Origin of the sequence: Sedimenticola hydrogenitrophicus (assembly GCF_029017505.1) — a bacterium.
GTDB lineage: Bacteria > Pseudomonadota > Gammaproteobacteria > Chromatiales > Chromatiaceae > Sedimenticola > Sedimenticola hydrogenitrophicus_A.
Window position 1 is genome coordinate 173,014 of the sequence record NZ_JAQGEI010000001.1, and the last position, 56,374, is coordinate 229,387.

56 protein-coding genes and 2 pseudogenes (1 of these 58 cut by a window edge) are annotated in these 56,374 nt (G+C 62.8%); 18 read left to right on the plus strand and 40 right to left on the minus strand.

Features of this window, described 5'->3' with window-relative positions:
- The 8 genes from drmA to mads1 all read right to left on the minus strand — a co-directional run.
- On the minus strand, nt 1–397 hold the beginning of the coding sequence (gene drmA / locus O9K64_RS00690) for a DISARM system helicase DrmA (RefSeq protein ID WP_275096145.1). Its footprint begins 3,614 nt before the window's first position; 397 of the gene's 4,011 nt are visible here — the first part of the coding sequence; it begins with the start codon at nt 395–397; its stop codon lies beyond the left edge, outside the window.
- The gene (locus O9K64_RS00695; RefSeq protein ID WP_275096146.1) at nt 394–1,110 is read right to left on the minus strand and encodes a hypothetical protein; all 717 of its coding nucleotides are present in this window, start codon (nt 1,108–1,110) and stop codon (nt 394–396) included. Before O9K64_RS00695 ends, drmA begins: the two co-directional genes overlap by 4 nt.
- Nucleotides 1,111–1,114: 4 nt before the next feature.
- On the minus strand, nt 1,115–3,070 hold the full coding sequence (locus tag O9K64_RS00700) for an ATP-binding protein (protein ID WP_275096147.1): 1,956 nt from the start codon (nt 3,068–3,070) through the stop codon (nt 1,115–1,117).
- Complete coding sequence (locus O9K64_RS00705) at nt 3,067–7,140, minus strand: Eco57I restriction-modification methylase domain-containing protein (protein WP_275096148.1); 4,074 nt, start codon at nt 7,138–7,140, stop codon at nt 3,067–3,069. The genes O9K64_RS00700 and O9K64_RS00705 overlap by 4 nt, the downstream gene beginning before the upstream one ends.
- Complete coding sequence (gene drmD, locus O9K64_RS00710; protein ID WP_275096149.1) at nt 7,137–10,340, minus strand: DISARM system SNF2-like helicase DrmD; 3,204 nt, start codon at nt 10,338–10,340, stop codon at nt 7,137–7,139. The genes O9K64_RS00705 and drmD overlap by 4 nt, the downstream gene beginning before the upstream one ends.
- Before the next feature lie 20 nt (nt 10,341–10,360).
- Nucleotides 10,361–10,816: a very short patch repair endonuclease gene (locus O9K64_RS00715; protein WP_275096150.1), complete on the minus strand. Its 456-nt coding sequence runs from the start codon at nt 10,814–10,816 to the stop codon at nt 10,361–10,363.
- A gap of 21 nt (nt 10,817–10,837) precedes the next feature.
- Entirely contained in the window at nt 10,838–11,881 is a 1,044-nt protein-coding gene (locus O9K64_RS00720) for a DNA cytosine methyltransferase (RefSeq protein WP_275096151.1), read from the minus strand.
- A 65-nt stretch (nt 11,882–11,946) separates the two neighbouring features.
- A complete protein-coding gene (gene mads1 / locus O9K64_RS00725) occupies nt 11,947–12,147 on the minus strand; it encodes a methylation-associated defense system helix-turn-helix domain-containing protein MAD1 (RefSeq protein WP_275096152.1) in 201 nt (66 codons plus the stop codon).
- A gap of 153 nt (nt 12,148–12,300) precedes the next feature.
- Between mads1 and O9K64_RS00730 the strand changes: the two genes are divergently transcribed.
- The gene (locus O9K64_RS00730) at nt 12,301–12,576 is read left to right on the plus strand and encodes a hypothetical protein (protein ID WP_275096153.1); all 276 of its coding nucleotides are present in this window, start codon (nt 12,301–12,303) and stop codon (nt 12,574–12,576) included.
- Nucleotides 12,577–12,603: 27 nt separating this feature from the next.
- On the opposite strand, the gene O9K64_RS00735 is transcribed toward O9K64_RS00730, so the two are convergent.
- The 6 genes from O9K64_RS00735 to traU are packed head-to-tail and all read right to left on the minus strand — an operon-like array spanning nt 12,604 to nt 21,425.
- On the minus strand, nt 12,604–15,468 hold the full coding sequence (locus tag O9K64_RS00735; protein WP_275096154.1) for a conjugal transfer protein TraG N-terminal domain-containing protein: 2,865 nt from the start codon (nt 15,466–15,468) through the stop codon (nt 12,604–12,606).
- A 10-nt stretch (nt 15,469–15,478) separates the two neighbouring features.
- Nucleotides 15,479–16,885, minus strand: a complete 1,407-nt coding sequence (locus O9K64_RS00740) for a conjugal transfer protein TraH (RefSeq protein ID WP_275096155.1) — start codon at nt 16,883–16,885, stop codon at nt 15,479–15,481.
- Entirely contained in the window at nt 16,872–17,684 is an 813-nt protein-coding gene (gene traF, locus O9K64_RS00745) for a type-F conjugative transfer system pilin assembly protein TraF (protein ID WP_275096156.1), read from the minus strand. Before traF ends, O9K64_RS00740 begins: the two co-directional genes overlap by 14 nt.
- The gene (locus tag O9K64_RS00750; RefSeq protein ID WP_275096157.1) at nt 17,681–19,651 is read right to left on the minus strand and encodes a conjugal transfer protein TraN; all 1,971 of its coding nucleotides are present in this window, start codon (nt 19,649–19,651) and stop codon (nt 17,681–17,683) included. The genes traF and O9K64_RS00750 overlap by 4 nt, the downstream gene beginning before the upstream one ends.
- A complete protein-coding gene (gene trbC, locus O9K64_RS00755) occupies nt 19,648–20,436 on the minus strand; it encodes a type-F conjugative transfer system pilin assembly protein TrbC (protein ID WP_275096158.1) in 789 nt (262 codons plus the stop codon). The genes O9K64_RS00750 and trbC overlap by 4 nt, the downstream gene beginning before the upstream one ends.
- A complete protein-coding gene (traU, locus tag O9K64_RS00760) occupies nt 20,421–21,425 on the minus strand; it encodes a conjugal transfer pilus assembly protein TraU (RefSeq protein WP_305792973.1) in 1,005 nt (334 codons plus the stop codon). The genes trbC and traU overlap by 16 nt, the downstream gene beginning before the upstream one ends.
- Before the next feature lie 321 nt (nt 21,426–21,746).
- Here traU and phnF point away from each other — a divergent pair, with 321 nt between their 5' ends.
- From phnF to phnP, 14 genes are read left to right on the plus strand one after another with little or no spacing between them, the layout of a single operon-like run.
- Entirely contained in the window at nt 21,747–22,475 is a 729-nt protein-coding gene (phnF, locus tag O9K64_RS00765; protein WP_275096159.1) for a phosphonate metabolism transcriptional regulator PhnF, read from the plus strand.
- A gap of 54 nt (nt 22,476–22,529) precedes the next feature.
- Nucleotides 22,530–23,399: a phosphonate ABC transporter substrate-binding protein gene (gene phnD / locus O9K64_RS00770; protein WP_275096160.1), complete on the plus strand. Its 870-nt coding sequence runs from the start codon at nt 22,530–22,532 to the stop codon at nt 23,397–23,399.
- Nucleotides 23,400–23,459: 60 nt separating this feature from the next.
- Nucleotides 23,460–24,239: a phosphonate ABC transporter ATP-binding protein gene (gene phnC, locus O9K64_RS00775; protein WP_275096162.1), complete on the plus strand. Its 780-nt coding sequence runs from the start codon at nt 23,460–23,462 to the stop codon at nt 24,237–24,239.
- A complete protein-coding gene (phnE, locus tag O9K64_RS00780; RefSeq protein ID WP_275096163.1) occupies nt 24,202–25,002 on the plus strand; it encodes a phosphonate ABC transporter, permease protein PhnE in 801 nt (266 codons plus the stop codon). The genes phnC and phnE (O9K64_RS00780) overlap by 38 nt, the downstream gene beginning before the upstream one ends.
- A 1-nt stretch (nt 25,003) precedes the next feature.
- Entirely contained in the window at nt 25,004–25,786 is a 783-nt protein-coding gene (gene phnE, locus O9K64_RS00785) for a phosphonate ABC transporter, permease protein PhnE (protein ID WP_275096165.1), read from the plus strand.
- Nucleotides 25,783–26,253 carry a phosphonate C-P lyase system protein PhnG gene (gene phnG, locus O9K64_RS00790; protein ID WP_275096166.1) on the plus strand — a complete coding sequence of 157 codons (471 nt, stop codon included), beginning with the start codon at nt 25,783–25,785 and terminating at the stop codon, nt 26,251–26,253. Before phnE (O9K64_RS00785) ends, phnG begins: the two co-directional genes overlap by 4 nt.
- Nucleotides 26,246–26,815, plus strand: coding sequence for a phosphonate C-P lyase system protein PhnH (gene phnH, locus O9K64_RS00795; protein WP_275096167.1), 570 nt, complete (start codon nt 26,246–26,248; stop codon nt 26,813–26,815). The genes phnG and phnH overlap by 8 nt, the downstream gene beginning before the upstream one ends.
- Nucleotides 26,815–27,999: a carbon-phosphorus lyase complex subunit PhnI gene (locus O9K64_RS00800; protein ID WP_275096168.1), complete on the plus strand. Its 1,185-nt coding sequence runs from the start codon at nt 26,815–26,817 to the stop codon at nt 27,997–27,999. Before phnH ends, O9K64_RS00800 begins: the two co-directional genes overlap by 1 nt.
- Nucleotides 27,996–28,898: an alpha-D-ribose 1-methylphosphonate 5-phosphate C-P-lyase PhnJ gene (locus O9K64_RS00805; RefSeq protein WP_275096169.1), complete on the plus strand. Its 903-nt coding sequence runs from the start codon at nt 27,996–27,998 to the stop codon at nt 28,896–28,898. Before O9K64_RS00800 ends, O9K64_RS00805 begins: the two co-directional genes overlap by 4 nt.
- On the plus strand, nt 28,895–29,725 hold the full coding sequence (locus O9K64_RS00810) for an ATP-binding cassette domain-containing protein (RefSeq protein ID WP_275096170.1): 831 nt from the start codon (nt 28,895–28,897) through the stop codon (nt 29,723–29,725). The genes O9K64_RS00805 and O9K64_RS00810 overlap by 4 nt, the downstream gene beginning before the upstream one ends.
- A gap of 11 nt (nt 29,726–29,736) precedes the next feature.
- A complete protein-coding gene (gene phnL / locus O9K64_RS00815) occupies nt 29,737–30,459 on the plus strand; it encodes a phosphonate C-P lyase system protein PhnL (RefSeq protein WP_275096171.1) in 723 nt (240 codons plus the stop codon).
- On the plus strand, nt 30,456–31,610 hold the full coding sequence (locus O9K64_RS00820) for an alpha-D-ribose 1-methylphosphonate 5-triphosphate diphosphatase (protein ID WP_275096172.1): 1,155 nt from the start codon (nt 30,456–30,458) through the stop codon (nt 31,608–31,610). The genes phnL and O9K64_RS00820 overlap by 4 nt, the downstream gene beginning before the upstream one ends.
- Before the next feature lie 10 nt (nt 31,611–31,620).
- Nucleotides 31,621–32,187 (plus strand): phosphonate metabolism protein/1,5-bisphosphokinase (PRPP-forming) PhnN, encoded by a 567-nt coding sequence (phnN, locus tag O9K64_RS00825; RefSeq protein ID WP_275096173.1) that lies wholly within the window; start codon nt 31,621–31,623, stop codon nt 32,185–32,187.
- Complete coding sequence (gene phnP, locus O9K64_RS00830) at nt 32,178–32,939, plus strand: phosphonate metabolism protein PhnP (protein WP_275096174.1); 762 nt, start codon at nt 32,178–32,180, stop codon at nt 32,937–32,939. Before phnN ends, phnP begins: the two co-directional genes overlap by 10 nt.
- Before the next feature lie 122 nt (nt 32,940–33,061).
- Here phnP and traW read toward each other — a convergent pair whose 3' ends face one another.
- From traW to O9K64_RS00895, 13 genes are read right to left on the minus strand one after another with little or no spacing between them, the layout of a single operon-like run.
- A complete protein-coding gene (gene traW, locus O9K64_RS00835; RefSeq protein ID WP_275096175.1) occupies nt 33,062–33,706 on the minus strand; it encodes a type-F conjugative transfer system protein TraW in 645 nt (214 codons plus the stop codon).
- Nucleotides 33,645–34,133: a signal peptidase I gene (gene lepB / locus O9K64_RS00840; RefSeq protein ID WP_275096176.1), complete on the minus strand. Its 489-nt coding sequence runs from the start codon at nt 34,131–34,133 to the stop codon at nt 33,645–33,647. The genes traW and lepB overlap by 62 nt, the downstream gene beginning before the upstream one ends.
- A gap of 38 nt (nt 34,134–34,171) precedes the next feature.
- On the minus strand, nt 34,172–34,501 hold the full coding sequence (locus O9K64_RS00845) for a TrbI F-type domain-containing protein (RefSeq protein ID WP_275096177.1): 330 nt from the start codon (nt 34,499–34,501) through the stop codon (nt 34,172–34,174).
- The gene (traC, locus tag O9K64_RS00850) at nt 34,501–37,032 is read right to left on the minus strand and encodes a type IV secretion system protein TraC (protein ID WP_275096178.1); all 2,532 of its coding nucleotides are present in this window, start codon (nt 37,030–37,032) and stop codon (nt 34,501–34,503) included. Before traC ends, O9K64_RS00845 begins: the two co-directional genes overlap by 1 nt.
- Nucleotides 37,029–37,418, minus strand: coding sequence for a TraV family lipoprotein (locus tag O9K64_RS00855; protein ID WP_275096179.1), 390 nt, complete (start codon nt 37,416–37,418; stop codon nt 37,029–37,031). Before O9K64_RS00855 ends, traC begins: the two co-directional genes overlap by 4 nt.
- Nucleotides 37,415–38,224 carry a DsbC family protein gene (locus tag O9K64_RS00860; RefSeq protein ID WP_275096180.1) on the minus strand — a complete coding sequence of 270 codons (810 nt, stop codon included), beginning with the start codon at nt 38,222–38,224 and terminating at the stop codon, nt 37,415–37,417. Before O9K64_RS00860 ends, O9K64_RS00855 begins: the two co-directional genes overlap by 4 nt.
- On the minus strand, nt 38,221–39,525 hold the full coding sequence (locus O9K64_RS00865; RefSeq protein ID WP_275096181.1) for a TrbI/VirB10 family protein: 1,305 nt from the start codon (nt 39,523–39,525) through the stop codon (nt 38,221–38,223). The genes O9K64_RS00860 and O9K64_RS00865 overlap by 4 nt, the downstream gene beginning before the upstream one ends.
- Nucleotides 39,526–40,230, minus strand: coding sequence for a type-F conjugative transfer system secretin TraK (locus tag O9K64_RS00870; protein WP_275096182.1), 705 nt, complete (start codon nt 40,228–40,230; stop codon nt 39,526–39,528). It abuts the gene before it with no gap.
- Nucleotides 40,181–40,780, minus strand: a complete 600-nt coding sequence (traE, locus tag O9K64_RS00875) for a type IV conjugative transfer system protein TraE (RefSeq protein ID WP_275096183.1) — start codon at nt 40,778–40,780, stop codon at nt 40,181–40,183. Before traE ends, O9K64_RS00870 begins: the two co-directional genes overlap by 50 nt.
- Nucleotides 40,777–41,064 carry a type IV conjugative transfer system protein TraL gene (traL, locus tag O9K64_RS00880; RefSeq protein WP_275096184.1) on the minus strand — a complete coding sequence of 96 codons (288 nt, stop codon included), beginning with the start codon at nt 41,062–41,064 and terminating at the stop codon, nt 40,777–40,779. Before traL ends, traE begins: the two co-directional genes overlap by 4 nt.
- A gap of 3 nt (nt 41,065–41,067) precedes the next feature.
- Entirely contained in the window at nt 41,068–41,364 is a 297-nt protein-coding gene (gene traA, locus O9K64_RS00885) for a TraA family conjugative transfer protein (RefSeq protein WP_275096185.1), read from the minus strand.
- Nucleotides 41,361–41,933, minus strand: a complete 573-nt coding sequence (locus O9K64_RS00890; protein WP_275096186.1) for an OmpA family protein — start codon at nt 41,931–41,933, stop codon at nt 41,361–41,363. Before O9K64_RS00890 ends, traA begins: the two co-directional genes overlap by 4 nt.
- Nucleotides 41,934–41,958: 25 nt before the next feature.
- Nucleotides 41,959–42,435: a lytic transglycosylase domain-containing protein gene (locus tag O9K64_RS00895; protein ID WP_275096187.1), complete on the minus strand. Its 477-nt coding sequence runs from the start codon at nt 42,433–42,435 to the stop codon at nt 41,959–41,961.
- Between the two features lie 611 nt (nt 42,436–43,046).
- Between O9K64_RS00895 and O9K64_RS00900 the strand changes: the two genes are divergently transcribed.
- Genes O9K64_RS00900 through O9K64_RS00910 form a run of 3 tightly spaced genes read left to right on the plus strand, consistent with a single transcriptional unit; the run spans nt 43,047 to nt 45,862 of the window.
- On the plus strand, nt 43,047–44,411 hold the full coding sequence (locus O9K64_RS00900; protein WP_275096188.1) for a hypothetical protein: 1,365 nt from the start codon (nt 43,047–43,049) through the stop codon (nt 44,409–44,411).
- 34 nt (nt 44,412–44,445) lie between these two features.
- Nucleotides 44,446–44,751: a hypothetical protein gene (locus O9K64_RS00905; RefSeq protein WP_275096189.1), complete on the plus strand. Its 306-nt coding sequence runs from the start codon at nt 44,446–44,448 to the stop codon at nt 44,749–44,751.
- The gene (locus O9K64_RS00910; RefSeq protein WP_275096190.1) at nt 44,741–45,862 is read left to right on the plus strand and encodes a hypothetical protein; all 1,122 of its coding nucleotides are present in this window, start codon (nt 44,741–44,743) and stop codon (nt 45,860–45,862) included. The genes O9K64_RS00905 and O9K64_RS00910 overlap by 11 nt, the downstream gene beginning before the upstream one ends.
- A 753-nt stretch (nt 45,863–46,615) precedes the next feature.
- Here O9K64_RS00910 and O9K64_RS00915 read toward each other — a convergent pair.
- From O9K64_RS00915 to O9K64_RS00975, 13 genes and pseudogenes are all read right to left on the minus strand, one after another.
- A complete protein-coding gene (locus tag O9K64_RS00915; RefSeq protein ID WP_275096191.1) occupies nt 46,616–48,907 on the minus strand; it encodes a DEAD/DEAH box helicase in 2,292 nt (763 codons plus the stop codon).
- Between the two features lie 269 nt (nt 48,908–49,176).
- Nucleotides 49,177–49,368: a hypothetical protein gene (locus tag O9K64_RS00920; RefSeq protein ID WP_275096192.1), complete on the minus strand. Its 192-nt coding sequence runs from the start codon at nt 49,366–49,368 to the stop codon at nt 49,177–49,179.
- The gene (locus O9K64_RS00925) at nt 49,368–49,775 is read right to left on the minus strand and encodes a hypothetical protein (protein WP_275096193.1); all 408 of its coding nucleotides are present in this window, start codon (nt 49,773–49,775) and stop codon (nt 49,368–49,370) included. Before O9K64_RS00925 ends, O9K64_RS00920 begins: the two co-directional genes overlap by 1 nt.
- Nucleotides 49,776–49,860: 85 nt before the next feature.
- Nucleotides 49,861–50,085: a hypothetical protein gene (locus O9K64_RS00930; protein ID WP_275096194.1), complete on the minus strand. Its 225-nt coding sequence runs from the start codon at nt 50,083–50,085 to the stop codon at nt 49,861–49,863.
- 2 nt (nt 50,086–50,087) lie between these two features.
- Entirely contained in the window at nt 50,088–50,504 is a 417-nt protein-coding gene (locus O9K64_RS00935) for a DUF6573 family protein (RefSeq protein WP_275096195.1), read from the minus strand.
- Nucleotides 50,505–50,646: 142 nt separating this feature from the next.
- Nucleotides 50,647–51,279: a hypothetical protein gene (locus tag O9K64_RS00940; protein WP_275096196.1), complete on the minus strand. Its 633-nt coding sequence runs from the start codon at nt 51,277–51,279 to the stop codon at nt 50,647–50,649.
- Between the two features lie 88 nt (nt 51,280–51,367).
- Nucleotides 51,368–51,787 (minus strand): annotated as a pseudogene (locus tag O9K64_RS00945) (JAB domain-containing protein); the annotation flags it as partial.
- A 194-nt stretch (nt 51,788–51,981) separates the two neighbouring features.
- The gene (locus tag O9K64_RS00950; protein ID WP_275096198.1) at nt 51,982–52,305 is read right to left on the minus strand and encodes a hypothetical protein; all 324 of its coding nucleotides are present in this window, start codon (nt 52,303–52,305) and stop codon (nt 51,982–51,984) included.
- A 299-nt stretch (nt 52,306–52,604) separates the two neighbouring features.
- Nucleotides 52,605–53,705 (minus strand): DUF6094 domain-containing protein, encoded by a 1,101-nt coding sequence (locus O9K64_RS00955; protein WP_420493141.1) that lies wholly within the window; start codon nt 53,703–53,705, stop codon nt 52,605–52,607.
- 107 nt (nt 53,706–53,812) lie between these two features.
- A complete protein-coding gene (locus O9K64_RS00960; protein ID WP_275096199.1) occupies nt 53,813–54,157 on the minus strand; it encodes a hypothetical protein in 345 nt (114 codons plus the stop codon).
- Nucleotides 54,158–54,381: 224 nt separating this feature from the next.
- Nucleotides 54,382–54,714 (minus strand): annotated as a pseudogene (locus tag O9K64_RS00965) (hypothetical protein); the annotation flags it as partial.
- Between the two features lie 114 nt (nt 54,715–54,828).
- Nucleotides 54,829–55,044 carry a hypothetical protein gene (locus O9K64_RS00970; RefSeq protein WP_275096200.1) on the minus strand — a complete coding sequence of 72 codons (216 nt, stop codon included), beginning with the start codon at nt 55,042–55,044 and terminating at the stop codon, nt 54,829–54,831.
- Between the two features lie 759 nt (nt 55,045–55,803).
- Nucleotides 55,804–56,343 carry a DUF3275 family protein gene (locus O9K64_RS00975; protein ID WP_275096201.1) on the minus strand — a complete coding sequence of 180 codons (540 nt, stop codon included), beginning with the start codon at nt 56,341–56,343 and terminating at the stop codon, nt 55,804–55,806.
- Between the last annotated feature and the right edge of the window lie 31 nt (nt 56,344–56,374).

Genomic DNA, 56,374 nt, shown 5'->3' on the forward strand with positions numbered 1-56,374 from the left:
CTTGCTGGTATTGGGGGGAGCGGGCGTCAGAGCCTACCGTCGGCACCTCGGCGATGGTCTTGTGCAGCGCCTTGGGCAGTGCGTCGACGAAATCCGTCCATTGGACGCGACCGACGCTTCCCGAGGCAGGCGGGATGAGCGAAGTGACGGCGATGGAGACTGACTCACTGACCGCAAGCACCCGGTCGAAATAGAGTGTGGTGGTATCGAGATCAGAACGAACCCGCAGCACACGCCCTACACGTGTAATGTCCCCCGCAGCGTTGAGCACCAGAACCCAGTCGTCGTCTGCGATGGCTTGATACAAGGAGCGTTCGCCCTTCAGAGCCAGCGTGTATGGTGCCAGCCTATGATCGGTAGTGAGGCCATGATCAATGGCGATCCAGGCATTCGTCATAATTGCTCCGTGGGCTCGCATCTTGAGCCAATGCTGTACTTCTTGAAAAATGCATCCATGAGCTCGTCGCCACCGTATCTACTCAAAACGTGCAATCGTGCGCTAACTTTTTGTTCTTCCGGCCAAGGAATGTCGGTCCAACCTCTGGGAAATCCGACTGCTTCCTCAACATCCTCAACGGTCCATCCCAGTATTCTCAGTCCCTCGACTGTAAATATCGCCCGCGGGTCGATGTAGGCCCAATAGTCCGCGTAGCATTCCTGCAATATCTCAAGCAAGAGTCGGAAATAGGCTTCCGAAAGAGTTATGACATCCCCCGAAGGAACTTCTTCGAAGTCTGGCGTCGGGGTGAATTCAGTGAACCATTCGAATTTCCCATTTCGACTCCAGCCAGAATGAAAAAATGGGGCGCCGCCGACCTTCTGGAGGTGATTGCGAAGGTCGACAAAGAACCGTGCCAACCTGCTTTCCTTCAGGCGCTTTTGACGTGGTTGATACCACGAGTCGAAATCAGGGTATCCCGACATTACTGCCTGGAGAGAGAACGTGACACTGCGTGCCGCTGATACAAATGCGCTGAATAGAAAGCGCATCTCCTCTATCTCAGCAGAGGTTCCTTTCATTCGGCCAAGAAAGTAGTCGGCTTCTGCGACCTTGTCGGCAACGCAGTGAAAGCCCCTACCTGGGAATTTGAACTTGGTCGATTCGGTCACACTGCTAAATCCTGTCCACGATTTTTTCGAGCTTGTCGAGTGACTTGCTCTTTTCGATGTACGCTGAATACGCCTCTTGAGCGCCCCGAATCAAAGTGTCGTAATGGACGATGCGGCTGCCTGGCGAGATCGACGTCATCGATGACTTGAGGCGGTCCGGGTTCGATGCCTCTTCGTCGACGGTCTTGCCCAGAACGAAGATCACCTCGATGTCGGGGCTGGTCTGGTTCTGCTCCCGCAGAATCTTCGTGAGCTTGTCGACATAGGTCTGGCCTTGCTCGACCAGCTCTAGTAATCCCATCTTGCGACCGACCTTCTTCAGCTCGACGATGACGTGCTTGCCCGCATTGGTGCGGTAGGCGATATCCACGCGACCCAAACGCTCTTTCTCGGTCATGTCTTCGATGAGCACGCCTTCCGTCGTGAGGCGCGATTCCATGATCGGACTGCCCGTGGCGCGCTCCCAAGCCGGGTCCAGCAACCAGAGATGATCGAACAGGTACTTCTGGAGCACGCGTTCTTTTGCGTCCTCATCAATGATGGTCTGAAAATCTCGGATCGCATCCAGACGGGATTTGACGATGTCCCGGTAGAGGGATGCCTCCAGTGAGTCTCTGTCGGCGAGCACGGCCAGCAGCCTGTCGGCACTCTCGATGCTCGTCACGAACTCCTCGGTCGAGCCGCGCAGCTTCATGCGCTCGAATGCCAGGATGCCGTGCCGATACATGAGCTTACGATCCTCTTCCTCATCGACCGGCAGCGCACTGAGCTTGGCGATCAGCGTCTCCGCACTTTTCTTGTACCCCTCGGGTAGCGTGTCGAGCCACTCGGCAAGAGCGGGCGAGGTTTCCTTCGCCTTTTCGACCTCGTGCTTCTTGCGCCATTCCGTCCAGCGTTTCTCGACCTGCGTCAGGCGCGATTTCAGAAAGGCAATGAGCTGCCCGTATCGGGGATCATCCTCCTGCACGCGCTGCCGATCGCTGGTCGCGATGTCTGGCGCATCGTCGGCATCGAGGAAATCCGCCTCGATCTGCCCGGTGAGGTACTTCGTGTAGAGCCTCCCGTCATTCAGTTTGTCGAGGATGTTCTCGTGAAACAGTCGGCCACGGGCGAACACGACGATGCCATTCAGGTTGCCGGCATCCTCACTGTCCAGTTGTTTGGGGAACCTCGCTGTGCCGATCCAGCCGCTGACCTTCCACCCTGTGTCCCAGCCATCGAACCGGTTGGGCAGCGATTCGTGCTCCAGGAGCTGACTGGCGGGAGTCAGGTCGAGCGCGTCATCGCCGAACTGCCAGAGGAACTGCACCATCGGCAGGTCACCACGGTCTGAGGGAGTGATGGGCTGACCATCGAGATCGATCTTGAATCCATGGGCCTCACCGATCACGGAAAACCGGCGAGCCAGGCGCTTGCGCAAGGCCAGCGCTCCACGGCCGAGACGCTGCCGCTTGATGTCGCGCAGGACGATGCGGGTGCCCTTGGTTGCAGTGATTCGATCGGAGGGCAGTGATTCGGGGCTGTAGAAGGGTTCCCTCTTCTGAACGGATTCGTGGATTCCATCCACGGTCATGCGAAGGCCATGTGCTGCGCCATCCCTGGCCGACTCGACCTCTATGACGTTGGCGATCGAGAATAGCGAGAGTTTGCCGAGCCCTTTGCGGCCCATCACCGGTCGGCCCTTGGCAGTCGTCTTGCCATGCTCGACATCTTCATCTCGCCGCCGATAACCGACCCGCAGGTACTTGCCGTTCATGTCGTCGACCGACATACCGATGCCGTCATCGGTGATCTTGATCCAGTTGCCGTCCGGATCGATCTTGATGTCGACAGTCTCGGCGTCGGCATCCCAGGCGTTCGCGACGGCCTCAGTCAGCACGGCGGCGATGTTGCTGTAGAGGTTGATTCCGAGGTGGTCTAGCACGTTCAGGTCGACCGTCATTCTGTATTTGTCGCTCATAGCGCTCCCTCATCGAACAGCCCGTCGTGGATGACGGAAGAGGCAGCCTTTGGTCGGCGTCCGCGCTTGGACTTCGTGACTGTGGACGGTCTGCTGCTGCTCGCCGCCGCTTCGAAGCGCTCACGATTGAGTACTGTCAGTCTCCTGAGAATTTCCAACCGAGACGGCCCATCCACCCCATACCGCATTCCACGCTTCGTCTCGAAGAACGCATGGTTCAGTTCAATGTCCTGCCACCCATAGCTATCAATAACAGCGCGATCAAGTTCTCCGATTAACTGCCGGAACCGAACAACGTCTTCTGATGTCTCGTCCGACGAGTGGACCAAGTTGTAGATGGCAGTAAACCCCTCTTGACGCGATTCGCAGGTGGTGGCGCGGTGATCAAAATACGCTTTCCCAACAGCCTCAAGGATCGGATCAATCGCGTCGTGAGAGAGATTTCCGTCCATCAAAAGATTTGGTGGGAAGGAGAACGTGTCAAAGCAGCTCGCTCCAACATATGCAGGCGTCTCGCCCGTCGTCGAACCCCACAACAGTGCCCACTCGGTGTGTGCGACGGATTGAAGAACGGCGAAAGCGCTGTAGGTTGCGAAGTCAAATAACTTGACCTTTTCGGAGTAGATGCTTCGCGGGTCTCCGAACGTCAGGCAGAAGTGCTTGGACAGCTTCGAAGCCATAAGCGCCTTCCCATGCTGACGAATTCGTTCATGGAATGCTTCTCTACGATCCCAGAACTTCCAGAAGCAGCTTTCGTGGACTTGACGCGTGAGTGATTCCCGGTACGGCCGCACTCGCTCATCTACGATATCCCACGCCCTCGTGAACTTTTCAGCTTCATTTCTTTCTCTCGTCCAAAAATTGATGACCCAACGAGATCCAGTTTGACGAGGGCAGTTGTTTATGTCGTCACCAACTATGTACTTGGTGATCACTTCACGTGACGCCGGTTCACTCTTGAGAATCGAAGCTGCTTCAGCCTCGTTCAAGACGAAGCCAATACCCTGGACCTTCACGCCGTCCGAGCAGAAGCCCACGTTTGACGGGAGCGAATGTGGAGAGGGGAGTTCCGAGCCGGGTTCGAGCATCGTCGAAATTGAGTCGACTTGCTCCCCATCTAGCATCACAGTCCCATTCCATGTTCGGAGGCTAAACACGAGTACGGAGACGTGGACGCCAGCCGTTCCTGGCCAAGGGAAAGACGAGAGCGCAAAGTACGTCGTTGTCTGCTCAAAAACACGCGTCAGAGCCTGAGTTCGAGTATCGCTCTCTGTAATCGAGTCCGTTGCAATGAAGCCGGCAACGCCACTACTCCGAAGCAGTCGGAGTGAGCGGACGAGAAAGTAGGCAACCAAGTTCACAGAACCCTTGGCGCCGTCGAGTAAAAGCCTCTTGAGTGCCTTCTCGTAGGTGTCGCCCAAGTTCGATGATATTTTGCGCCCCCCCATGAAAGGCGGATTGCTGACCCACGCATCGAACCCCCCGCTTTCACGCTGGAATACTTCAGGGAAATCAAGTGGCCAATGGATGAGGCGGCGCGGCGGTTTGCCGGGGGGCAGGTCTGCAGCCAGGTCCTGAGCGGCTTGGCGTTTCGCGTCTTCCAGCATTTCCGCGTCGCCGCGCGTGATGCGATCGGCCTGGACGCTAAGCGCCGAAAGGCGTGTCTCTAACTTGCGAGTGGAGTCTGATGCGAAGCTGATACCGATAAAGGCGTCAGCCAGTCGTTCTGCGACATCAAGCCTTCGCCGCGCTTCGGCATCCAAGCATGCCATGGCCTCGACGTCACGGATGTCTCGGATCGGCATCTCGCGCAGTCGCTGTCGCAACTCAATAGCCTCGTGAACCGCCCGCTCAATGTTCTGCCCGAACAAGCGTTGCTGCCCCTTACCAGTCGGCGTCATTGAGAGTTCGGTGAGTTGATCCAGACGATGGATGCCGAGCAGACTGTCGCCGCAGCGCAGGTTGTGATCGAGGAAGCCGAACGGACGCCCCTTGGCCAGCGTCACCAACCAGATGGAGAGCTTGGCGAGTTCGACCGCCAGTGGATTCAGGTCCACGCCGTAGAGGCAGCGCTCGGCGATCAGGCGGCGGGCGATCACGGTGCGAGCCTCGGTGTCGCGGGGCAGTGGCTCCTTGGTGTCCGGCGCATCCAACACTTCGCCATCCACACTCACCGTCTTTCCGCTGCCTTCGGCCTGTGACCAGGCCTCAACCAGTCGATCGGCCAGCCAACGGCAGGCCTGCACCAGGAAGGCGCCGGAGCCCATGGCCGGGTCGCAGATCTTCAGCTCCAGCAGTTCGGCGGGCGACTTCAGCACCCACTGCTCACGCGGGGTGCCGTCTGCTGGTCCCACGTAGGCGATCGGCGTCAGCGCCTTGGTGACGATGGCCTCGGTGAGCGATTTCGGGGTGTAGTGGGTGCCGGTCTCGCGCCGGTCGGAGCCGGTGGTGACGATGAAGGCCCCGGCGGGATAGACCAGCGGATAGCCCCATGGATCGGTGCGTACAAGATGGGCAAAAGGCTTGATGCGATTACGGAGGTTGGTGTCCCCATGGCAGGCGGCGAGCAAGCGATCGGCAAGCGTGTCGTCGACTGGCTTAGCCAGATCGTTGCGCACACGGCTGGCGGAACTGCCGGAACGCTCCTGGAGCAATTCGGCAAGGCGTTCGGCGCCGTCGAGGCGGGCGGATTCCAGCTCGGCCAACTTGACCCAGGGGGCCTTCGCATTCTTGGTTCCGTCGAGTTCTAACGTGACCTCGTCGGTGCGTTTGACGGTGCGCTCCAGCAGGCCCTCATAGACGTAACCGATCTGTTCGACGTCCAGTGCGCGGTAGGACAGGGTTCGACCCTGGAACTGCTGGATGGCCTCAAGCAACAGCAGCACGGTGCGGTTGTCTATCGGCAGCGGTTTGGCCGTGTCGGTACGCCAGTCGGACCCCTTGGCGCGGCCCTCAAGGAAAGGGAAGCGATCCGGGTCGAACAGCGAGCCGCCTAGCGCGGGCAGGCGCAGGTTCTCGTGTTCGATGCCGCCGAACACGGCGCGGAAGATGGCCAGCAGGCGCGACCAGGCGTCCCAACGGCGTTCGAGGATCTCCTCGGATTCCTTGCGCAACTGCATGCGCAGCGTCGAGAGCGCGTAGTTGGCCTCGTAGCGCTCGTCGCCCAGCAGGAGCAAGCCACGCTCCTCGGCGGAGAGCAGGAAGACGAGACGCATCATCAGCGTCAGTGCAGCTTCGTAGAGTTCCGGCTCCTTCACGTCGCGCAGCAGTTCGCGGTCGCGGTCCTGGTCGGCCTTGTCGAGCGCCTGGATCAGCACTTCGACGGCGCGCCGCACCTGCTCACCGAGGGCGTCGGTGACCTCGTCCTGATACTTCAGGGAGCGGTCGAACAGCGCGGGCAGCTGTTCGGCTTCATCGACGAAGAAGCGACGAATGCCCAGCAGATGCACGAACGCCTGCAGGGTGATGGGCTCTTGGCTCCAGATGCGGGCGTACCAGCTGGCGAAGGTAGTGACGGCACCCACCGGGGCGTCGACCAGCATCCAGCGCTCGCCATTGGTTATCAGCCCGAGTCGGCAACCGGTGGCGCGGCACAACTGAACCATGCGGTCGGCCGGGGTGGCGGCCCATCCATCCAGTTTCAGGGTGGCATCGAGGTCGACGTCCTGACCGTAGGTGTGGATGAGCATCAGGGGCTTGTTGGCCCGTTGCTCATCAATCACGGCGAGGTCCGGGGCCAACGCAACGCCGTGCTCTGGCAGGGCAGCATTCAGGTTGGCCGCACACCAGTCGGCGCGTTTCAGGACGTCGCTTTTGCCGTCCTCATCGAGGTCCAATCCGCGCGCCAGCACCTCATCGATCCACGCAGCGTGCAATTCGGAAAACTGCGGATCGTCCGTCTCTAGCGCCTCGCGCCATTCTTCGTAGGCCTGACGCAGCCATTTGCGCTTGGTTCCGTCGAGTTCTTCCAGACCTTGGGGAAAGGCCTCCTTGAGAACGGGAACGGCGAGGAACGGGCCGGAGATCTCGATGAGTGCCAGCCAGTCGTGGTGCAGGCCGTGATTGCTCATGCTGCACCCCCTTGCATGGCTGACTCGGGAAGCAAGAAGACGACGGCAACAGGGAAGGTGCGATCATCGAGCTTGGCATAGCGGGTTTCGATGGCCTGGACCTCCTGGATGCGCTCGGCCGGGATGCGCGCGAGGCGTGCCTCCAGCGCGGCGGTATCGCGTCTGAGCTGAGTGCGCTCGTCCTCGGTGAAGAGCGAAAGCTGCTCGGGCTGTTGGTCTTTCTTCAACTCGCTCTGGATCGCCTTCTCCAACTCGTCGAGCACGGCACCGATGTCATCCATCTCTTGTTGCTTGCGGGTCTGCAGAGTGTTGGCCAGAAACTTGAGTCGATCCTTCGAGCGGGCGTCGACCGCTTGCAGGATGGCGGGCTGGGCGCGATCGAAGCGCACCCGAAGGGCATCGAACAGCGAATCGTTCGCCGTGATGGGCTGCGCCTCGTCCAGCCACTGCTGGACACGCGTGACGCCCTCTTCGCGCCGGAACGACTGATCGCGCATATAGCCGCCCGAGACGGTCAGTTCCTCGTGAAGGCGATGGTGGTTGCCGCCGGTGATGACCAGCCGCGAGATGACGACCACAGCCGGGCCCTCGATGCTGCCATCCGGCAATGTGCGCACGGTGACACGATGGAGCTTCTTCACGTCGTCCTGCGCCCAGACCTCGGCGCGCAACAGCCGCAGGCACATCTGCACCAGTCGATGATTCAGGTGGACCAACACGACATCGTCTCGCCCCTTGGCCACGGCGTGGTCGAAGGTGATTGGGCGTATCTGCTGGGTATGCGGGTGACGCAGGCCCTCCAGACAGCGCGCCCATGATCCCGAGAGGGGTGGCATCCTGAATGCGCTGCCTTGGGGTGCATCTGCGAGGGCGACGGGTTCCAACGGGGGGCGGCCCGCGAGCGCGAGACCATTCTTCACCGCCATCTGGATGTGATCGGGCGTGAGGTGAAAATCCTGCTGGGTGGCGAGGAGCCGCTCGTGGAGCTTAGCGACGCGTTCTTTCAACTCACGTTCGGCGCGCACGAAGCGCCTGGCCTTGGCGATCTTGGCCTCTGCCAGGCGGGTGTCCAGATCCTTCAGCGAGCCTTCGATGAGGCCGGACATCTGGGGCGCGATGACCGGATTGACGCTGCCCATGTCGGCGCGCATCGACTCCAGTTTGCGCAGCGCACGCAGGATGTCTTCGCCGTGGCCGCCGACCGATGCATGGCCTTTGTCACCCCCGTCGACAGGGTGCCAGATCAGCACCTCTTTCGATCGTTGCCCGTGACGGTCGATACGCCCGTTTCGCTGCTCCATTACGTTGGGGTTGTAGGGGATCTCAAGGTGGATGAGACAGTTGCAGTGATTCTGAAGGTCGATACCTTCGGAGGCCGCGTCGGTGGCGAGCAGGATGCGGACGGGTGAATCCTTGGGAGATGCCTGGAAGGCCGCCTTGATGGGTTCCCGCTCATCCTGAGTAAGGCCGCCGTGGAGCAGGCCGAGACGTTCACCGCCGAAGCCGTGGCTGGCGAGGATCTCGTGCATCCACTGGTGCGTCGTACGGTATTCGGTGAACAGGATCACCCGGCGATCGTTCCACTGGCCGCCCGGTTTCAGGTTGGCCGAGAGCCATTCGACGATGGCCCTGGCCTTGGAGTCGGTCTGGTTCTTGGCCCGCTGTGCCCATTGCCTCAGATCGGCCAGCATCCGTTGCTGCTCCTGAGTCAGCGGTTGGGCTCGGCGCGAAGCCTCCTCGACCGCCTCCGATTGGGCGTTTTCGACCTCCTGGTCGTTGGCGTAGTCCTCATTCACTTTCAGGATGGCCTTGCGCAGGATGCGCTCGGCCATGGCGTCCTGCGCTTTGGGCTTGGCGCCATTCGACAGCGAGGCGATATGTTTTTCGAGGGTGGACGCGAACGCGGCGGGCGACGAGAACAGGCGCTTCTTGAGCAGTTGATTAACGAACGACGTGCCGAATGTGTTGCCGGTCTTCTCCGCGTCTTTCTCGCGACTGGCACAGTAATCGTTCAGCCTCTGGTGGATCTCCCGTTCTTCATCCGTGTACGGGACCGCCAGCGCCTGCAGTTTGCGCTGGGCATATAGCGGCTTGCCGTTGGCGTCGACCAGATCGCTTTTGAGGCGACGGATCATCACCTGACTCAACTGCTTCTCGTCAGGGAGGATGTTCCGGGCGAAGCGCTGGTCGTCCAGCAACTCCAGCAGCGAGGTGAACGACTCGGTGTAGCCGTTGTGCGGTGTCGCGGTCAGGAACAGGCGGTGCTGGAAGTGCGGGCTGATCGCGCGGATGAACCGCGTGCGCTGACTCTCGAGTGCGTAATGTGCGCCGGCGGCAGGGGCGATGTTATGCGCTTCGTCCACGACCAATAGATCGAACTTGCGCGGATGGCCGGCATGCGCAGGTAGGACATCACGCATGGCACGCAGGCCTTCGCCACTCTTGACCCAATCCATCGAGGCGATGAGACGTGGGTGGGAGGTCCATGGGTTGGCGTGGATGCCGCGTTCACGCCGCAATTGCTTGATGTAGGCGGTGTCGACCACGCGGAATTCGAGGCCGAATTTCTCCAGCATCTCGACACGCCACTTCTCCTGGAGCGAAGCGGGGCAGATGATCAAGACGGTACGGGCGCGGTGCCGGAGCAGCATCTCCTGGATGACCAGCCCGGCCTCGATGGTCTTGCCCAGACCGACGTCGTCGGCGATGAGCAGGTTGACGCGGGCCATGTCGATGGCCCGCACCAAGGGATCGAGCTGAAAGTCCTCGATGCTGACGCCGCTACGGAAAGGCGCCTGCAGAAAACCTCGGTCGGCATTGGTGGCGGCACCCCAACGGACGGCATCAAGGAAGGCTTCGAGCGTGTCCGAGTCGTCTTGCCCGGTGATGGATGGCAAACCTGCGCGTTCGATGACCTGTGCGCCAGGCTCGATTTCCCAGATGACTTCCAATTCCTCGCCGAGTCCATCCTCGTCGATGGAACTCATACTGACGAGATGGTGAATATCCGGGGACAGTGTCGATGCTTTCTCTATCTGATACTGGGCTGATGCTTCCCTGGCACCTAGAAAACGCGATGAATCCAAGGTAGAGGACTGAATGTCCGAGACGATCCACTGACGCCGCCGAACCTCGACCAACTGGCCCGGTTCCGGACGAGCACGGTAGGCCTGGTGCTTGTGATCGTTCGAGATTTCCATGCGGTCTGCCATCTTCCTGTTCAGTCCTTCTCAAGTGCTCCAGGTGAAGCGCTGCGCTTCGTCCTGGCCATGGCGACCGTCCGTGCGACGACTCCTGCTGCCTCGATCGGAGATTCGTGCTCCCAGAATCGCAATACCGTCCAACCGATATCGAGTAGTCTCGAATTCGTGTCCGCATCCCTGAGGCGATTCGCCTCGATCTTCTTCCGCCAGAACTCGGCGTTCTGCTTTGGCCAGGTGGCATGCTCGGGGCAACCGTGCCAGAAGCACCCGTCGACGAAGATGGCGATCTTCAACCTCGGAAATGCCACATCTGCCACGCGGCGAGGTTTCTTCATGACCGCGTAGTCGACCCGGTAACGTAGGCCTCTTCGGTAGAGCTCTCTTCGCAATGCGATCTCGGCATCAGTTCCCTTCTGCCGAACCTTCGCCATGCGACGACTGGTCTCGGGAGACGAGGGCTTGATGCGTGCCATCGGGTGGTCCTCGTCAGTTCATCATAGGGCCGCAACCGACTTGAGATGCGTATTGATGCTGCGCGCGATGGCGCGACCCAGGTCGACAGGAACCGCGTTGCCGATGAGCCGCCCCAGCGCCTTCAAGCTCACCTCTCCGTCCTCCGGCACGAAGGCGTAGTTCCGCGGGAAGCTCTGGAGGATCGCCGCCTCCCTCAGGGAGATGGCTCGATGCTGTTCCGGATGGCCGAAGCGGCCATTCCCGAAGCCATAGCACTGCGTCGTCATCGTGGGAGCTGGCTTATCCCACTCCATCCGGCCGTAGACCCCTGGGTAGGTGCGCCCGCTCTCTGCACGGTGGCAGTCAGCGACCAAATGGTCCGGCCAGTCACGCCAGGTGCCCCCCGGCTTCGACGCCTTGATCCGCTGGAGATTCTTTTTCGACAGCGTCGAGGCGATGTGTAACTTGTCTCTCGGCGCGGACTCACCGGCACGCAGTGGCCGCAAGCGACCTATGGCCTGACGAACCGTCCTCGGTTTTTCGTGGGTCGGTTCGATCATCTCGATGTCGCCATGTTTGGATGCCAGGAGCACCATGCGTCGCCGCATCTGAGGCACGCCGTAACGGGAACTGTCGACGACGTCGAACCAGACCTTGTAGCCGAGTCGCTTCAACGTATCGACGAAATCATGAAATACCTCGTGTTTCACGACAGTGGGCACGTTTTCCATCGTGATGACATCTGGCCTGGCGCCTTTGGCGAGACGCGCGAACTCATACAGCAGGCCCCACTTGCCATCCCTGCCGTCCAGCTCATAGCGCTGCGCATAGGTCGAGAAGGGTTGGCACGGAGCGCAACCCGCGAGAATCGTCAGATCGGCATCTCCGAAGAGCGCCTTCAACTCTTTGGTGGTGACCTTACTGATATCCCGTTCGACGAATCGAGCCTGATTGTTAGCCTCGTAGGGGAATCGGCAGGCGGGGTCCAGATCGATACCGGCGGTCACAGGGAGCCCCTCGAGGACGAAGCCGTGCGTCAGCCCACCCGCGCCACAGAACAAATCAACACATGAAGGTTTCGACACCGTCAAACTCCAATTTTTTATTGGCCTTGTCCATAGGGCGATTGAGACTGCCTAGGTCCCAGCGTTCACGAGTCTTTGCCGTGGCCGTCGGTCTCCGCTGCTCCTCCCGAGCGAACCCATCCATCGACCTCATCGGCCTTGAACTTCCAGAATCGGCCAATGCGATGGGCTGGCAGCTTCCGCTTGTTAATCCAGGCATAGACGGTGTCCTTGCTCACGCCCAAGTACTCCGCGATCTCCTCGACCGACAACCAGCGTTCCGACATGACGTGGCCTTCCATTGAACATGGGCTGAGTGATTGCATTGTTTCAATGATCGCATGGGATTTGCTTATTGTAAATCCGAAGTAGCATGAATAGATACGATTAGATATGAATAGGATGGTGACAGACTCGGACGTATGTGATACTTAGCAGGTATGAAATCCGTGGTTGCCTGGAAAATCGCCGATGCTCTGGTGGTCGCGCTCATCGCGCTGGTCATTGGACTGCTATTTCCGTGGTGGGCAGGAGCCATTGTTTTGGCGCTCGGGTTTGGATTGGTATTCAGGCCGGGGCGCCAACGGGCGATATACCGGGGTGTGGACTCCGAAGACGGGAAATCGGCCAAGGATCTGGTGGAATGGAACGAATGGGAAGTGACTCACGGCCCATCGGCACCAGGTATCGCCAATCCCAGCCGTCGGGACGATTGATTCCCCGTTCGGCACCTCTACTGGACTTCAGTCGTCCTTCTCTTCATCGCCGAAGAACCGGTCTTTCAACTGACCCAGCTGCTTCTTGCTGGGTAGTGCCTGCTCGGCACCGTTCTTGATCGCATCTCCCAGGAGTGTCTGGTTATCCGGGTCCGTACGTCCTTCAGCCTCGGCCTTCACGGCGCTGCTGGATGCCCGAACATCGCGTTCCCCTCGATCGATCATGTTGCCACTGCTGGCCCGCTCTTCTTCCGCTTCCTTCTGGATGGCGGCGAATCCCTGGCGGACCTGACTGTCGGTCGGGATGCCGGCGTGATCGGCCGCGTGCCGGGCGGCGCCCTGGAAATTGGCCGCCCGGTCCCGAATTCCACCCGGTTCGGTTTCTTTGTTGGATACCGAGGCCATGTATGTGTCGCCTTTCCTGAATACGTCGTCCTTGGTCGGCGCGTCACGCAACCCGGCCAGTTCCAGCCCCTCGTTCCGGCCGTACTCCTCCGCGTAATGGGAGATGGCCCGCATGGCCGTGGTGTCTCCCGCCGCCGCGCGGGCGAATAGGGTGTCCACCTCCTGCTCTGCCCAGCTCGGGTCGAGGCTGCCGGGACGGGAAAAGACGCCTTTGTCGGCGCCGATCATGTGGTCGCGCACCTGCATGGCGACATCGGCACTGAAGGCGAAGCCTTGTTCTTCCACCCTGGACTGTGCCTCCTGCCAGGCGGCGGCGTCCTGCAGGGTGGCGGTGGTGGCGTGGCGGTGACCGATCTGCTGCTGTAGGCCACCGGACAGCTCTTGCGCCAGGCTGTCGCCGGTCCGTTGGTGGACGCCGGCGGCTGCGGTGTGGCCAGCGTCGATGGCGGCCTGCCATTGTTTGCCGTACTGGGTGCCCTCGGCGTAACGCAGTGCATCCTGCCAGTCCTCCTTGATCTGGGCGTCACTCTTGCCGGCCAGTCGCAGCTCACCCCTCAGCGCTACAGGGCTCACCAGATCGAGCAGCTTCGGATTCTGGGCGGCCAGCGAGGCCAGTCCGAGCATCTCGGCAGCCTGACTCGCGCTGTAGCCACGGTTCTTGCCAAACTCGTCGGCGAGGCGCTGGGTTTCGCCGAACTCGCGGCGGAACGCGGCCATGTCGGACCGATTCCAGTCCAGGTTCACACCAGTCTCCGCGGCGGTCTGGCCCGTGAAGCGTTCCATGTTGCTGTAGTTGGCGGACACCTGGTTCGCGTAGTCGGCCACCTGGGTCTGCGCGGCCTGCAGCGAGGCGGTGGCCTGGGTCTGGACCGAGGATTTCACGGCGTCGCCGATGTTGGCGGAGAACGGCAGGTTGGACTGGGGCACGTCGACATACCGGCCTTCCGGCGTGGTCGTGTACATCGCGCCAGTGGCCGGGTTACCCATGGTGGAGACACCCGCCTGCCAGCTCGGGCTCTGGTTCTGCTGCCACCAGCCGGCGTTGCCGATGCTGGTGTTGCCGAGGCTGATGTTGCCGGTGGAGGCCTCGTCGGCGGCCCGGCTCACGGGTGCCTCGTAACTCTGGGCGACGCGGCTGGCGAGGCTCGCCATCATGGCGCCGCCCTGGTTGACCACCAGATAGGAGATCATCGGGATGGAGAGGCTCAGGTAACCGGCGATGAGGGCGGTGTCGCTCATGACCTGGCCGAGGCCGGTGTAGTTGGCCAATGACAGCGCGGTGCTGCCGTCGGGCAGCAACAGGCTGCTGGCGGCCGGGTACTGGCTGTAGAGGCTCATGGCGAAGTGCAGCACGGCGTAGAGCGGCGCCCATAGCTGGATCCAGACCAGGCTCTTCAGGTAGGTGAGCGCCACCTTCGCCACGCTGGGCAGCATGGCGAGCAGGAAGGCGATGGGGAACACGGCATAGATGAAGGCCTCGAACAGGTTGCGCAGGATTGGCAGGGTGCGCGCCGCCATCTCGCCCAGCGCCGCGTAGGTGGTGCGTCGTTCCTGCTCGGCGCGGGCCAGGGCGAAGTCCTGAGCGGCGGCCGGTGCGCCGGCGCTGGAGGCGAACTGGCTCAGGCCCCGATGCAGGGCGTTGGACAGGGCGTTCTGGCGGATGATCTCTTCGGCGCTGACGCTCAAACCCGTGAGGTACTGGTACGAGACCGGCATGGCGGCGGCGAACTTGGCCACCGCGGCCGCGGCCGTGGGGGCCTTCACCAGCTTCTCGCCGTAGTACCGTCGGGCCTGGTCGACGTCGGCGGTGAGATCGGTGTTGAGCTGGTTGCCGGCGCCGTCACGGCAGCCCAGGATGAGCCGGTTGTTGGCCGCATCGCGGTAGGCGAAGCTGCGCGACACCGAGGTGTTGGCGCGGATGAAGGCCCACAGGTCCGGCGCGGCGAACAGGTCGTCCCAGGTGTAGAGCCCGAGCAGGATGTCGTAGAACACGCACGATTGCCAGAACTCGCTGAAGTTGGCGGCCAGCCGGCTGTCGGTGATCTCGAAGCGGGTGGAGGCCTCCACCAGGTACTGGCCGAACAGCATGCCGTTCTGCTGGTACTGCATATCGCCCGGCAGGCTGAACACCGTCTCGTAGGCGCGGGTCAGCCAGTCGCCCACCAGGCTCGCGGTGCCCGCCACTGCGCCCAGTCCCAGCGGCACGTTGGAGACCACCGACGATTGGGTGGCGTCGATGCGGTCGGTGATGATCACGTCCACCTTCGGCACCATGAAGGCGTTGTAGACGAGGATGACGCCGAACAGCCATTGCAGGTTCATCGAGCGGTGTTTGAAGGCGCCCTCGATCAGCACCCACAGCAGGCCGATGATGGCGGTCATCTTGAGCGCGGTGATGTAACCGCCGTTGCCGGTGATGGCGGCCACGCCGTTGAACACCAGGCGCAGGAACTCGCCGCCGCCGTAGGTGAAGATCTCCCAGTTCATGCGTACCGGGTTACTGCGCCGAGGCCCACACCAGGCTGCGGAACATGCCCGGCGAGAGCTTGCCGACCAGGGCCTTCTCATACTCGCGCACCCGCTGGGTGAACACCAGCGACTCGTCGAAGCCGCGGCGCACGTCGTCCTTGTAGCTGCGGATCTCGCGCCGGGCCTTGATCACGCCGTCGAGGAAGTCCTTGATCTTGTCGTCCTCCTTGTTCTCCAGGGCGCGCACCGAGGCGACCAGCTTGCCGAGCAGATCGTTCAGGTAGGTGTAGAGGATGTCCTTGGCGATGAGCATGGCGTAGCCCTCGATCTCCGGTTGCAGCGCGCCGGGGATGTAGGCCACGCCCACGGTCAGGTACTTGTGCACCGGCAGTGAGGTGGAGGCGAGCAGACCCTGTTGGACGGCGTCCAGGTGGGTGTCGTTCTGGATGTTCAGCACGATGCCGTCGAGGATGGCGCGTACCTTCTCGATCAGCCCCTGATTGATGGCGATGGTCTGTGTGCCGTTCATCTCGGTGCAGGCGAATTCGTCGGCGGTGCCGTTGGAGCAGGCCTTGACGGTGGCGCTGCCGCCCTCGAGCAGCACCCTCAGCAGGCCCTGTCCGGTGTTGTCCGCCAGGATCGACGGGATCACCTGGTAGGTCGTGGTGCTGTCCTCACTGCCGGGGTTGTCCACCCGCATGATCACCGTGCCCGAGAGGTTCATCATCACCTGGGCGAGGTCCTTGTCGTGGGTGTAAAAGGGGTTGCGCATCATGGCCCGCCAGGCGAGGTTGCCCTCGGTCACCATCAGCTTCTTCATCTGGCTGTTTTGGAGGGTGCTCATGCGCTCGCCGCCGGTGGTGCAGGCGACCTCCGCCTCGGACCAGGCCTCCCCCCGGCTGTTGACCCGCTCCATGATGCAAGCCTGCTTGGACATGCCGAAGGTCTTGAGCGCACCGCCCACCAGGGCGGAGCCCGCCTCGCAGCTGTTGATGCTGTTGAGCCCGTACTTCTGCGCCCAGGTCTGGATCTGCTCCATGGTGGAGGCGATCTGCGGGCTGATGGTGCGCAGCGCCAGCATGAAGGCCTGGCTCACGGCCACCGAGCCGATGTTCTGCAGCATGGCCACGAACTCCTGGGCGTTGATGAAGGAGAAACCGCCGCTGAAAAAGTCGATGCCGCCGCAGCCGGCGCGAAAGCGCGGCCACTGCACCGAGTAGAGGGTGTAGTTGCGCTGCGGCACGCGCATGAACACGCCGCCGCCGGTGAAGTAGCCCGCGCTCTGCCCTTCGTAGACGCCGGGCCGGGTGACGTTGCTGAAGTTGAGATCGTTGAAGAAGCTGTCCATGTCCGTGGCGATGTCGGCGCAGGCGCTAAAGGCCGTCACGCCGAGACACAAACCAAAGACAAGTGCACGTGGTCTACTCGTTCGCATCAATCGGGTCTCCTGAAATCTGTGCCTGCATCAGCGGATTCGGTGGCCGGTCGTTCAACAGGGTGTAGATGCGCTCGCGCAGCTCGCTCCAGCTCACGTAGCCGAAGGCGACGGGATGGATGGCCCGGTCACGCGGGTTCACCAGGAACAGGGCGGGCACCGTGTCCACCTCGAGCTTGACCGCCACCTCCGTGCTGCCGCGGGGGTTCGGGAAGTCGGGCAGCGTGCCGCCGTCCAGGCTGACGGGGATGACGTGAAAACCGTAGGCCTCGGCGAAGGCCTTCAGAATGGGCGAAAGCTTGTGGCAGAACGGGCAGGAGCCCTTGAAGAAGAAAAACAGCCCATGGCTCCGCGCGGTCTTGACGAGAAAGTCGTCGACCAGGCGGAGCTTCGCGTCGTTGAATACCTGCACCGCCTGATCGTTGACCGGATTGGTGAGGCGGGTGTCGAGGGCAGGGGTGGTCCACACGGCGCGCTGCCAAGCTTGAGCAAAGTCGCCCGCGCGGTTCATGGCGAGCTGGTTCAGGCGCAGGTAGGCCTTCAGGTTCTCGTCGGTGGGCTCCAGGATCGCGCGGGCCTTGGCGACTTCGATCTCCTTCTGGAAGACGGCCAGCGCTGCGACGGGGTCGAAGGGCGCCGGTGGCGGCGCCTCTGGCTTTGCGGGCTCCGGTTCCGGTTCGGGATCCTGGTACCAGAACCAGCCCTCCCCGTGGCGCTCGTAGTAGACCTGCGGATTTTCTGGGCCGGCCTGCGCATTGCTCACGGCGAGGAATCCCAACAGAACGACCCAACGCCTCATGGCAGCAACCTCTTGATACCTTGCTCGATGATCTGCTGCATCTGGTTGTCCGAAGGCCGGTCGGCGCTATCGGCGGCGGCGAAGGCATCGGCGTAGAACTCGGTGAAATCGATGTTCGCAAAATCGATGCTGGTCAGCTCCTGCGGCGTGAAGCCACGGCACTCGGGGTTCTTCGCTGATCCCCAGCCGATGCCGAGCTGGGCGTGGCCCTGCTCCTGGATGATGCGGCCGAGCTTGGAGTTGAAACAGCAGTAGGTGTTCTTGCGCGCCAGGCAGCCGAAGAAGGATTTGATACTGCAATAGGAACCGATGTAGTGGCACTGCCCGGCCTCGCGCTTCTGGCCGAGGATGATTTCCTGCTCGGAACACTGAGCGAGCGACAGGTCGAGACCCCAGCCGCTGTCCTTGCAGCAGTTGGAAAAGCCGAGCACGGTCTTCTTGCAGCGCAGGTCCTGGCCCTTGAAGACCTCCATGTTGTCGGTATCGAAATCGTTGGCCGCGGCCTCCAGCTCGCCCAGGTGACTTGCGGCGAGGGCGAAGTCCTGGTTGGGCTCGTAGCCGGCGTCGAAGCAGTTGCCGTCGAGACAGAAGGTCTGGCCGCCGCAGTCCATCACCGTCTGGGAGGCCGCCTCGCCCTGGGGGCAACGGTAGGTCTGCTGGTACTCGTAGCAGCTGCCGTCCGGCAGGGTATCCACGCAGGTGGAGTTGACCTGGCTGCACCCGCGCTCGCGCAGCTCCTGGCAGTAGGGTTCCTCGCGGGTTTCGCCGGTGGCGCAGCGGTAGGAGAGGTCGTAGCGCCAGCAGTCGCGGTAGACCTCGATGCCGTCGATGAGGCGCGTCTCGGCCGGTTCCACACAGGTCTGTGACTGCTGCACGCACATACCGGCCTGCGCCTGCTGCTCCAGTGCCCCGCAGGTGCTCTCCCAGGTTTCGGTCCAGTCGCAGTCGCAGTACTGGGTGGCCTTGAACTTCATCCAGCCCTCGCCGCCGCCGGCGACGATCACCCGCATGTCGATGGTGTTGAGGCCGGTGCGCAGGTAGGGCTTGATGTCGACGTTGAGCGACTTGTTCCAGCTCGTGCTCAGTTCGCAGCCGCCGTAGCTGGTGGGTCCGTACTGCACCCGCTTGAAGAACGTGGAGCCGTCGCCCCACGGGTCGTAGAGGTCCACCTCCAACCGGTCGCCGCCGTAGGGTCCGACATAGACCAGCGTGCCATTGACCGCCACGCGAATCCAGTCGTCGAAGCCCGCCTGGATGAGGGTGAAGTCCTGGATCTTGCCGATGTCTTCGATGGTGAAGGTGGTGCTGCGGTCGAAGACGGCGCAATAGCCGCTCCAGTAGTTGTCGCTGATGGTGCCGATGGTCAGGTAGGGGTAGCTGTAGGTCCAGCGCATGTCGCTCTGCACCGTATCCAGGCTGATGCCGCCGGCGTCGCACTCGATGGGCCGGTTGCAGGCGAGGTTGAGGGTCTTCTGGCAGGCCAGTTCCTCCTCCATGCCCCACTCGGTGCAAATCTCCTCCGAAAAGGTCGCTGGCGCGGTGGTGGTCGTCACCTCCTGGCAGCCGCTGTACTGACCGCTGAGCTGTTGTCCGAGCACGGCCTCCGGATCGGCACTTATGGTGTCGCCGCGCTGGACGATGGGATCGTTGCGTTCGATGGTGAAACGCGGGCGGCTCAAGGCGCTGTCCTGGACGAAGGTGCCGACCTCACTGTTCGGCAGGTTCTGGCGTGCGGCGTCCTCGATGCCGAGGCCGGAGCCGTAGTACTGGGTTTCCGGGACGTTGGTGCCCTGGTAGTCGGGTACGACGGTCAGGTCGGGGTTGGCGGCCGCATCGGACACGCCAGTATTGGCCGTGTTGCCGAAATCCTTGCCGAGCTGCAGGGCCTGATCTCGGGTGAGATCCGCTGAGACCGGCGTCGCCGCGAGCGTGAGAGCGAACAGGAGCGGGATACGCATTCCACTCATGGCCGCACCTCCAGCCGTTGCCGCCACTGCTCGGCCCGGTCGCCCAGGATCGTGCCGCCAGCCTCCCGCGCCATGACGCCCAGGGCGTAGGCGAGGCTGACGTCACCGGCCACTTTCAGATGCTCGGGTACGGGGCAGCCCTCCGGCGTACAGGGGGCGATGGTGTCCTGCGGCAGGACGAAGGCCGGGACCTTGTCCACGTCGAAACGCTCGAACAGGGTGGGATCGATGGCCAGGGAGGGGGTGGATTCGGCGGATGCTTCACGGCCGTTCTGCGGTCCCAGCAGCTCGCCGAGTCGCGCCGTGGTGCGCTGCATGGAGTTGTCCACCAGTCCACGTAGCACCAGCGGCGAGCCTGTTCGTCCCGCCTCCGCCAGCAGCGCGCGGAGGGAATCCTCCGGCAGCGAGAAGGAGATGAAGATCAGCGGATGCGGGTCGCTGTCCTCGGATGCCGATGCATTGGGTACGGCCAGCCGGGGATCGGCCAGCAGTGCCTCGATGTCCTTTCGCGCCCTGGCCAGTGCCTGGTCGTCGATCTCGGGCACGCTGAGATCGGGAGTGCGATCGGGGCTGGCCCGTCCGGCGGCCGACAGGGCGCGTTCGGCTTCACGCTCGAGCTTATCGGTGAAATTAGCATCCCGGCTTAGTCGGCTGGCCCGTTCCACGGCGTCCGCCGAATGGGTGCTCGCCGTGTCCAGATCGCCGGCGTTGGGCTCCACCGCCATGAGCGGCGCGGCCGCCAGGCACAGGGCGGTAAGTGTTCCGGTCCTCAGAATGCGCAGCATGCCTTCTTCCTCCAGATCAGATAGGCCCAGTCCTCGCCGCGCACCGGAAACTCCCGCCCCGCGCCCCAGGGGATGGTGACCCGGCCGAAGGGCTGCGCGTTGAGGGTGAAGGGCACGGGGTAGAGCATCTGGGTCTTGTATTGGGTCTTGCGCAGGATCGGCAGCGGCAGGGGCATGCACATGGCGCCGCGGCTGGATGTATCCCGGGCGATGAACTGGCGGTGCAACTTGGCGGCCATGCGCTGTACCAGCAGCAGCGAGCTGTCCACGCCGCCCTCGTGATGCTTCACGTTGCCGTCGATGGGGTACATGGAGCCCTGGCAGCCGGCGCACCAGAACAGCGGATCGAGCGGAAACCCGACCGTGGCCGCTACGCAGTCGGCGGCACAGGCAGCCTGGGTGATGGGGTTGGCGAACAGCGCCGCCTCGGGGTTTATCAGGAAGGCGAGCTCGTCATCTTCCCAGAGCGGATCGACCTCGGTGATGTAGAGGATGTCGAAGGACTCCGGCGTCACGCAGGCCAGATCCGTCAACAGGTTCATCCAGGCCAGCAGCGGGTAGACGTACCAGTGGACGTGATAGAAGGCATCCCGCCGATCGCTGGTCTTGGCGTTGGTGCCCGACGGCGCGGCCAGCGAGCCCAGTGTGACACCCCCCAGTAGCGGCGAGCAGAACGGCGTGCGCACCACCTCCGCCACCCGGGCCGGCTCCCAGAACCCGGCCCCGAAGCCGATCCGGACAAACACCGGCGGCGGCGCCGGGCAGGTGCAGATCAGCGGCACACTGTCCCCGGCATCCTCCATCCCCATGTCCACCTTCAGCGGCCCGATGCTGATCGGGAACACGCACTTCCAGCACACATCGGTGAAGGGGTTGGGGAAACGGCCGTAGCACGGCTCGGCGGCCGAGGCCTGGGGAGCGGGCAGCCAGGACAGGGCCACGGCCAAGCATGCCGCGAATAGGCTCTGATGGAACGATGGGCGCTTCATGGCGCCTATCGTTCACCTGACAGGACATCCGAGAAAGGGAAAACGTTATTTTACGCGCAAGATATTTTTTGAGGTGGTCGCGGTGGTGTGAAGCGATGGCTCGGAGCTGTTGATCGGTAGTGGAGGTGCCGGTGTATTGGGGCGAGCAGCGGGAACGATTTATGGACGTTGGGCCAGGTGAAATCCATAGTGTGTTGGAAAATGTGAAATGCGCTGACGCGCATCATCGAGTGGTTCACACGGTTATCACAATAGGTACACGCGGCTGTAACAATAGGTAAGTAAGCTCTCGGCCATGTTTACTTATCTAGACAACCAGCCATGAGTCTCTATACCGTCGCACGCGATACGGGCGAAGCACTCTACGCACAGATTGCCCGCCACCTCGAACAGGAGTTGGCGAAGATGTATTCGCCCGGAGATTGCCTCCCGTCAGAGAACGATCTGGCCGCGCGCTTCGGGGTGAACCGCCATACTCTGAGACGCGCCATCGATGAACTGGTCGATCTCGGGTTGCTGGAGCGCCGCCACGGCCGTGGCGTCTACGTGCTGGAAACCAAGCTCGAATACCGGATCGAGGGGGGCACCCGCTTTACCGAAACCCTGGCGGCCCTGGGTTTCCAGACGAACGTCCGCATCCTGCGCAAGCAAAACCTTCCCGCCATCGAGCGCGTGGCCGAGCGTCTCGGGATTCAAGTGGGTGACCCCGTTTTCTGGATCGAGACCCTGCGTACCGCGGAGGACCGCCCGTTATGCGTGATCTCGCACTTCATCCCGGCGGGGCGCTTTCCCGAGGTAATGGCGAATTATGAGGGCGGCTCGCTGCACGCCTTGTTGGCCACGGATTATGGCTGCAAGCTCAAACGAACCGAAAGCCTGGTAACGGCGGTGCTCCCGCAAGGCGATGACGCCAGGTTGCTGGGCATGCCGCAGAATCGACCGGTGTTGCGGGTAAAAAGTGTAAACGTGGACGATCGGGATGGTACCCCGGTCGAGTACGCCATCACCCGGTTCCGCGCCGACCGGATACAACTGCGCATCAACCCGTGACGGTCTGCCAACTGTCTGAATCCTTACGTCATCAACCTTACAGGAGCCACAACAATGTACGTTAAGAAAATCATAATCTCAACCCTGCTGACCGCATCGCTCGCCGGTGCCAGCTCCGCCGCGCTCGCGCGTGACCTGATCATGGGCCTCATCCCCGCCGAAAACAACGAGGAGATGGTCAAGACTTTCGAGCCGATGCGCGTCTACCTCGAAAACAAGCTCGGCCAGAAGGTGAAAGTCTTCACCGCCACCGACTACGCCGGCGTCATCGAGGGCATGAAGAAGAAGCGCGTCGACATCGCCTGGTTCGGCCCGTTGTCCTATTACCTGGCCGAGATGGAGGCCGGTGCCGAGCCGTTCGCGGTCGGCATCCGTGAGGGCAGCAGCAGCGCCACCTACAAGAGCATCCTCCTCGCCCCTTGCGGCAATGGCATTAAGTCGATTGAGGGCATGAAAGGCAAGAGTGTCGCCTTCGTCGATCCCGCTTCGACCTCTGGCGGACTGGTGCCGACCTACATGGTGAAGAAGGCGACCGGAAAAATGCCGCAGGACTTCTTCGGCAAGTTCACCTATGCCGGTTCCCACGACGCCGCCGAGCTGGCGGTGAAGAACAAGACGGTCGATGCCGCCGCCGACAACGATATCACCTATGGAAAGATGCTCGACAAGGGGCTGATCAGCAAACAGACCAACTGCGTGATCGCCGAATCGGACCCGCTGCCGGGCTCGCCGCTGGTGTATCGCGGCGACCTCCCGTCCGATCTCAAACTGAAGATTCAGGGGGCCATTCTGAGCGCCCACAAGGAGATCAAGGTGGCGGGCTACGGCAAGATCAGCCACTACGTGGCTGCAAGTCCCGAGGACTATCAGGTCGTGCGCGACATGGTGAAGGAACTGGGACTGAAGAAAGATCAACTCAAATAACCGGATCGCAGCGCGGGGTGGAGGCCGCAACCTTTGCCCCGCGCTGATAAGGAGACTGTCATGGCCAATATCACCATCAACCAGGCGGAGAAACGCTTCGGCAACGGCTTTCACGCCCTCAAGGGCGTGAACGCGGAGATCGCCTCCGGGAGCTTTACCGTCGTGCTGGGTCCGTCGGGTGCGGGCAAGTCGACCCTGCTGCGCCTCGTCAACGGGCTGGAAACACCGACGCAAGGGCACGTTGCCCTCGCCGGCGAGGCCGTGACCCCGGCCAACCTGCGCACGGTGCGCGGCGATGTCGGCATGGTGTTTCAGCATTTCAATCTGGTCGATCGCCTGTCGGTGATGACCAATGTGCTGGTGGGGCGTCTGAAGACCCGCTCCTGGCTGGGCAGCGTGCTCTACCTGTTCAAGCGCGAGGATATGGATATCGCCCACGAGGCGCTCGATCGCGTGGGCCTGGTCGAGAAAAGCTGGGAGCGGGCGGACCGGCTCTCCGGCGGCCAGCAGCAGCGCGTCGGCATCGCCCGTGCGCTGGCCCAGCGGCCTAGGGTCATCCTGGCCGATGAGCCGGTCGCAAGCCTGGACCCCGTGACCAGCGAGGAGATCATGCAGTTGCTGCGGGAAATCTGTCGGCGTGACGGCATCACCCTGCTGGTGAACCTGCACCAGGTGGATCTGGCCAAACGATTCGCGGACCGCATTATCGGACTGAACGCCGGCAACGTCGTCTTCGACGGCGCGCCGGAGCAACTCGACCGGGCAACCCTGGCGAGCATTTATCACCGTGAGGGAGTCGTTCATGACGAGCAGCTTGAATCTGTGCTGGCCTACGCGTAACGGCGTGCCACCCGCGGCGGCGCTCGTTACCGTCGCGCTGGTGTTCGGCCTTCTGCTGTGGGCCGCGCCGCGCGCCGAGATCGATTTCGTGCGCCTGGCGGGCTCGATACCGGCAATGATCGAGTTTGTCGGCAGGTTACTGGTAATGCCCGATTGGGATTATCTCCCGGAGCTCGGTGTGAAGATGCTGGAGACCATCGAGATGACCTTCCTCGCCACCAGCATCGCCCTGGTCCTGAGTCTGCCGTTCGGATTCCTGGCGGCCAAGAACACCAGCCCCCATCCGGCAGTCTTTCATGCCAGCCGATCGGCGTTGTCGTTCATGCGTGCGCTGCCGGAGCTGGTGTGGGCGCTGGTGTTCGTGTCGGCGGTCGGTCTGGGGCCGCTGCCCGGCGTGATGGCGCTCGCCTTCGTCACCGTGGGCTTCATGGGCAAGTTCTTCGCCGAGAGTATCGAGGTGGTGGACCGCCGACCGGTGGAGGGCGTGGCCGCCCATGGCGCGGGCTGGCTGCAGTTGCGCACCTTTGCCCACCTGCCGCAGGTGATGCCCGATTTCATCGGCACCACTTTATATATCCTCGATCACAACCTGCGGGCCGCGGCCATCCTCGGCTTGGTGGGGGCCGGCGGCATCGGTTACGACATGGTGATGGCGATGCGCCTGTTCGACTATGACCGGCTGCTGCCGATCGCGCTGTCCATCTACCTCGTCGTGACCCTGCTGGACCGGGCCTCGGACCGCTTGCGCCGGAAGGTGATCTGACATGACAAACCGGACTCCCTTGCCCAGAAAACCATTCAACCCGACGCCGGTGTGGCTGTCGGCCTGGATCGCCGTCCTTTGGCTGATCGTGGTCGACTTGGACATCTCCTTCCAGGCGCTGGCCTGGGGCCTTGCCGACATCGGTGAATACTTCGGCCGTTATGGCGATCCCGATTTTTCTGACTTGTCTAGATATCTGAAACTGTTGGCGCAGACCATCGCCACGGCGATTTGGGGCACGTTCTTCGCCCTGGTGGTCGCCTTCGCGTTGGCGCCGTTCGCCGCGCGCAATCTCACCACCGGCCCCAGGGCGTACCGCATCGCGCGCGAGATCCTCAGCTTCATGCGCGCCATGCCGGACCTGCTGCTGGCGCTGATCTTCGTGGCTGCGATGGGGCTGGGACCACTGCCCGGTTCGCTCGCTCTCGGGGTGCATACCGCGGGCTTTCTCGGCAAATTTTTCGCCGAGAGCCTGGAGCGTGTCGATCCCGGCGTGATCGAGGCGGTACGCGCCGTCGGCGGCGACCACACACAGGTGGTGATGTACGCCGGCTGGCCGTCGATCCTGCGCGAGGCGCTGGGGTACACGCTCTACATCATGGATCGCAACGTGCGCATGGCCGCCGTGCTCGGCCTGGTCGGCGCCGGTGGCATCGGTCTGGCGCTGCACGACACCCTGCGGTTGTTCAAGTACGACGAGTCGGCCGCGCTGATCGCCGTGATCCTGGCGACCTTGCTCGCCTTCGATTATCTCTCTACCTGGTTACGAGGAAAACTCCAATGACACTCTATGAACGCGCGGATTGGGCGCGTCTGCTCTGCGCGCACCCGGCGGCCGAAGTGAAGCAGGCCGCCTCGGACCTGGCGTACCGGCACACGGTGGAAGATCTCACCCTCCCGCAGGCCGGCCTGGGTTTGATGCAGTTGCGCGACAGCGCACTGCGTGATGCTTACTTCCTGGGCGAAATCCCTCTGGCCCGCGCTCATGTGCGCGTGACCACCGCCGAGGGACGGCAGTCGGAAGGCGGGGCCCAACTGCTCGATGACCGGTCGGGTCTCGCCCGCGCCGTGGCGATCCTCGATGCAGTGCTCGCCGGCGGACTGCCCGGTGCCGAAGCAGTCGTGCCCCTGCTGGAGCGAGGCCGGGAGCGTTGCGAGGCGCTCGCGGCCGAGCGCCGGGCTCAGCTCGCGGCGACCCGGGTCGATTTCTCCCTGCTCGGCACCACCGATGAGGAGGACGAGGATGTCTGAGATCGCTTCCATACAACCCTCCGCCTGGGAGCCGCTGACCCAGCAGTTCGTGTTTCGCCGCCTGCTGGAGGCGTTTTCGTATCCGGGTCGCGTGGCGTCCGTGGCGCGTACCGATGCGGCGCCGGTCCTGTCCCTGCTACTGGCCACGCTGGTTGATGCCGAGATCGCGCTCGCCGATCCGCAGGGGCTGATCGGTGCGGACGACTGGCGTCGTCTGGGCGCGCGGCGCGCGGCGCCGGAAAAGGCCCATTTCATCGTCGCCCGCGGCGATCTCGCCCCCGCCTTCGAGCCGTCCCTCGGCACCCTGGAGTCCCCGGAACGGGGCGCAACCGTCGTGTTGCAAGTGGAAAGTCTGGGCGTAGGCGCGCCACTTTCGCTGTCCGGCCCCGGTATCGACGGTGCCGCGACGCTTGCCGTCGGCGGCCTCGATCCGACTTGGCTCGCCCGGCGCGCCGCCTGGAATAGCGCTTTCCCTCTGGGCGTCGATGTGATCCTGGTCGACGGGACCCGGCTCGCGGCGCTGCCGCGCACGACGCGCATCAAATTCGAAGGAGGTCACTGATGGGATACGTTGCGATCAAGGGCGGCGGGCGTGCCATCGAAGGCGCGGCCGGCGCCGCAGAAGCCTTGCGCGCTGCCGAAGGGGAAGACGGCCGGCCACTAACGCTGGCGGCGATCGAGCACCAGTTGCGTCTGCTCACGTCGCGCGTCGTCTCCGAGGGGGGGCTCTACCACCCCCGTCTCGCGGCGTTGGCCCTCAAGCAGATGCAGGGCGACACGCTGGAGGCCGCCTTCGCGCTGCGCGCCTACCGCTCCACCAAGCCACGGCTGCTGGAGACGCCGGTCCAGGACACCGGCCGGATGCGGCTGATCCGGCGCATCTCCAGCGCCTTCAAGGACATCCCGGACGGGCAGATGCTCGGCCCCACCTTCGACTACGCCCTGCGGTTGATGCGTTTCGATTTGGCCGGCGAGTCGCCGGAGACCTTCCGCGGTATCGCCCGTCGCTTCCTGTCCCAGGTGCCGGAGACGGACCTGCCCGATACCTTTCCCAAGGTGGTCGACGCGCTGCGCGCCGAGGGGCTGCTGCCGCCCGCCGGCCAGCCACGCGAACCCGCCTTCGATATCACCCGCGAACCGCTGGTGTTCCCTGTGCCCCGTTCGGCGGCGCTCGCCACCATGGCCCGCGCCGAAACCGGCTCCCTGCTGGCGATCGCCTATTCGAACATGCGCGGCTACGGCGACGTGCATCCGACCATCGCCGAGCTGCGCGTGGGCTCCCTGCCGGTCATGCTGCCGCATCCGGTGACCGGCGAACCCACCGAGGCGGGCGAGGTGCTGATGACCGAGTGTGAAGTCGTGGCCATGTACGAAGAACAGGGAAGTTCAAGTGTCGCGGGAGGCAGGAAGCCGGGAGCGACCGAAGACGAAGGCGAATCCGGCGGCCCGCCGGTGTTCACCCTCGGCTACGGCGCCTGCTTCGGCCACAACGAGACCAAGGCGATCTCCATGGCCATCCTCGACCGCGCCCTGCAGAAAGGCATGCGCGATGGCCCGTCCAACCCCTCCGAAGACCCCGAGTTCGTGCTCCTGCACGTCGATGGCGTCGATTCGATGGGCTTCGCCAATCACTACAAGATGCCGCACTACGTCACCTTCCAGTCCGACATGGACCGCCTGCGCACCACGCGGACGAAGGCCGGTGGGAAGGCGGCAGGGCGCAATGATGAAGGAGTTCAGTCATGAATCCCGGCTATGAGCTGCCACAAAACGAAGCTGGCTACAGCTTCGGCTTTCTCGATGAATACGCCAAACGCGAGGTGCGGCGCACGGTTCTCAAGGCGATCTGCATTCCTGGCTATCAGACGCCCTATGCCTCGCGCGAAATGCCCATGGGCAGAGGTTTCGGCACCGGCGGGCTGCAGGTGACGCTGTCGCTGGTCGGGCCCGGCGATACGGTCAAGGTGATCGACCAGGGCGCGGACGACTCGGTCAACGCGGTCAATCTCAGGAAGTTCATCGAGCTGACCTGCCCGCATGTGGATACGACCGAACACACCCGGGACGCCACCCTGATCCAGTCGCGCCACCGCGTGCCGGAAATGCCGCTCACCGAAGCGCAGGTGCTCGTCCTGCAGGTGCCGTACCCCGACCCGCTGGTCGTGGTCGAGCCGTCCGAGGCGCGGCGCAAGACCATGCACGGCGAGGGCGATTATTCCCGCCTGCTGACCAAACTGTATGAAGACATTGTCCAGTTCGATGAGATCACCATCTCGCACCGGTACCCCACGCGCATCAATGGCCACTACGTGATCGACCCGAGCCCCATCCCGCGCTACGACGTGCCACAACTGCACCAGAACCGGGCGCTGATCCTGCTGGGTGCCGGCCGCGAGAAGAAGATCTACGCGGTGCCGCCCTATAGCCAGGCCGACCCGCTGGCTTTCGATGACGTGCCCTTCCGTACCGAAGACTTCACCGACGAATACGGCCGGCGCCGGGCCTGCGCGCGCTGCGGAGCCATCGACAGCTTCCTCGACGAGCTGATCGACGACGACGGAGCCAGGATCTGGCAGTGCTCGGATTCGGACTACTGCAACGAGCGGCTTGCCGCCGCAGGCAAGCAAGAGGTGGCCCGCGCATGAACCAGATGCTTGAAGTACGGAACCTGTCCAAGATCCATGGCCGCGGTTGCCCGCGGTGCTTCGACAGCACCGGCCCTGACATGGATACCAACATCTGCGCCCATTGCGGCTCGGTGGTGGCGGCCCACGGTGTGAGCTTCGACCTGCGCGCCGGCGAGATCCTCGGCATCATGGGCGAATCGGGCAGCGGCAAATCGACCCTGGTCAAGACCCTTTTCTTCGATGAGACGCCCACGGTGGGCGAGGTGCTGTTCTTTGACGGCGAGCGCCAGTGGGACCTGTTCGCGCTGAACGCCGCCGAGCAGCGTTGGCTGCGCAACCACCGCTTCGGCATGGTGTACCAGAACCCACACCTGGGCCTGAATTTCAAGGTCTCCGCAGGCGGCAACATCGCCGAGAGGCTGCTGATGAGTGACCTGTCGCATTATGGCGAAATACGCGAACGGGCGCGGCGGCTGCTCGCGCGCACCGAGGTGCTGCCGGAGCGGATGGACGAGTCGCCGAAGAAGTTCTCCGGCGGCATGCAACAGCGCGTGCAGATCGCCAAGGCTCTGGCCACGCAGCCGCCCCTGCTGTTCCTCGACGAGGTGACGACTGGCCTGGACCTCTCCGTGCAGGCACGGATCCTCGATCTGATCCTGGAGATCCAGCAGGAGTTGGGCACCGCCATGATCGTGGTCACCCACGATCTGGGCGTCATCCGCCTGCTGGCGGGCCGCACCATCGTCATGAAATATGGCCGGGTCATCGAATCCGGCCTGACCGACCAAATTCTCGAAGACCCCCAGCACGCTTATACCCAGCGGCTGGTGGCCTCCAGCCTGTAAGGAGTCGCGCCATGCAACCCGTACTCAAAGTCGAGGCGCTGTCCAAGCAATTCCAACTGTATGAACAGGGCAAGCTGATCCCCTCCTGCGCCGACGTCCACCTGGAGGTCCAGGCCGGTGCACTCACGGCGCTCATCGGCCCCACCGGCGCCGGCAAGTCGTCGGTGCTCAAGTGCATCCATCGCACCTACCTGCCGACCAGCGGTCGCATGCTCTATCGCGACCGCGACAACCACGTCACCGACCTGGCGCTGGCCTCGGAACACCGCATCCTGGAGTTGCGCCACAGCGATATCGGTTTCGTCACCCAGTTTCTTCACTGCCTGCCGCGCAAGGCCGCGCTGGATGTGGTCGCGGAGCCGCTGCTGGCGCGCGGGGAAGGCGCGGGGGGCGCTCGCGAGCGGGCGGCGGAACTGCTCGCCCTGCTCAATGTTCCCGAACGCCTCTGGGGCGTGCCGCCCGCGACCTTCTCCGGCGGTGAGAAGCAGCGCGTGAATCTCGCACGGGGGCTGATCGCCCGGCCGCGCTTGCTGCTGCTCGACGAGCCCACGGCCAGTCTCGATCCGGCGACCACCGGGCGGGTGGTGGATCTGATCGAACGGATCAAGGCCGAGGGCGTGGCCATGCTGGCCATCTTCCATCAACCGGAGCTCGTCAACCGCCTGGCCGATCGCGTCGTCGAGCTCACGCCGCCGGTCGCCGCCACCGAACTTCTGGAGACCTGCACATCATGACCCGTTTTCTTTTGACCCACGCCGACGTCGTGCTGGCCGACGAGGTGCGCAAGGACGTCGCCGTCCTGATCGAGGACGACCGCATCGCCGCCCTCGACCCGGAGACCAGCGGCGAGGCGCGCATCATCGACCTCTCCGGTCGGCTGCTGATCCCCGGCATGATCGACCTGCACTGCGATGCGCTCGAAAAGGAGGTGGAGCCCCGTCCCGGCGTGCATTTCCCGCTCGACTTCGCCTGCGCCCAGGCCGACAAGCGCAATGCCGCCGCCGGCATCACCACGGTGTTTCACGCGCTCTCCTTCGCCAACCACGAACTGGGCGTGCGCAACAACGCCTTCGCCGCCGAGATTGCCCGCGCCGTCCACGACTGGCAGCCGCATGCCCTTGTGGACAACCGGGTGCACGCACGCTACGAGGTCACCGACGAGACGGCGCCGCCGGTACTGCAAGCGCTCATCGAGAACGGGGAGGCCCACCTGATTTCCTTCATGGACCACAGCCCCGGGCAGGGCCAGTTCCGCGACGTGGAAGCCTGGCGCGGCTATCTCGCCCGTACCTACAAGACGGAAGAAGGCGCGCTGGACGAGATTCTCGCGCGCAAGGTCGAGGCCGCCCGGGGCGCGATGGCGCGCATGGAATCTCTGGCCCGCCAGGCCCGCGCCCACGGTGTCGCCATCGCCAGCCACGACGACGACTCGCCGGACAAGGTGGCTGCGGTGCAGGCCCTTGGCGCGGTGATCTCCGAGTTCCCCATCAATCTGGAGACCGCCCGCGCCGCCCGCGAAAGCGGGCTGGCCACGCTGTTCGGCGCCCCCAACATCCTGCGCGGCAAGTCCCAGTCGGGCAACATGCGGGCGCTCGACGCGGTGCTGGCCGGCGTGGCCGATTGCCTGTGCGGCGACTATTCGCCCACCGCGCTGTTGCCCTCGGTGATGAGACTGCAGGAACTGGCCGGCATCACCTTACCCCAGGCGGTCGCCCTGGTGACGCGCAACCCGGCCCGGGCGGCGGGGCTCGATGATCGTGGCGAGATTGCCGTGGGCATGCGCGCCGACCTGGTGGCGGTCAAGCATCTTGGCGGCCTGCCCCAGGCCGAGCGGGTATGGTCGGGCGGCAAGTCGGCGCTATCCGCGCACTTCGATCATCGGTGAGGATCGGCAGATGCGCACCCCGTTGATCTATGTCGTCGGTGCCTCCGGCAGCGGTAAGGATAGCCTGATGCAGTACGCCCGGCGGAAACTGGCCCGCGAGCCGGGGGTGGTATTCGCACACCGCTACATCACTCGCCCCGCCGATGCCGGCGGCGAAAACCATGTGGCCTTGAGCGATGAAGAATTCCAGGCTCGCCTCTGTGCGCGTCTCTTCGCCCTGCATTGGTACAGCCACGGGCATGCCTATGGCATCGGCATCGAAATCAACCAGTGGCTGGCGAAAGGCGTGACGGTCGTCGTCAACGGCTCGAGGGCTTACTTAAGCGAAGCGCGCCGGGCTTGTCCCGAGTTGCTCCCGGTCTGGATCGAGGTGTCACCGGGGGTCCTGTGCCAACGTCTGCACGAGCGCGGGCGTGAAACCGCCGAGGAGATAGAGCGGCGCCTGGCAAGGCATCAGAATATGCAGGGCGGGAGATCCGGCGGGGAGGTGATCCGCAACGACACTCGACTGGAGGAGGCAGGTGATGCGCTGGTGGCATTGATCCGCCGACGCGGCGGGATCAACGCATGCGCCTGACCTTTCTGGGCACCGGCGCGGCGGGCGGCGTACCGTTCTACGGCTGCACTTGCCCGGCCTGCGAGCGCGCCAGAGGCGACAGCCGGTATGCGCGGCGTCCCTGTTCCGCCTTGCTGGAGTCGGGCGAAACACGAATCCTGATCGATGCCGGCCTGATGAATCTGCACGAGCGCTTTCCCCCCGGCACCCTGACCGCCATCGTGCTGACCCATTACCATCCCGACCACGTGCAGGGTCTGTTTCATCTACGCTGGGGCGTGGGCGATACCATTCCCGTCATGGGACCACCGGACTCGGCAGGCTGCGCGGACCTGTACAGGAATCCCGGACTGCTCCGGTTTCAGGTGCTGCGCAAATTTGAGCCACTGAACATCGGTCCGTTCAAACTCACGCCGCTGCCTTTGATCCACTCCAAGCCTACCTTCGGTTATGCCATCGAGGATACGGGAGGCGAGCGAATCGCCTATCTCACAGACACGGTGGGATTACCCTCTCGCACCAAGTGCTTTCTTCGTGAATGGCGACCCGTGGACCTCGTCATCGATTGCACCCATCCCCCTCAGGCCCCGTCGCCAGGCAATCACAATGACTGGGACCGTGCCCTCGCGACTATCGACGAGATCGGTTCGGCGCGAGCATGGATGACGCACCTCGACCACAGCCTGGACGCCTGGCTGCTTGAACACCGACCGACTCTGCCCCAAGGCGTCCGAATTGCCACTGATAACACCGACGTCACGTTGGCTGGCTGAAACTCTCCGGGTACTGATCGAGCTGTATATCGACTCGTTTGACTTGCCCCGAAAGTGCTGATACTCAACGTTGAGATAGGGCAGGTCAAAGCATCATGTCTAAGTTGTCTGATCAGAGTTATTTACTTTTGGGCACTGAGACCGTATTCAACCACCGTAAGTCGCGTTCCATCCTGGGTCACTATCACCGGTACTCTCTGAATATGAAATCGTTCAATCAGCATACCCTGCTGGTCGAAGTACAAGCGAACCTGCCATTCCTTCATGAGCGCCAGCACGGGTCCATTGGTCAGGATGGGTTTCATATGCACTGAATTGCTTTCAACCATCGCCCGTGCCCACTCGACTTGCACAGGGTCGTCTCCGTCAAAGAACAGAAGTTGCTTCGATAGTGTCATGTAGTCGAGCGGGTTTACCGTCGTGCCCGCCGGGTGAATGATACGGCCTTCATGGTCCTTGATGTCGTAGGGCACGGTGAGGCTGGGATCGACATAGTAGGTGTGGTTCTTCGTCGCACGTGGTAGTTGCACGCCTTCTGGGCGTTCGACATAGGCTTGGTACCTGGCCTTGGCGTCATCTTCGAGACGCGTCAGCTCGCCGCTTGCCTCAAGCGCGGTGAGGCGCTGCTCGATGGTCTGCAGCATGTCCTGCTCGGCGATGGGGTAGACGGGTCCCACCACGCCGAGGTCACGGGCGAGCAGGACGCTAGAACAGGCGAACAGCGCGACCGATAATGTGATCTTTGGAAATCCAACCGATGTCTTCATAGCGTGAGTCGTAGCTGTCGGGGTGGGGTGTCCACACGAAGTAGCGTCCGGCCGGGATCACCCCAGTGGGTCCGGCCTGCAGGGGCTGGCCGGAGCGCGAACGGGTCTTGGCGGTGGCGATGTGTTCGCCGTTAATATGGAAATCCCGGCCCTCGCGGGTGACTTCATCGCCCGGCACGCCCATGGCCTTCTTGATGAAGAACATGCCCTGCGGATAGAAGCGATTCTGCGGCGGGTAGAAGGCGACCAGATCGCCACGGGCGGCCGGGGCCTCGGTCTTGAGCACCAGGTAGAGCACGCCCGGCAGGCTTTCGGTGCCGTTGATACCGATGCGGTACCAGGGCGAGAGCGTCAGCGAGAGGAGCCAGATGAGCAGGACGATGCCGACCGTCAGGCCCAGCCATCGCAGGAATCGGCGGATCTGCACGCGAAGTTTCGTGGGTTGGAGGACCGCAGTCTGGAGTGTCATGGGCTTGGCGCCTCGATGCGCTTGCGCAGCACCGGCGTGAGATCGGGGGCGCCGGAGATGAGGGCCGGGGCGGCGAGGATGACGACGCGGTAGTCGCGCGCCAGGTTCGCGGTCTCCTGTTCCAGGCGGGCCGCGAATCGTGCCGCATCCATCGAGCGTTCCGCGTCCGGCAGCTTCATCAAGTCGGGATGACGGACGTGTTCGTTGACCAGGCCGGCGAGGTCCACCTGGGCGACCGTCAGCGGTGGGAAGACGATGCGTTCCACGAGGAGAGCGATCAGTCCACCCGCCAGTCCGAACAGCAGGCCGTATGACCAGCGGGGCATCAGCGGCTTCCTCCGGTTTCCACCAAGCGCTCGATCGCCTCGACCAGGCTCATCCCCTGGCGCTGCATCGTCTCGATGGCGGCGTATTCCTCGGCGCGGGTGGAGTAGAGTTTCTCGGCGAAGGGGTCCACCACCAGACGGCCGATGGTGGTGCCGCCGGGTCCCATGATGGCGATCTCCGAGTACTTGCCCTGCTGGGTGTCGACGCTGGTCAGCAGCCGGCGCAGGGGCTCGTCCATCATGATGCGGTCGCTGTTCTCGGCGGCCTTGATCGATTCCGGCTTCTGGCGCAGCAGGAACACCCAGTCGGCGTTGTCCAGGGCGGCCTTGGAGGTGCCCGACTTGAAGTAGTCGTCGATGCCCTGGGTGATGGTCATGAAGGCCCCGCCGAATTTGCGGGCCGTGCGGTAGCCTTGCTCGATGAACTGCCCGGCGTTGCCTTCGCCCATTAGACGCCAGGCTTCGTCGATGATGCAGAGCTTGCGCTGGTTGCGATCCCCCAGGTACATCGCCTCGGTGATGCGCATCATCAGCAGCAGGAGCACGACGGTCTGCAGATCCGGACGGGCATCGAGCTCACCCAGCTCCAGCACCACGAAGGGGTTGTCCAGGTCGATGTTGGCCGCGCCCTCGAAGTAACGGCCGTAGCTGCCCTCGCTGGTGTAGGGATAGAGCATGCGGCCGACACGGCGCGCGCTTTCGTCGTCGTTTCCGAGCAGCCAGCCGGCGACCTCGGAGATGGTAGCGTGGTTGCCGTGGGCGCCCCAGGTCGCCTTGATGGCCTCTTCGAGAAAGGCGGTCTGCAAGCTGTTGAGCCCCTGTTTGGAAGCGGCCATCTGCGCCAGGACCGCCTTGAGCATGGGCATTTCTTCGGCGATGTCGCGGATGCCGGTGAAGGGGTTGAGTCGGATGCGCGTCCCCTCGGAGAACTCCAGGTAGGTGCCGCCCACCAGGTGGCAGAGCCGCTCGTAGCTGCGCCCCGAGTCGATGACCCAGACGCGGCCCCCGGTGCCGAGCAGGCTGGTGACCATCTCCTGGGTGAAGAAGCTCTTGCCGGCGCCGCTGGCCGCGGCCACGGCGACGTTGAAGTTGCCCTTCTTGTTGTCGAAGGGATCGACGTGCATGACCTGGCCGCGCCGGCCGAGCAGCATCAGCAGGGGCGTGCCGGTGCCTTTCCATTCGGCGATCACCGGTGCGGTGTTGATGCAGGACCAGGTGAGGAAGGTGCGCAGCCGGCCCAGGGTGCGCATCTCCTCCACGAAACCGGGACCGGGCATCAGCGGCAGGCTGGAAAGAAAGGCGTGCAAGGCGGTGAACCGGTCCTTCTGCAGGGTCCAGCCACGTGATTCGAACAGGGCGCGGAGCCGCTGATCGGCGTAGTCGCCCTCATCGCGGGAGGCGAACAGCACCAGTTGGGTGTGGGCCTGCAACAGCTTGTGTCCGCCCTCCACCAGGCGGGTGACGAAGTCCCAGTCCTGCTTGCGCTCCCGCCAGGCAGGCAGGAAGCGCCCCATGGCCGAGTCCGCCATCTGGGTCGCACGCGCCGCCTTCATCTTCGCGCCATGAGCGGCCGTAATCTGATCCGGCATGTGCACCGTGAGGGTATAGAGAAACGGGCACGGCAGGCGCAGGGTGTTGCCGAACAGGTCCCCGATGAGGTCGCTCATCCCCCAGCCCGCCCAGGACTGGGGATACTGGCGGACGGAGTAGGGCCGCACCTCGACCACGTGGTCGCCGCGGGCGAGCCCCAGGCCGTCGCGGCCGACCAGCAGCAAGGTGTCGCCGTCCACCGCCTGTTCCTTGAGCAGGCGGTCGTCTTCCCAATGCAGTGGGATGCGTCGGTCCTGCGCCGGGCTCAGGAGGGTATCCAGCAGGTTGACGAGGACATCGGCGTCCACGGTCCGGCTCGGCAGGCCCGCCGAAGAGAGGATGCCTCGGATCGCCTCCCGGGTGCGCGACAGCCATTGGGTCTCGGCGGCGTCGCCGGTGCTCTTCGTCGCGGGTCGCAGCACGGTGATGAACAGCCGGAAGTCCCGCACCAGCATCGGCTGGTCCGAAAGGAGCGAGCGCCAGTTACCTCGGCGCAGATAGTCGACGCGCTTGTCCGCGAGAAATCGGAACACGGCATCCTGGCCGTTGCTCTTACTGCCGCGGCGGGCCTTCGCCCAATGCTCCAACAGCGGCAGGACATCGGGCGAGGCATACAACAGGAGCTGCACCGAGGTGCCGGGTTTCAGGCCCTGGGTGAACAGCCCGCTCAGTACCTTGAGCTGATTCTCGCCGAGCCCCACCGCCGGCGTGGCCTCCAGCATGAAACCCACGCTGTCCTCGTTGAAGAACAGCTGGGTCTGCGGGTCGAAACGCTCGTAGGGCAAGAGACCGGCCAGAGGATGGTGCTCGGCCAGCAGGCGCGCGGTGCGCAGCGAAGGCGGCAGATCACCGGCGGCGTAGGCGCTACCCGGTGATTCTTCCCGGAACCATTGCCGGACCTCGTGGGTGACGAGCTGTTTGATGTCGGTGAGGCCGATCATTGCCCGAGCCGCCAGGTGCCGTTGTCCAGCCGCAGGTAGAGGTAGGTCTCGTCGTGGAGATCGCCTGTTTTGTCCTCCCAGCGATCGATCCAGACGCGGATGTGCCTCGGTCGCGTCAGCAGCGGATCGCCCGGCTGCACAGTGGCGATGATGGGCGCGTCCGTTGCGTTTGCACGCGGCTGGTCGGATGACTCGTTCTTGTCGTACTCGTCTCCGCCATCACCATTGAGGCGGCCGCGTTGCAGGGTACCCGTGACCGAGGCTTGATAGATCTCACCGACGGGCTTGCAGCCCACGCCATCGGGTACGCCGCAGGCGTATTTGGGGTTGCCGGCGCAGCCGGCCAGCAGGACCAGCGCCAGGGATGAAAAGAGCGCCTTGGTCATTGCGCCACCTCCCGCTCGGCGTTGGCGTCCGGTGTCGCGCTACCGGGTCCATCCGTGGACCCGGCGGCGCCCTGTTCCAGCCAGGTTCTGAGTTGCTCGATGGGCAGGTAACCGTTGTGGACGCGCCCATCCGGAGCGACCAGTGTCGGGGTGCCCTGAATGCCATGGGCGCGGCCGAAGGCCATGGCCTGATCGACGAGTTCGCGCGCCCGTTCGGTACAGTCGGCGGCAGGTGGCTCGCTGTCCTTGGCCGTTCCATCCATGATACGCATGAGCGTATCGGCTGGCCGCGCATCGCAGAGGATGGCCACCGCCTTGTCGCGGGCCTCCGGGTGCAGTGCGGGAACGGGGAACATGATCTCCCATACCTCGATGCCCTCGGCCTGCCTCAGCGCCTGATGGAGCTTGCGGCACCAGGGACAGTCGGGATCGGAGAAGACGGCGAGTCGCAAGGGTCCCTCGCCGTAGTGCACAGCCGCATCAAACGGCAACGCCTTCCAGTCGAGACGCGCAAGCTGCGCCTTGCGCTCGGCGGTCACGTCCCGCGCGGTTGTCAGGTCGTAGAGGTGGCCCACCACCAGCCAGCGGCCCGAGATGTCCGCATAGAGGATATTCCGGCCGGCCACGACCTCCACCAGCCCCGGAATCGGAGAGGGTGCGATGGTATCGATGCTGGTCGATGGCATGGCCTGGCGTACTGCCTGTTCGATGGCGGCGAAGCTCTGCGCCGGCTCGGCTGCTACGGGGGTGAGGCCGCTCGCCAGGATCACGAGCAGGCCAGCGAGCAGATGGTGGGTCAGTTTCATGAGGATCCTCCGGTGTCGTTGGCGTTCTTGAGCATATCCACCCCGAGTTCGAGGCCTTCGTTCAGCACCACCTCCACCACCCGGCCGGCGTCCACCTCGAGGACCGGATAGACCTCGTTGGCCCGTTCCAGATACCACTGGGCGATGCGGTCCAGCGCCGAGGAGAAGCCGTTGGCGACGCCAAATTGGGCGATGTTGCCGGGATCGATGTTCTGCACGTTGCCCAGGGCACTGGAGGACAAGGAGGTGAACGACTGAGCGACACCGTTACCGATCCCGCTGGCCACGCCGGCGACCAGGGCGCGGGCGATGAGCTGTCCCTGCTTGCTCACCACCCGGCCGCGCAGCCCTGCCTTGCCGTCCTCGCCGGCGACGAAGCCCTTCAGGGCGACCTCCAGCGCGGTGCCGTCACGCAGCACACAGCTCAGTTTCTCGAGCCGCAGGTAGGCGCGTTCGGAAGCCAGGTCCCCAAAGCCGGCGGCGGTGACGAAACACTCCCGCACCCGGGAGCGGAAACGGTTGGGCAGGGTGCCGTGATCCAGCAGACGCAGCAGCACCGGTTGCGGGTTGGTCTTGGCGAGGCCGCCGGTGGGTGCGTCGAGGCCGGACAACATGACGGCTTTGGCGAAGGCCCCGGCCGGCAGGAAGTCGCGGACATGATGCGTGACCGGTTTACCGGTGCCCGCATACTTGTTGTCTTTCCCATCGGCACGCTTGCCGTCCCCTATGTTGGGATTGGCCGTGAGATCGACCACCAGGATGCCGGGTCCCGCGCCGGTGGATGCGGTCGTCGCGCGGCGAGTCGTGCTGTCGAATCGTCTGGGTGCCGGAGGGGGAGGCAGCAGTTGATTGTTGGCAGCAACAGCGGATGTGTTTTGGGCGGTCTCGTTCGCTTGTTGAGGTGGGGGTGTGTTATCGGTCAACGGTTGGGCCACTGACTGACTCCGAGGCGGAGGAGGCGGTGGAAGTGCCCGGGTCGTCGCCGTGGCGTCCGCACGCTGCTGGCGCTGTACGTCTTCGAGCCGGCCGCGCAGTTCGTCCATCTGGCGACGCAGCTCCGCATTCGTTTGCTTCAACCCCTGCAGCTCAGTCTCGGAGCGGGCGATCCATACCTCGCTGGGATCCAGATTGCTCGCCGGCGTGCGGTAGTTATTGACCACCTCCTTGGTATTGGCGGCTTGCTCGATCCGGCGGGCCGGATCGGAGAGGTAGAGTCCCAGTATCACCAGCGAGACCAGTGCGCCCACCGCGGTGAGCGTCACCCAGACCTGGCGGTGTTTTATGCCGCGGCTGTCGTCCATCTACCGCCCCTCCCTGACCAGATAGAGTCGGGTCGATTGCTGGGGTGCCAGGCGGTGTTCCACAATGGCGACCGCCTTGATGTCGGTAGCGAGGTGCGCGAACTCGCGCTCATCCAGGCGCATTTCGACATCCGAGATGTTGGTGAGTTGGTACACCTCGCCCATAAGCTCGCCGCTGTAACGCGCGGTCAGCACGATGCGGGCCTCCGCCCACAGTGGGATCTCGCGTTCCTCGGCTGAAGGCATATAGCCTTCGGGCACCGCGCCGCGGGCCAGGGCGCGCACCAGGTGCTTGATCCGCTCGGTGTAGGGAATGGCAAGTGTGGCTGCATTGGATACTTCAGCTGCCCGGTTCTTCGGTCGGAGCAGTACCGTATCCGAGGGCATGTCCACGGGGACCGCCAGCAGGGTATGGGTGGCGCCCTGGTCGTCCCGTAAGAAGAAGCTGAATGCACGCGATGTCAAACCGGGCGCTGGACGCAGGAACACCTGGCCGCCTTCACGGTCGGGTTCCACCTGCATATAGTCCTCCAGGCCCCAGACACGACTGATCTGGCCCCCGTCGGCCATGGCGATGCGGGTGAGGTCCTTGCTCGATACCTTCACGGTCACGGTCTGGCCGTCCACCACGTCCACCAACTGCAGGGCGTGGCCATCAAGACTCAGGCCGAGCAGAACCAGCGCCAAGAGCGAATGGATTCTCACTGTCTTGTACCTCCGTAAATTGTGAGACGAACAGCCGCCCATCCCGGTAGGTGAAGCGGATCAGGAACCGCGCCTGACGCTGTTCGGTCTGTTTGTTGCCGACCAGCGTGGTCAGTTGCCCGGCAAGGATGGCCTGCTCGCCTTTGAGCCTGACTTCCTGGGGATAGAACACCGAAGAGAGGCGGTTGCGCTGGATCTTCTGCGTATCGCCTTCGAGTCGCGCGGCGAGCGCACCGTAGCTTTCGGGATCAGCGTAGCGCAGGAACCGGTTGACCTGATGGCCGATGTTGTCGGGGTTGTAGGTCAGCGCGAGCCCGGCGAAATAGACCGCCATCTGCTCCAGGTACTCGGGCGAGACCTCGTCGCCGTGTACCCAGAAGGTCTTCTCAAAGCTCGGCGGCACGACGATGGTCTTCTCCCGCATATCGGTGTTGAGTACCCAGTAGGCGAGCCCCAAGTTGGAGGTGGCCAGCAACAGGGCGACCGCCATCCAGAGGTTGCGCCGCCAGAGCGTATCCGTGAGCAGGGAGCGGTAGCGGCTCTCCCTCATCCCACGTACTCCCGCACATGACTCGGTGCACGTCCCCGAAACCACCAGGCCGAGGGCGTGTACCAGTACAGGAAACGCGCGATGATCCCCCGGCCGCCCTCGGCCTTCACCCGCGCAAAGCCGCGCGACAGCAGCAGGCCGATGACCACACCGACGAGGATCTGGCCGAGCAAGGCCCCCATCAGGGTGAAGAAGATCACCAGGATGGCCTCGTCGGCGTCCCAGAAAAAGAACTGGGGCGGATCATCGAGGCGGCGGGGGATCAGGTAGCGTTCCTGGTCCATCGGTTACACCACGGCGGAACCGAAGATGGCATCGATGATGGTCGGGCCCAGCGCGCCGAACACCGCTAGGATCACGCCCAGCACCGCCGGTAACGGACTGCCCTTGGCGGCACCGTAGCCCAGACCGATCAGGCCGCCGACGATGGCGATGCCGCGGCCGAGATAACCGGTCGCCGCGTCGTAGAAGAACTGATAGGCGGACTGAAACTCCGCCCCCGTCGTCGAGGCCAATGCCGCCAGCGGCAGCATCAGCAGCACCAACAGGGCAAGGGGTTGATGAAGTGCGGTGGATCGAATCATGGTTGCTTGTCTCCAGGTTGGGTTGTGGGGTCCTTCGAGAAGGCGGTGAGCCGGATTTCCGCGCGCCGGTTGGCGGCCCGGTCGGTAGGGGTTTCATTGCTCTGCAGGTAGCAGCACTTGCCGCGACCGCTGACTTCAATGTCGTTGGCATTCAGGCCGTGTTCGACCAGATAGGCCTTGACGGACTGGGCGCGACGCAACGCCAGCCAGTCGTTGAAATCCTGGGGACCGACACTGTCGGTGAACCCCGCGACGAACAGCCGCTGTTGCTTGAGCTCGGGCAGGAGATTCAGCAGGGCTTGTTTGTCCGCCTCGGACAGCCTGGCGGTGTCGAAGGCGAAGTGGGTGGTGAACAGAATCCCGTCCACCGCCCCGGCTGCATCGGATGGGGCCTCGTCCGTCGCGCTATCGATCTCGTCCTTGTCCTGCTCCATCCCCGTGGGCGTGACCTTGGAGATCGGTTCATCCTTCCGCAGCAACGGCGTCTTCGGCGTCGGCCCGGCGCAGTCGGCACACACCACGTAGAACGCGTGCGTGTCCCCCCACGCAATAGCCGGTTGCTGTATCACGCCCAGTCTTGCCGGTGTGCTTGGCTCACTCGGACTGGGCGGTGTCGAGGCACAGCCCGCCAGCACCGCAAGGCAGACGCCCATAAACCCTGATCGCATAGTCTTCACGTCGTCGTTCTGTTCTCTGATCTGTTCTTGTGCCGGCGTTGTAAGCGCCAACGGCTTGCCAGCTATAGCCGAACTGCCGGACGTTCCCGGCCAGGATCCACGCACCTACACCGATGTTGAGGCAGGGGTCCAAGAGGTCTTCCGGCTCGATGCCGTACTGCTCCAAAACGGGAATCCACCAGGAGTTGATCTGCATCAGCCCGATGTCAGCGGTATCGTTCCCATTGACATGCACCACGCCTGGGTCGAGTCCACTCTCCACCTCGGCGATGGCCCGCAGGAGCGCCGGCGAGATACCGTACCGTTCGCCGGCCTCGCTGAAGCATTCCCTCAGCTCGTCGGCCTGGCCCGTGCCGGCAACCAGCAAAGCTATCGCTGCAACCAGGCCAAGCACTTGCCGAGGCGCTTCCATTCCTGTACGACATCACGGGATAGAGAGACGGCCGGTGCGTGTTCCTCGACGGCCCTGTATAGGGCCTCCGCGGCTGCCAGTGCTTCACGCACCTCCGGGGGGAGAGAGCTGGCTGAACCCGGCTTCTGGCCGGGATCAGACAAAGGCGCAGCATTCTTCGACTGGCACATCCTGCTTTCCTCGTAATGCGTGGAACCCATCCGGAAATCACGTTCCGGGTACGAGGTGGCATGGTCTGGAATGCAGAGGGCGGAAGGAAGGGGAAACGTTATGGGATTTCTGAAGGGATTAGTTGCGGTTGGAGCCTTCAAACCCCTCTGCAGTAGCACAATAAGCGCGACACCGCTTCCGAATTTATTGCTGAGGTATCTCTAAGAATGCTATGAGCTGGTGTTTGGGCGCACATCTGTTCCTAGTTGTCTGTAAAAAATTCCTATAATATCTTCAATAGTTCACAAAACGTCTTATTTTTGAAAGCTAAAACAGTGACTTATCGAAGAATCGTTGTCTGATAATGTGACCCATGGCTTGAGATTAGGAGGTAATCAGCAATGGGTGGCAATGTCATCAAGTTCCCACAAGGAGCAGGGCTTATGCGACATACGAAAAAGAATCATGAGGAGTTGCATGAAGAACGCGGCCGTCAAGCGGGGCGCGTACTTGCCAGCTCGCGGACACGGTTGTCCTGGGAAGACCGCACTTCGATAGCGCGGCGGCTGCATGACGAGATCGTCCGTTCAGGCATCAAGCCAGGGGACATCGCGGCCGCTGCCCGGCTTGGTAATGGCACGAAGGAACTGAATAAGCTTGCCATGAAGGCGGATAAGGACCCGAAAAAGGCGCAGCTCTTGGCCTACCCGGACCGCTACTACGACGTGATGAAGGCGTTAGCACGGCTCACCCGCCAGAACGTTCATCTTGTCGTGGACCGCCTGACGGTTGGCACTTCCGTTCACCCAACGCGCGCTGAGCAATTGAGTGATGTCGAGAAGACCATGCGGGCGCTTGAGCTTCTTGGTGCACGGGTCGACAAGGAACTTGGTCTGTTCGAACAGTACCGCCAGACATTTTTTTCGAAGCGCGAGTTCATCAGGCGAGGGGACTTGCGGAATTGGCCGTTCTATCCGTTCGATGAACACGACATGCCAAAGGCACCGACTTTGGCCGAACTCAAATTGACTAAAAAGGCCCTCAAGGCTTTGGGCTTCGGTAGTGCGGAACCATCCACCATCCTGCTGAAGGACATAGACAAAGACTTGTTCGATGAAAGCATGTGCGAATATATCAATGAGCGCCTTGAGCAATACCAAGATCAGCTTGAGTGGTGGTCCAAGTTGCGCGACGGATACTTCTCATTCTGGAACGGTGACCAAGACGACTATGCCCAGTGTATAGAAATCGAAGCGCTGGCATTTTTGCCACACGTCTACGTGGGAATGGTCTTCGATTGGTCGGCATGGGGCGTTTCTAATGACGAATCAGCCATACGCCGATATCGCCAAGAGGCGCTTGAAGTAGCAGACCAAGTACCCGAGATTGCACTGGCGGATGATACTGGAGAACCACGAATGCGGCTGCCCAGCAATCCGGATTTCTATGCGTGCGACCATACGTGGCTGATCCTCTATCCTGATCGGCGGTTGACAACGCTGGTGCCGGTCCTCGTCCAGACCGATGATTGCATTGGCTCTCACATGGTACGGTGTACCGTGAGCAAGTTGATTGAACTCCAAAGTGCCGGATACATCACGGATACGCCGATGTCTGGCTACGAGCGATTGGTCCAGATCATCGGCGAGAGGATGCCTGACGGTGAGTACGCCTTGGTTGATTCCTGGCTCAAGACGGGCCGCAATCTTCGGTTCAATCCGTACCTTCGTGTTGCAGAGCAGTCCTATGAGGCACGCAAGAGCAGGGACGAGATGTTCACGGGAGGGCGGAACGATGAGAACGGTTGATCATGGACCTGAGGACGTACGCAGTGAGATCAGTATGTCGATGCATATTCAGCAGCGTCTTCGTCAACGTGGTGTGAAGGAAGATGACCTCGCTCTGGTTTGTGATGTCGGCGAGACATTTTCGGATGGGTATATGATGACCAAGCGTGCTGTCAGCGAGGAGATCAGCCGCCTTAAGGCGGAGATTCAGAGGCTAGAGAAGTTAAAAGGGGTGATGGTGATTGAGCAGCGAAACACATTGGTGACGGTCTATCGGCCGAACCATACAAAGTGTCGTCTGGTGCTCGAACACGGCAAGAGTATCAGTCGAAAACACAAGGAGTGTAGCTATGCACCATGACCAGGAAAACAAGGCAATTGAACAATCCTTTCGTCAGCTTTTTGCTCGGTGTGACGGCGTCGTCGGCTCTGAAGCAAACTACCAGGCGGCGTTGGCCGTTGAACTAGAACGCCACTTCCCTGGCAGAGTGCGACGCGAACGGAGATTACAGGCCACTGGTCGTGGCGGGGTAGATGTTGTCGTCATTGATCAAGATGGTAATCCGGAATTTGCGTTCGAGCTGAAGGGAGGCGCATATAACAGCCGTAATGCACTGCAAGATGTTTTCTCGTCTACGGGTAACTGCTCCGATATGCAGAGGCTCGCAAAAATCGATCTTTATCCAGATAAACGCTGGCTTGTCGCGGTGGATGCTGTCGAGTTGTGTCGCTCGCTGCCTTACCAGCAGCAGCTCAAGGCTGCCGAAGCTGCAGCGTCAGCAGGGGTCAGCTTTGCGTACTACGGGCATCGAGACGAGTCGTATCTACTTGCTCGTCCCGGGAGCAAAATCCGTTACCTGGATGTGGTGTCAGAGATGCGGCCGGCCGGTAAGCCTGTGAACATTAATCGATTGCTAAAGCCGGGCCTTATTACGGAAGCGCTGGGCGCTGTGGTTGACTCTGTTGAGCTGGAAGCCGATTTGGTGAGTGTGATCTATAGTGCGTTGTCACGCGATGGTTACTCGCCATCCCAAATGGCGCTGGAAACCTACTTTGGCTTTGCGCCGGGTCATATGGCCCAGCGACCTGACTTGTGCCTCTTTGAACCCGAGATCGAAGGCCACTTCAACCTTTACCCTCGTGGTAACGTGGCGCTGAGCAATGATTCGTTAAAGATCCAAACGCTGAGGCTACTGGTTGAAGTGAAGGGCGGGATATCGTTGCTACGGACTCGGGACCAGACTCTCAGTAAGGTCTACCTCGGCGACATCGAGAAGCTGGCTATGTGGCGCACTCTGATCGACAGAGCGACCACAGACTCCCATATCAGATCACCAGACAGGTCCTTCTTGTTCATCGGAGCAGACATGCGCAGGACGCCTCTCAGTAATGAGATCATTGAGATGCTTTCGATGGTAGCGAACAGAGCCGGCGTACACTTCATGTATATCCATATGCCGCTCGAAAGCTGATTGGAGGGTATTATGCCAAGACGAAACAGAGTTGATCCATTTGGTAACTTGTATGCAGTGCCGCAACGAGGAACTCTTATGGGGAACCGAGGATGCCTGCATTCGCCGAAGGGTGAGATCGTGCGTAGCTACAATCGGAAAGAGTGGGTGACCTGTTTATTAGACTACCGAGGACGTCATCGAACCATAATGGAACCAAGTCGATATACAGAGCTGTTCTTCCTCGATGAGGCCACCTCATTCGCTGCAGGGCATCGGCCATGCGGCACTTGCCGACGTGAGTCGCTCCATCAGTTTCGTGTCGCATGGACGGGATCCGATGCAGACCCCGCAGCCCAGGGCGCAGAGCTCAAGCGGATCGACTCCGTGCTTCACACGCAACGACTAGATCGCAAACGGCAGGTGTCACATCTTGGGGATCTCCCAGAAGGTGTCTTCGTTCAAATGGAACCTGGTCAACGGGAGGTATGGCTGTGGTGGCGGAGTCGCCTGTTGAAATGGTCTTTCGACGGTTACACTCCCGAGCGCGAGGCCCATAACAACGACCAGGTCGATGTCGTAACACCGTGGTGCCTAGTCGAAGTCTTGAGGGTAGGTTATCCGGTTTCAGTGCACACTAGTGCCGAGATCAATCGATTATAGGCGGTAGGTAACCGGTCGCTCACAGTCGGGCGCCAGGAGTTGCCGGAAAGCGGCATCTGGAACGAAAAAAGAACCCCGCCAAGCACCCGAAGGTGCCAAGCGGAGTGAAGGTCAAGACACCAGCTTCTTGGCCAAAGCCACCTCGATGGAATCCCCGTCCTGATTGAGGATGTCGAGTCCGGTCTCCGGCATGTCACCGGAGGTGGACTGGCTTACCGCGATCTTCTTGGCCATGAGCGACAGGCACGTCATCTGCGCCGTCTCGCCGTAGCCGAGAAAATACACGTCCACCGGTTGCTTCTGGCCGATCCGCCAGGAGCGGCGGGAGGCTTGTTGCAACGTGTACACGTTGTAGCCGGTCTGCATGAACACGATGGTCGGGAACTCCAGGAGATCCAGACCGGTCTTCACCAGCTCGGGGTTGGTGACCAGCACATCGATGCCGCGGTCGACCTGATCGAAGATCCAGTCTTCCCGCCGGCTCGTGTCGATGCTGGCCCTCAACACCGCAGCCTTGAGGTCGTGGCCCTCCAGCAGGCCCTTGAGCCGGCTGGCGGTGTCGCGGGTGCCGGTGTAGGTCGTGTAGACCAGCACACGGCGGCCGCGGGCCTTCTCCTCCCGGCAGATGCGCAGCATCTCCGCTTCCTTGGGAGACGGTGCCTCGCCGAGGATCGAGGGCACGAACGCCAGCAGCTGCCGGGTCCGCGGGTGCCTGACCACTTCCTCGCGGAAGCAGGTGTCGGGCCAGGCCAGCAGGACGTTGAGCACCACGCCCAGCAGGCTGTTGTCGCCCTTGCGCAGGGCCTCCTTAAGCTCGGCCGTGAGCGTGGACTCCAGAGCCTGATACCGCTCGGCCTGGTCCGCAGCCAACACCACCTCCTGGAAGTGCTCGCTGTAGGGCGGCAACACCTTGTCGCCGATATCCTTGAGCTTCAGGAAGGCCGTGAACGGCAGCACGTAGCGGGCGATCCCCTTGGGTCCGAACCCCGGTGCCTTGACGGTGCGCACGGTCATGCGCTTGCCGCGGGCGGTGCGGTGGTTGTCCCCCTCGGACTCCTTGTAGATGTCCTTGAGGATGCCGTGGTCCCGCATGAAGGCCATGCTGGCGCTGCCCAGGGTGCCCTGGCCGTTGTAGCGGTAGCCGTCCTCGATCATCCGTCGCGGCATGATGCGCCACAGCAGGTAGAAGAGGTCGTCGGCGTAGCCGCCCATGAGGGTGCCGGTCAACAGCAGGACCTTGCGGACCTTGTTGGCGAGCACGCCCATGGCCTGGCCCTGAGCGGAACCGTCGTTCTTGTACTCATGGCCTTCATCCACCACGAGGAGGTCGAAGTACCCGTCCGGCAGGTAGCGCTTGATGAACTCCGTCGGTTGATAGCCACCCTGGCCGAAGGAGAACTCCAGGTTTGCCATGGCACGTTCCATACGCGCCGCCTGCCGATCGGAGAACACCAGCTCGCCGTCAGAGTCCATCAGATTGATGAACTCGTGGACATTGTCCGCAAGCATCCCCGACAGCAGGTTTTCGCCGAAGGTCCGCACCAGCTTGTCCGCCGTCTTGGGTCCGATGGTGGGTAGCTGGCACATGGCCTCGGTCACCAGCTCACGCCGGTTCTTTTGCCTGCGGCCCGGCCGCATCAGGGTCCACAACGCTTCGCCGCACTCCCGGCAGCTCTGGCGCCGTTCCTCCGGGAACAACTCCGGCGGCACCGGATCGCCATCACCGTTGACCACCGTCGTCCCGCAGGCGGGACAGGCGGCATAGCGCACGCTACGCACGAAGGTAGGCGAGTGTTCGTTGCCCCGCTCCGTGTGCTCGCGTATATGCAATTTGCGAACTGCATACGCGGGCTTCCAATGAAAACCCATGCGCATGCGTACGCGCCCGATGATGAAGAACTCCGGACCCTGGTGGGCCGGCGACTCGTCCAGTGCAGCCCGCAACTGCAACAGCTTGCGCAGCGTGTCCGGGCCATTGAGCACCCACACTCGGGCGCCCGGCACGGTCTCCAGGATCTCCCGCCGCCACTTGTAGACCAGGTGGGGCGGGGCGATCACCAGGGTGCGCCGGTAACCCTCGGCATGCAGCACCGCGGCGGCGCAGATGGCCATCATGGTCTTGCCGGTACCCATCTCGGCGTTGATGACCGCGGCCTGTTCGGCCTCGTCCACCAGCAGCCGGGTCACCGCCTGCACCACTGCCCGCTGGGCCGGAAACGGCTTGCGTTTGAGGAAGTCCGTCACCGCATCGCAGCGCGTATCGGGTGTGCCGTCGTAGACCGGCGGGTTTTGCCGGGTGACCGCCTCCAGCAGGCCGTCGCCGAAATCGGAGACGAACTGGGACAGCGGGATGACGTTGGAACCGTCGATTTCGAGTTCAAGTGTTTCTGCAATTGCGTTCATGGTCTGCTCCTTTCAAGTTAAAAAAACGGGCAGACCATCCCCCAGGGGGCTGAATCCGCCCCGTGAGGGTTGAGTGACAAAATGGACCGGCGATTCCCCCTACAACGTAGGAATCGCTGCGCCTGTTGCACGGTCCGGCGAAGGCGCTCGGGCGCAGGTGTACGACCTGCAAAGGTGCCGCTGAAACGCAGCGGCTACGGTTAAAAACCTTTCCCCAGCACCGCGGCAGCGGTGCTCGGGAAAGGCCCCGCGAGTGCGGGGCCGGGTTTTCATTTCAAACGGTATAGGCCGCGTCTACCGATCGTATTGCGAATACGTTGCAGATCTGCCTCGACATCACGCAGCTCGACAGGATAGCTCGCGCGTTCCCAGCAATAGCCGAGTTCGCTCTTCCAGCAGCGACCGAAATGGCGCCGCGCCTTCTCCAGCGCCTCGCGTTGATCGGGTGGCAGACTGTTCATCACGCTCCCTCCGCGATCGCTTGCAGGGCGGCCTCGTAGGCCTGATCCAGCTCGTCCCAGTCGATGCTCCCGCCGCGTTCCTCGCCCCGGTGGTAGGCCTCGACCAGCAGTTGAACCGTACGGAACGCCGCCTCTCGGCGGCGCAGCGCCTTTACGCTGGTGTCGGCTTCCGGCCAGGGTTCATCGGAACCCAACGTCTGCTCGACCGTGAATTGCAATGGCTCGCCGGCATCCCCGTCTTCCTCGTAGTCGTCGTATAGAAGCGGGGTTTCAGCGGTGTCTTGCCAGATCTCGCCGTCGTCGAACAGCTGCTCCGCTTTCGCGGTCGCTGCCTCCGGCGTCTCGGCCTCGATGCCGACCATGACCCTGTGCTCGTAGGGCAAGGTGTATTGAATGACGTATTTCATGATGGTTCTCCTGGTGGTTGAAAACAGGAGAGACCTCACCCCGCCGGGGAGAAGGTCTCCCCAGTGGGTTGGCTATGAACTCAACTCATAGCGTTGTTGAAGTGAGATGCCGGTATTGGATGCCGAAGCGTATGGCGGCCAATTGACCGCCCAGATGGACGACCGCTTCGGAGCCAAAGTCGTCACGCATACCGAAGACCTTGTACTCCACCAAGGCGCCAACGGCTTCCGTCTCGGTCAGCAGTCCGGCACCGCGCATGCTGCGGATCAGTCGTGGATAGCGGCGCCGAATGTCATCCCCCAGGGTCATGGTCAGTCCTCCCCTGGCAGCATGATGGTGATCACCGGTTCGCCGGTATCACCCGGTCCACAGACCAACTTCAAACTCGTCAGTCTTGCCTCGACGCCCTTGCCATCGCGGGGTACACGATAGAGTTGGTACTCGAGTTGCGTGCCGCTGTTGGCGCTGCGGATCGCGACGAACGCCATCCACAACACGTCCCACAGGCGACCGGACTCGTCCTGATAGACCTGGCGGTGGTTGTCCTCCTCAGACCAGGCGACACAATCCGCCCAGGCCGTTGAGGTCATGGCCACCGGCCAGCGGAAGCCGGCCTCGCGAGCCGTCTCCGATACGTCCACCAGCACTCCATCCTCGATGGCCTGGGCGCGGGTGTAGCGGTAGATGACCTCACCGAACAACTCGGTGACCGTTTGATTTTCGTTCATGATGGTTCTCCTTACGTTTGATGGATGGAGAGACCACCGTCCCCACCGGGGACGAAAGTCTCCCCGGTGGGGTGGAACAAATGGATGCCGCAGGGGGCATCCCAAACTAGTCGATCAGCTGCAGTCGATCAGCGCCGATCGCTCAGCCGGCGGCCGTCAATCGGTGTTCCCGGATCAGTCGGCTGACCACGTTTTCAACCTCATCGTCACCCAGATCCAGTGCGTAGGCGGAAAGGCCGACGCCCTGGAGGTTCCTGATCCAGCCCGCGGCCTGGAAGGCCTCGAGCAGGGTGTCGCGCCACGCGGGCAGCAGCGGCAGGTGACAGGTCTCGGTGACCAGCGACCACAGCCGCTGTCTTAACGACGTCTCACTTTCGGCCGTCGAGCCTTCCCCGGGGTGGTAGAGCAACAGCGCGCGCCGGTTGGCGCGATCCGGCTCCACCGCCAGGCGGTCATACAGCCACAGATGGACCAAGCTGCCGAAGATCACCTGCGGCGGTGTGCGCCCGGAGTCGTTCATCAGCCGTTCCGGGTTGCCCACCTGCATGAAGGGCATGCCTTGACCTTCCAAGCGGAAGCTGTCGAGACCGCCTTCGTGCACCGGCAACGACAGCCGGGCGCGGAACTCCTGTATGGCGGTATCCCGCCCCCATAAGGACAGGAACAGCAGGTTGTGCCCCTCGTCGGTCAGCGCGGCATCGGCGTACAGGCCGGGCGTCTCGGTGATGGGCATGAGCACGGCTGTGCTCGGATCATGATGATTGCGTTCAAGCATGGTGTTGTCTCCTCTCGGTCATTGGTTGATAGGCCGGGAAGAGCGTTCCCGCAGGGGAACGTCTTCCCCGGCGGGTGGTTGATGCCCTTTACAGCAGGCCGCGCTCGGCAAAAGAGACGATGCCTTCGCTGCCGACGACGAGGTGGTCGAGCACGCGAATGTCGACCAAGCCCAAGGCCTCTCTCAGACGGCGAGTGAGGGCCTCGTCCGAACGTGACGGTTCCGCCACGCCGCTCGGGTGGTTGTGGGCGAAGATGACGGCGGCCGCGTTAAGTTCCAGGGCCCGCTGTACCACGACCCTGGGGTGTACCGACGCGCCGTCGATGGTCCCGAAGAACAGCTCCTCGAACCCCAGCACCCGGTGCCGGTTGTCGAGGAAGATGGCTGCGAAGACCTCGTTGCGATAGCTCTCGAATACGAGCTGCAAGTACTGCTGCGTGTCCTGTGGGCTCGACAGGAGCCTGCCGCGCCGGTGACGCGCGCGAAGGATCTTGAGCGCCAGTTGGACAAGTGACGCCTGCTCGGTTTCGCTGAGGTCCGAAGGTCGGATCTGTGTGAAACGGTCGCTGGCACCAGTGTTTAAAGGCAAGACGTTTTGCATTGGGGTGACCTCCACAGTCGAAAACGCGGAGGGACCCTCCCCGCCGGGGAGTAGATCTCCCCGCGAGGGTGGCTGCCGCATACCAAGCTGCGGCGGTTGAGTTAAAGCGCTACCGGTACGTCGACACTTGCCAACTTGCACACATGCCCAATGGCAAAACCTATGGGCACGGTCTTGTCGGTCACATTGACAATGCCGGCGGCTACCAATGCCTCCAGCATCCCGGTGTTTTCCGAATAGTCCTTGACGATGATCTCGTCGCTGGACAGGGGGACCTCAGGGACGTTGACAGTCGCGCAAGCGATTGGCGAACCATTCTCGCAATCAAACAATGCGATGGCCGGACGCCCGTTGCTGTATGTTTCCAGTACGGCCTTGCACAGCCATGTCTTGAACCGCATGACGCCAAGTACGTATTTACTCATGGAGCACCTCCTTATCAGTGGTTGAACAGTGAAGAGGAGGCCTCGCCCTGTCGGGGAAGAACGCTCCCCGTTTGGGTTGAGATAGAACGAATGGACCGGCGATTCCGCTACTACGTAGGAATCGCTGCGCCTGTTGCACGGTCCGGCGAAGGCGCTTGGGCACAGGTGTATAACCTGCAAAGGTGCCGCTGAAACCGCAGCGGCCACGGCAAAAACCCATCTGTCTTAAACCCCATCACTGAACGATGTTGAGGTTTGAGACAGACGCCGCCGACCGGCGGCGTCATGTCATTCCTTCGTCAACGGATGACCACGACCTGGCCGAAGCTCGGGCTACCCGGCGTGAAGTCCAGGGCCCGGATCACCGGCACGAAGCGGTCGGTCAGGATGCGGGTCTCGGTGATCTGTCCGTTGGACTTCTCCTCGACCTCGACCTTGGCCTCCTTCTCCTTGTGGGTGTCGCCTTTGATGACGTACACCCGGCCGTCGGCGGAGCGCACCACGCCGGACACCTGACCAGCGGCCAGGGCCAGCGCCAGGTGCCAGTCGGAAAGCGCCCGCAACGGCCGGCGCAGGCCTCGCCCGGTTCCGCCGAACACCAGCGCGAACCGTTCCCACAAGCCGCGATGACGCATCAGCTCATCGGCCAACTGGCGCCGGTCCATGCGCGAGTAGACGAAGGTCGCCTCGCCCAGGGGCGCCGTCGGCACCACATAGGGCGCATACGGCCAACTCTCCGGTAACACCGGGGGTGGCTGATCAGCGACTGCCTCCAGCATCGCGCGGGTCTCGTTGATGCCCGTGGCGCCGGCGGTGCGGCGTCGAACGCCGAACACCACCACCTGCTTGAAGCGCTGCTCCGGCGCCAGGAACACCCGCACCTGCTCGAAGTGGGTGGCGATCCAACCCGCCAGTTCGCGGTCCAGGCTGTAGCCGGGGATGATCAGTACCAGCACACCGCCGAAGGCGAGCCAGGAGCTGGAGAGGCTGTAGAACAGCTTCTCCAACCGGGGACGGCCCTTGCCCGTGTAACCGGCCAGCGCTGCCTTGTCCGCCACCAGGTCGCCATAGGGCGGGTTGAGCCACAGCAGGCCGAACTGACGCCGGCCGACGATGCAGTCCTGAACGTCGCCGTGGATGCAGCGGTCCAGGATGCCCTTGGCATGCCAAGCCCGTTCCTCGTCGTATTCGATACCGAATGCCTCGGTACGATCGGCACCCAGGTGGTGCTTGCATTCGGCCAGGGCCACGCCCTCACCACAGCAGGGATCGAGGACGCGAAGTGGCCCCGTATCCGCGGGTTGTATGGCCGACAACACGCGTTGCGTGGTCTCGGCGTCGGTGGGGAAATACCCGTTCTTGATGAAGTTGCGCGCCAGGCGCTGGAACATTAAAGCCATCGTGCTTCTCCTTACGTTGGTTGTGACAAGGCCGGAGAAGCGCACCCCCGTCGGGGAGTACGCTCCCCGGCCGGGTTGGGTGGTTAATGGATCGATGGAACGGGTGATCACCACCCGGGGTAGTTGAGAAAAAGCTCCGCGATGATCCCCGCATGGGGCTCGTCCAGCTTCGAGGCCAAGTCGCAGAGGTTCGGGAAACCCGCGCGGACCAGCAGCGACTGGCCCCACTCGGCGTTGTAGAACGAGCACATCGCGGCGAGAAACGCCGCTTCGCCGCGGCTGCGCGCCGTGAGGGTCTCCTCGATCAAATCCCAATCGGGTTCGAGTTGACCCTTGTGCGTGGCGGCCTCGACGGTCGGGGCCTTCAGTTTGAAATCGCCTGGTCCGGCCAGCTGCACGCCGCGCTTCCAGGCAGCGAGGAATCGTCGCTCGCGTTCACGGTAGTCGTACATGACATCCTCCTTGTGAACCCATCCGGGCCGGGGCTTGGCGCCCCGGCGCGAATGAGTGGTTCTGGTAGTCAGAGCACTTCGCCGAGCATGCGACGGGGCACGCGATAGCGTCGCCCGCCGTAGTCGCCCGTCAGCGGGCGCAGCGAGGAGATGACCACCCACGGTATGGTGGAACCCTTGATGCCGACCTTCTGGCCGATCTCGACCTTGCGGCAGCTGTCGTGGTGGTAGGCCCGGACCGCGGCGCGCCAGTCGGCGTTGGCGACCGGCGCCATGTCCAGGTACTTCAACGGACAGGAGTAGTAACAAGGATGCATGGATTCCTCCATGTCCTTGTACCCCCAGCCGCAGCCTTTATGCCTGGCGAGCAGGTGGCAGGCGATGAACCGCTTGCGTTGCGGCTCCTGCTTGTAGGTGATCTCGATCACCGACCAGAGCACGTTGCCGCGTACGCAGTGGGCGATGGTCTCCCAGCGCCGCGTCTCGTTCTCTTCCGGTGCGGTCAAGTCACGAATGACGTCCGCCTTGGTGGCGTCGTATGTGAAGAGCCATCCCATGGTGTACCTCCGCTGAATTTAGTGCGGGGACACCAGGGCCCCGAGGGGCATGGCGATGCCCCGCGGGATTGATGAAGGAAAGAAGGTGCGGCGGCCGGAGAGCCGCGCGCGTTCCTACTTGAAGTAGATGTGAACCCCCTCGATGCCGTGCTGATTCAGCCGCTCGACTTCGAACTGGGGGAACTGTGCAGCGTCGATGGTCACGACATCGGGAATCTCAATGGAGACATCGCTGCGCTCAGGAAGCGGATCGATGCCGGACGTGATACCGATTGCGTGTACGTTGCTGTGATCTTGCAGCACTGCCTGGTTACGGGCTGTATGTGACATGAGCTTCTCCTTGGTTGGGGATGCCTCCACGACGGAGGTCCCCAAAGCGACCTGCAGGAGGTCGCTTTGGTGGACCCCCGCAGGGAGGCGGAAGACCGCCCAGGAGAAACCGACCCCCGGACCGGGAGAGGAGACTCCCGGACGGGGACGTTGAAAAAATGGCCGACGGTGCCCTGAGAAATCGGGACCGCTGCACCTCCTTCCCGGCCTGGCGAAGGTGCTGATGGGCGCCTGTCCACGGCGGGACAGGCAAGGGTGCCGGCGAGAGGCCGGCAGGGCGCGACTGTGAGTCGCCACCACATTCGCTGGAACCTTGCCGCAGGACTCGAGCCACTGCATGAACAGAAACGCAGGGACTGGAGTCCTTCGGGAAGGCCCCGACTGGGGCGCTTCTTGGGTCAATTCCGTTTCAAGTACGCCGTTGTCGGGCGGTTGCCGAGTTGGGCGTGTTCGACCGGTCCTTGACCGGTAACCCCGCGCGAGGAAAACAGCGCGGTCCTCGCGTGTGACCTGGCTGTCTTGTGTCGCCGGACCCGTATTCGGGGTGGCGGGTCCCAATGAATCAGGCGCAATCTATCCGCACAAAGGGACCCGCCATTTCCCGACAGCGGGTGGCCGGTGACGTTTGAGACGGAAGACCTTGCGGCCTTCCCGCAACCCCCTTGTCGGAGGCTCCGGGAAGGCCACAGGGCCTTCCACGTTCACCGGACCGGAACCGCGAAGCGGAAGGGGCGATACGCCCCTTCCGATCGGCCGCGGTCAGGCCGCTTCCTCTTCAGACGGTTTTTCCCAGTACTGGCCCAGGGGCTGGAACAGATAACCCAACTTCTTGAGTTGTTCCTTCTGGCGCCGGAAACGAGCGCGATCCACGGTGGGATCGAGTTTGACCTTGCCTTCCAACGGCCACAGTTCACCGAACAACTGGCTATCGGGGTCGTCGTCCACGGTTGTCCTGTCGCTCGATGCAACGAGGTCCAACTTGGTGGCTGGTGCCTCCTCGATGGGATCGGGCTCTGTCGCAGGTTCCACATCTTCCGCTGTGAGTGCGTCGATCCCGGCCAGTGCCATGGTTTCCAGTGTGGCCCGGACTTCGACGACCAGGCGTCCGCCGGCGAGGTAGTAAGAGGGATAGATGCGGCTGATGCCGAAGTCCCCCTCGTACTTGCCTTGCTCGTACTGATCCAGGAGCGTCTCCTTGACGGAGAACTCGCCGAGGTCGGTGACCAGCCGGCCGACATTGAACGGGCCGTTGCGGCCATCGATGGTACGTATGGTCAACACGCCGCTGAGTTTGAGCATGGTGCATCTCCTTGTGTCTTGACGAAAGACG

Coding starts and splice junctions, on each gene's coding strand:
- O9K64_RS00700 (WP_275096147.1), bottom strand. CDS start 3,070: ATGAGCGACAAATACAGAATGACGGTCGACCTGAACGTGCTAGACCAC.
- O9K64_RS00705 (WP_275096148.1), bottom strand. CDS start 7,140: ATGAGCAATCACGGCCTGCACCACGACTGGCTGGCACTCATCGAGATC.
- drmD (WP_275096149.1), bottom strand. CDS start 10,340: ATGGAAATCTCGAACGATCACAAGCACCAGGCCTACCGTGCTCGTCCG.
- O9K64_RS00715 (WP_275096150.1), bottom strand. CDS start 10,816: ATGGCACGCATCAAGCCCTCGTCTCCCGAGACCAGTCGTCGCATGGCG.
- mads1 (WP_275096152.1), bottom strand. CDS start 12,147: ATGTCGGAACGCTGGTTGTCGGTCGAGGAGATCGCGGAGTACTTGGGC.
- O9K64_RS00730 (WP_275096153.1), top strand. CDS start 12,301: ATGAAATCCGTGGTTGCCTGGAAAATCGCCGATGCTCTGGTGGTCGCG.
- O9K64_RS00735 (WP_275096154.1), bottom strand. CDS start 15,468: ATGAACTGGGAGATCTTCACCTACGGCGGCGGCGAGTTCCTGCGCCTG.
- O9K64_RS00740 (WP_275096155.1), bottom strand. CDS start 16,885: ATGCGAACGAGTAGACCACGTGCACTTGTCTTTGGTTTGTGTCTCGGC.
- traF (WP_275096156.1), bottom strand. CDS start 17,684: ATGAGGCGTTGGGTCGTTCTGTTGGGATTCCTCGCCGTGAGCAATGCG.
- O9K64_RS00750 (WP_275096157.1), bottom strand. CDS start 19,651: ATGAGTGGAATGCGTATCCCGCTCCTGTTCGCTCTCACGCTCGCGGCG.
- trbC (WP_275096158.1), bottom strand. CDS start 20,436: ATGCTGCGCATTCTGAGGACCGGAACACTTACCGCCCTGTGCCTGGCG.
- traU (WP_305792973.1), bottom strand. CDS start 21,425: ATGAAGCGCCCATCGTTCCATCAGAGCCTATTCGCGGCATGCTTGGCC.
- phnF (WP_275096159.1), top strand. CDS start 21,747: ATGAGTCTCTATACCGTCGCACGCGATACGGGCGAAGCACTCTACGCA.
- phnD (WP_275096160.1), top strand. CDS start 22,530: ATGTACGTTAAGAAAATCATAATCTCAACCCTGCTGACCGCATCGCTC.
- phnC (WP_275096162.1), top strand. CDS start 23,460: ATGGCCAATATCACCATCAACCAGGCGGAGAAACGCTTCGGCAACGGC.
- phnE (WP_275096163.1), top strand. CDS start 24,202: ATGACGAGCAGCTTGAATCTGTGCTGGCCTACGCGTAACGGCGTGCCA.
- phnE (WP_275096165.1), top strand. CDS start 25,004: ATGACAAACCGGACTCCCTTGCCCAGAAAACCATTCAACCCGACGCCG.
- phnG (WP_275096166.1), top strand. CDS start 25,783: ATGACACTCTATGAACGCGCGGATTGGGCGCGTCTGCTCTGCGCGCAC.
- phnH (WP_275096167.1), top strand. CDS start 26,246: ATGTCTGAGATCGCTTCCATACAACCCTCCGCCTGGGAGCCGCTGACC.
- O9K64_RS00800 (WP_275096168.1), top strand. CDS start 26,815: ATGGGATACGTTGCGATCAAGGGCGGCGGGCGTGCCATCGAAGGCGCG.
- O9K64_RS00805 (WP_275096169.1), top strand. CDS start 27,996: ATGAATCCCGGCTATGAGCTGCCACAAAACGAAGCTGGCTACAGCTTC.
- O9K64_RS00810 (WP_275096170.1), top strand. CDS start 28,895: ATGAACCAGATGCTTGAAGTACGGAACCTGTCCAAGATCCATGGCCGC.
- phnL (WP_275096171.1), top strand. CDS start 29,737: ATGCAACCCGTACTCAAAGTCGAGGCGCTGTCCAAGCAATTCCAACTG.
- O9K64_RS00820 (WP_275096172.1), top strand. CDS start 30,456: ATGACCCGTTTTCTTTTGACCCACGCCGACGTCGTGCTGGCCGACGAG.
- phnN (WP_275096173.1), top strand. CDS start 31,621: ATGCGCACCCCGTTGATCTATGTCGTCGGTGCCTCCGGCAGCGGTAAG.
- phnP (WP_275096174.1), top strand. CDS start 32,178: ATGCGCCTGACCTTTCTGGGCACCGGCGCGGCGGGCGGCGTACCGTTC.
- traW (WP_275096175.1), bottom strand. CDS start 33,706: ATGAAGACATCGGTTGGATTTCCAAAGATCACATTATCGGTCGCGCTG.
- O9K64_RS00845 (WP_275096177.1), bottom strand. CDS start 34,501: ATGCCCCGCTGGTCATACGGCCTGCTGTTCGGACTGGCGGGTGGACTG.
- traC (WP_275096178.1), bottom strand. CDS start 37,032: ATGATCGGCCTCACCGACATCAAACAGCTCGTCACCCACGAGGTCCGG.
- O9K64_RS00855 (WP_275096179.1), bottom strand. CDS start 37,418: ATGACCAAGGCGCTCTTTTCATCCCTGGCGCTGGTCCTGCTGGCCGGC.
- O9K64_RS00860 (WP_275096180.1), bottom strand. CDS start 38,224: ATGAAACTGACCCACCATCTGCTCGCTGGCCTGCTCGTGATCCTGGCG.
- O9K64_RS00865 (WP_275096181.1), bottom strand. CDS start 39,525: ATGGACGACAGCCGCGGCATAAAACACCGCCAGGTCTGGGTGACGCTC.
- traE (WP_275096183.1), bottom strand. CDS start 40,780: ATGAGGGAGAGCCGCTACCGCTCCCTGCTCACGGATACGCTCTGGCGG.
- traL (WP_275096184.1), bottom strand. CDS start 41,064: ATGGACCAGGAACGCTACCTGATCCCCCGCCGCCTCGATGATCCGCCC.
- traA (WP_275096185.1), bottom strand. CDS start 41,364: ATGATTCGATCCACCGCACTTCATCAACCCCTTGCCCTGTTGGTGCTG.
- O9K64_RS00900 (WP_275096188.1), top strand. CDS start 43,047: ATGCGACATACGAAAAAGAATCATGAGGAGTTGCATGAAGAACGCGGC.
- O9K64_RS00905 (WP_275096189.1), top strand. CDS start 44,446: ATGTCGATGCATATTCAGCAGCGTCTTCGTCAACGTGGTGTGAAGGAA.
- O9K64_RS00910 (WP_275096190.1), top strand. CDS start 44,741: ATGCACCATGACCAGGAAAACAAGGCAATTGAACAATCCTTTCGTCAG.
- O9K64_RS00915 (WP_275096191.1), bottom strand. CDS start 48,907: ATGAACGCAATTGCAGAAACACTTGAACTCGAAATCGACGGTTCCAAC.
- O9K64_RS00920 (WP_275096192.1), bottom strand. CDS start 49,368: ATGAACAGTCTGCCACCCGATCAACGCGAGGCGCTGGAGAAGGCGCGG.
- O9K64_RS00925 (WP_275096193.1), bottom strand. CDS start 49,775: ATGAAATACGTCATTCAATACACCTTGCCCTACGAGCACAGGGTCATG.
- O9K64_RS00930 (WP_275096194.1), bottom strand. CDS start 50,085: ATGACCCTGGGGGATGACATTCGGCGCCGCTATCCACGACTGATCCGC.
- O9K64_RS00935 (WP_275096195.1), bottom strand. CDS start 50,504: ATGAACGAAAATCAAACGGTCACCGAGTTGTTCGGTGAGGTCATCTAC.
- O9K64_RS00940 (WP_275096196.1), bottom strand. CDS start 51,279: ATGCTTGAACGCAATCATCATGATCCGAGCACAGCCGTGCTCATGCCC.
- O9K64_RS00950 (WP_275096198.1), bottom strand. CDS start 52,305: ATGAGTAAATACGTACTTGGCGTCATGCGGTTCAAGACATGGCTGTGC.
- O9K64_RS00955 (WP_420493141.1), bottom strand. CDS start 53,705: ATGGCTTTAATGTTCCAGCGCCTGGCGCGCAACTTCATCAAGAACGGG.
- O9K64_RS00960 (WP_275096199.1), bottom strand. CDS start 54,157: ATGTACGACTACCGTGAACGCGAGCGACGATTCCTCGCTGCCTGGAAG.
- O9K64_RS00970 (WP_275096200.1), bottom strand. CDS start 55,044: ATGTCACATACAGCCCGTAACCAGGCAGTGCTGCAAGATCACAGCAAC.
- O9K64_RS00975 (WP_275096201.1), bottom strand. CDS start 56,343: ATGCTCAAACTCAGCGGCGTGTTGACCATACGTACCATCGATGGCCGC.